The sequence below is a fragment of the Paenibacillus sp. EZ-K15 genome (assembly GCF_002573715.1).
Taxonomy (GTDB): domain Bacteria; phylum Bacillota; class Bacilli; order Paenibacillales; family Paenibacillaceae; genus Paenibacillus_AQ.
Genome location: NZ_PDHM01000009.1, coordinates 22950 through 80620 on the forward strand (window position 1 = coordinate 22950; position 57671 = coordinate 80620).

General features: G+C 51.6%; 43 protein-coding genes and 1 pseudogene (1 of these 44 only partly in view). 31 read left to right on the plus strand and 13 right to left on the minus strand.

Annotation, left to right across the window (positions count from 1 at the left end):
• Positions 1–103: 103 nt before the first annotated feature.
• The 5 genes from CRG97_RS06115 to CRG97_RS06135 all read left to right on the plus strand — a co-directional run bounded on the left by CRG97_RS06115 (position 104) and on the right by CRG97_RS06135 (position 6740).
• Positions 104–1054, plus strand: coding sequence for an ABC transporter permease (locus CRG97_RS06115; RefSeq protein WP_098742239.1), 951 nt, complete (start codon positions 104–106; stop codon positions 1052–1054).
• Positions 1055–1069: 15 nt separating this feature from the next.
• Positions 1070–1942, plus strand: a complete 873-nt coding sequence (locus CRG97_RS06120) for a carbohydrate ABC transporter permease (protein WP_098742240.1) — start codon at positions 1070–1072, stop codon at positions 1940–1942.
• 141 nt (positions 1943–2083) lie between these two features.
• Entirely contained in the window at positions 2084–3664 is a 1581-nt protein-coding gene (locus tag CRG97_RS06125; RefSeq protein WP_098742241.1) for an extracellular solute-binding protein, read from the plus strand.
• Between the two features lie 212 nt (positions 3665–3876).
• Positions 3877–4902 (plus strand): response regulator transcription factor, encoded by a 1026-nt coding sequence (locus CRG97_RS06130; RefSeq protein ID WP_098742242.1) that lies wholly within the window; start codon positions 3877–3879, stop codon positions 4900–4902.
• Complete coding sequence (locus CRG97_RS06135) at positions 4899–6740, plus strand: cache domain-containing sensor histidine kinase (protein WP_098742243.1); 1842 nt, start codon at positions 4899–4901, stop codon at positions 6738–6740. The genes CRG97_RS06130 and CRG97_RS06135 overlap by 4 nt, the downstream gene beginning before the upstream one ends.
• A 106-nt stretch (positions 6741–6846) precedes the next feature.
• On the opposite strand, the gene CRG97_RS06140 is transcribed toward CRG97_RS06135, so the two are convergent.
• Entirely contained in the window at positions 6847–8679 is a 1833-nt protein-coding gene (locus tag CRG97_RS06140) for a glycoside hydrolase family 97 protein (protein ID WP_098742244.1), read from the minus strand.
• 285 nt (positions 8680–8964) lie between these two features.
• Here CRG97_RS06140 and CRG97_RS06145 point away from each other — a divergent pair, with 285 nt between their 5' ends.
• A complete protein-coding gene (locus CRG97_RS06145; protein ID WP_098742245.1) occupies positions 8965–11745 on the plus strand; it encodes a discoidin domain-containing protein in 2781 nt (926 codons plus the stop codon).
• Between the two features lie 74 nt (positions 11746–11819).
• Positions 11820–14411 carry a glycoside hydrolase family 95 protein gene (locus CRG97_RS06150; protein WP_098742246.1) on the plus strand — a complete coding sequence of 864 codons (2592 nt, stop codon included), beginning with the start codon at positions 11820–11822 and terminating at the stop codon, positions 14409–14411.
• A gap of 321 nt (positions 14412–14732) precedes the next feature.
• Here the strand turns inward: CRG97_RS06150 and map are convergent, their stop codons facing one another.
• The gene (map, locus tag CRG97_RS06155) at positions 14733–15479 is read right to left on the minus strand and encodes a type I methionyl aminopeptidase (RefSeq protein ID WP_098742247.1); all 747 of its coding nucleotides are present in this window, start codon (positions 15477–15479) and stop codon (positions 14733–14735) included.
• Positions 15480–15505: 26 nt separating this feature from the next.
• Complete coding sequence (locus CRG97_RS06160) at positions 15506–16267, minus strand: TetR/AcrR family transcriptional regulator (protein WP_098742248.1); 762 nt, start codon at positions 16265–16267, stop codon at positions 15506–15508.
• A gap of 386 nt (positions 16268–16653) precedes the next feature.
• Here CRG97_RS06160 and CRG97_RS06165 point away from each other — a divergent pair, with 386 nt between their 5' ends.
• On the plus strand, positions 16654–17616 hold the full coding sequence (locus tag CRG97_RS06165) for a phosphotransferase enzyme family protein (protein ID WP_098742249.1): 963 nt from the start codon (positions 16654–16656) through the stop codon (positions 17614–17616).
• Positions 17617–17800: 184 nt separating this feature from the next.
• Here the strand turns inward: CRG97_RS06165 and CRG97_RS06170 are convergent, their stop codons facing one another.
• Positions 17801–19018 (minus strand): L-dopachrome tautomerase-related protein, encoded by a 1218-nt coding sequence (locus tag CRG97_RS06170; protein ID WP_098742250.1) that lies wholly within the window; start codon positions 19016–19018, stop codon positions 17801–17803.
• 153 nt (positions 19019–19171) lie between these two features.
• Positions 19172–20587 carry a pyruvate kinase gene (pyk, locus tag CRG97_RS06175; protein ID WP_098742251.1) on the minus strand — a complete coding sequence of 472 codons (1416 nt, stop codon included), beginning with the start codon at positions 20585–20587 and terminating at the stop codon, positions 19172–19174.
• A 159-nt stretch (positions 20588–20746) separates the two neighbouring features.
• Between pyk and CRG97_RS06180 the strand changes: the two genes are divergently transcribed.
• Complete coding sequence (locus CRG97_RS06180; RefSeq protein ID WP_098742252.1) at positions 20747–21526, plus strand: AraC family transcriptional regulator; 780 nt, start codon at positions 20747–20749, stop codon at positions 21524–21526.
• 51 nt (positions 21527–21577) lie between these two features.
• Here the strand turns inward: CRG97_RS06180 and CRG97_RS06185 are convergent, their stop codons facing one another.
• Positions 21578–22534 carry an LCP family protein gene (locus CRG97_RS06185; RefSeq protein WP_098742253.1) on the minus strand — a complete coding sequence of 319 codons (957 nt, stop codon included), beginning with the start codon at positions 22532–22534 and terminating at the stop codon, positions 21578–21580.
• Positions 22535–22718: 184 nt separating this feature from the next.
• On the opposite strand from CRG97_RS06185, the gene CRG97_RS06190 reads away from it, so the two are divergent.
• Complete coding sequence (locus CRG97_RS06190; protein WP_098742254.1) at positions 22719–23468, plus strand: MerR family transcriptional regulator; 750 nt, start codon at positions 22719–22721, stop codon at positions 23466–23468.
• A 139-nt stretch (positions 23469–23607) separates the two neighbouring features.
• Positions 23608–23685, plus strand: a pseudogene (locus CRG97_RS34190) (KGG domain-containing protein); the annotation flags it as partial.
• 45 nt (positions 23686–23730) lie between these two features.
• On the opposite strand, the gene CRG97_RS06200 reads toward CRG97_RS34190, so the two are convergent.
• On the minus strand, positions 23731–24069 hold the full coding sequence (locus CRG97_RS06200; RefSeq protein WP_071221283.1) for a winged helix-turn-helix transcriptional regulator: 339 nt from the start codon (positions 24067–24069) through the stop codon (positions 23731–23733).
• 160 nt (positions 24070–24229) lie between these two features.
• Here CRG97_RS06200 and CRG97_RS06205 point away from each other — a divergent pair, with 160 nt between their 5' ends.
• Entirely contained in the window at positions 24230–25168 is a 939-nt protein-coding gene (locus CRG97_RS06205) for an aldo/keto reductase family protein (RefSeq protein ID WP_098742255.1), read from the plus strand.
• A gap of 281 nt (positions 25169–25449) precedes the next feature.
• The gene (locus CRG97_RS06210; RefSeq protein ID WP_098742256.1) at positions 25450–29508 is read left to right on the plus strand and encodes a tail fiber protein; all 4059 of its coding nucleotides are present in this window, start codon (positions 25450–25452) and stop codon (positions 29506–29508) included.
• 84 nt (positions 29509–29592) lie between these two features.
• Here the strand turns inward: CRG97_RS06210 and CRG97_RS06215 are convergent, their stop codons facing one another.
• Positions 29593–30567: an aldo/keto reductase gene (locus CRG97_RS06215; RefSeq protein WP_098742257.1), complete on the minus strand. Its 975-nt coding sequence runs from the start codon at positions 30565–30567 to the stop codon at positions 29593–29595.
• Positions 30568–30805: 238 nt separating this feature from the next.
• Here CRG97_RS06215 and CRG97_RS06220 point away from each other — a divergent pair, with 238 nt between their 5' ends.
• From CRG97_RS06220 to CRG97_RS06245, 6 genes are all read left to right on the plus strand, one after another.
• Positions 30806–31270: a DinB family protein gene (locus tag CRG97_RS06220; protein WP_098742258.1), complete on the plus strand. Its 465-nt coding sequence runs from the start codon at positions 30806–30808 to the stop codon at positions 31268–31270.
• Between the two features lie 128 nt (positions 31271–31398).
• On the plus strand, positions 31399–31908 hold the full coding sequence (locus tag CRG97_RS06225) for a CYTH domain-containing protein (protein ID WP_098742259.1): 510 nt from the start codon (positions 31399–31401) through the stop codon (positions 31906–31908).
• Positions 31909–32249: 341 nt separating this feature from the next.
• Positions 32250–32921 carry a helix-turn-helix transcriptional regulator gene (locus CRG97_RS06230; protein ID WP_098742260.1) on the plus strand — a complete coding sequence of 224 codons (672 nt, stop codon included), beginning with the start codon at positions 32250–32252 and terminating at the stop codon, positions 32919–32921.
• A gap of 56 nt (positions 32922–32977) precedes the next feature.
• Positions 32978–34150 (plus strand): MalY/PatB family protein, encoded by a 1173-nt coding sequence (locus tag CRG97_RS06235; RefSeq protein ID WP_098742261.1) that lies wholly within the window; start codon positions 32978–32980, stop codon positions 34148–34150.
• A gap of 143 nt (positions 34151–34293) precedes the next feature.
• Positions 34294–35823 (plus strand): Na+/H+ antiporter NhaC, encoded by a 1530-nt coding sequence (nhaC, locus tag CRG97_RS06240; protein ID WP_481856184.1) that lies wholly within the window; start codon positions 34294–34296, stop codon positions 35821–35823.
• Positions 35824–35906: 83 nt separating this feature from the next.
• A complete protein-coding gene (locus CRG97_RS06245; RefSeq protein WP_098742263.1) occupies positions 35907–36293 on the plus strand; it encodes a RidA family protein in 387 nt (128 codons plus the stop codon).
• 113 nt (positions 36294–36406) lie between these two features.
• Here CRG97_RS06245 and CRG97_RS06250 read toward each other — a convergent pair whose 3' ends face one another.
• Positions 36407–37162 (minus strand): YheC/YheD family protein, encoded by a 756-nt coding sequence (locus tag CRG97_RS06250; protein WP_098742264.1) that lies wholly within the window; start codon positions 37160–37162, stop codon positions 36407–36409.
• A gap of 80 nt (positions 37163–37242) precedes the next feature.
• Positions 37243–37611: a hypothetical protein gene (locus tag CRG97_RS06255; RefSeq protein WP_237566318.1), complete on the minus strand. Its 369-nt coding sequence runs from the start codon at positions 37609–37611 to the stop codon at positions 37243–37245.
• A gap of 173 nt (positions 37612–37784) precedes the next feature.
• On the opposite strand from CRG97_RS06255, the gene CRG97_RS06260 reads away from it, so the two are divergent.
• Complete coding sequence (locus CRG97_RS06260; protein ID WP_098742265.1) at positions 37785–38150, plus strand: MmcQ/YjbR family DNA-binding protein; 366 nt, start codon at positions 37785–37787, stop codon at positions 38148–38150.
• A gap of 124 nt (positions 38151–38274) precedes the next feature.
• On the opposite strand, the gene CRG97_RS06265 is transcribed toward CRG97_RS06260, so the two are convergent.
• Entirely contained in the window at positions 38275–39549 is a 1275-nt protein-coding gene (locus CRG97_RS06265; RefSeq protein ID WP_098742266.1) for a chitinase, read from the minus strand.
• Between the two features lie 396 nt (positions 39550–39945).
• Between CRG97_RS06265 and CRG97_RS06270 the strand changes: the two genes are divergently transcribed.
• Positions 39946–41298, plus strand: a complete 1353-nt coding sequence (locus CRG97_RS06270; RefSeq protein ID WP_098742267.1) for an MATE family efflux transporter — start codon at positions 39946–39948, stop codon at positions 41296–41298.
• 221 nt (positions 41299–41519) lie between these two features.
• Here CRG97_RS06270 and CRG97_RS06275 read toward each other — a convergent pair whose 3' ends face one another.
• A complete protein-coding gene (locus CRG97_RS06275) occupies positions 41520–44141 on the minus strand; it encodes a winged helix-turn-helix domain-containing protein (RefSeq protein ID WP_098742268.1) in 2622 nt (873 codons plus the stop codon).
• Positions 44142–44332: 191 nt separating this feature from the next.
• Between CRG97_RS06275 and CRG97_RS06280 the strand changes: the two genes are divergently transcribed.
• The 7 genes from CRG97_RS06280 (at position 44333) to CRG97_RS06310 (ending at position 54643) form a co-directional block, all read left to right on the plus strand.
• Positions 44333–48199 (plus strand): RCC1 domain-containing protein, encoded by a 3867-nt coding sequence (locus CRG97_RS06280; protein WP_098742269.1) that lies wholly within the window; start codon positions 44333–44335, stop codon positions 48197–48199.
• Positions 48200–48562: 363 nt separating this feature from the next.
• A complete protein-coding gene (locus tag CRG97_RS06285) occupies positions 48563–49606 on the plus strand; it encodes a BMP family lipoprotein (protein ID WP_076322823.1) in 1044 nt (347 codons plus the stop codon).
• Between the two features lie 69 nt (positions 49607–49675).
• Entirely contained in the window at positions 49676–51169 is a 1494-nt protein-coding gene (locus CRG97_RS06290) for an ABC transporter ATP-binding protein (protein ID WP_098742270.1), read from the plus strand.
• Positions 51169–52236, plus strand: coding sequence for an ABC transporter permease (locus CRG97_RS06295; protein ID WP_098742271.1), 1068 nt, complete (start codon positions 51169–51171; stop codon positions 52234–52236). Before CRG97_RS06290 ends, CRG97_RS06295 begins: the two co-directional genes overlap by 1 nt.
• Positions 52220–53143, plus strand: coding sequence for an ABC transporter permease (locus CRG97_RS06300; protein WP_098742272.1), 924 nt, complete (start codon positions 52220–52222; stop codon positions 53141–53143). The genes CRG97_RS06295 and CRG97_RS06300 overlap by 17 nt, the downstream gene beginning before the upstream one ends.
• A gap of 92 nt (positions 53144–53235) precedes the next feature.
• Positions 53236–53910 (plus strand): sulfite oxidase-like oxidoreductase, encoded by a 675-nt coding sequence (locus CRG97_RS06305; RefSeq protein ID WP_098742273.1) that lies wholly within the window; start codon positions 53236–53238, stop codon positions 53908–53910.
• Position 53911: 1 nt separating this feature from the next.
• Entirely contained in the window at positions 53912–54643 is a 732-nt protein-coding gene (locus tag CRG97_RS06310) for a nucleoside phosphorylase (protein WP_098742274.1), read from the plus strand.
• Between the two features lie 122 nt (positions 54644–54765).
• On the opposite strand, the gene CRG97_RS06315 is transcribed toward CRG97_RS06310, so the two are convergent.
• Positions 54766–55236 carry a DinB family protein gene (locus tag CRG97_RS06315; RefSeq protein WP_098742275.1) on the minus strand — a complete coding sequence of 157 codons (471 nt, stop codon included), beginning with the start codon at positions 55234–55236 and terminating at the stop codon, positions 54766–54768.
• Positions 55237–55481: 245 nt separating this feature from the next.
• On the opposite strand from CRG97_RS06315, the gene CRG97_RS06320 reads away from it, so the two are divergent.
• The 3 genes from CRG97_RS06320 to CRG97_RS06330 form a co-directional block, all read left to right on the plus strand.
• Positions 55482–56000: a TetR/AcrR family transcriptional regulator gene (locus CRG97_RS06320; protein WP_098742276.1), complete on the plus strand. Its 519-nt coding sequence runs from the start codon at positions 55482–55484 to the stop codon at positions 55998–56000.
• Positions 56001–56130: 130 nt separating this feature from the next.
• A complete protein-coding gene (locus CRG97_RS06325) occupies positions 56131–57126 on the plus strand; it encodes an NAD-dependent epimerase/dehydratase family protein (protein ID WP_098742387.1) in 996 nt (331 codons plus the stop codon).
• A 273-nt stretch (positions 57127–57399) separates the two neighbouring features.
• A protein-coding gene (locus CRG97_RS06330) for an RNA polymerase sigma factor (protein ID WP_098742277.1) crosses the window boundary here: on the plus strand, positions 57400–57671 show its 5' portion. The gene runs 196 nt beyond the window's last position; 272 of the gene's 468 nt are visible here — the first part of the coding sequence; its start codon is at positions 57400–57402; its stop codon lies beyond the right edge, outside the window.

The window sequence follows — 57671 nt, forward strand, 5'->3', positions numbered from 1 at the left end:
CACAATCGTAAAAAAACACATCGACAAACAAATGCCGCCATTGTTGGCGAGGCCCTCCGCTTATACGATGAATACGAAGGAAAACTTACAACGGGAGGTCCATATGGCGAACATCAACCCAAGCACGCGGCTAACACCGTCAGCGCGGAGCCGGGAATGGTTATCCAGCTTTCGCAAGTACAAGGCGATATACCTCATCTCGATTCCGGGCATCCTCTATTTTCTGGTATTTAAATATGTCCCTTTATTCGGCAGCGCCATGGCTTTTCAGGAGTACAACTTATTCAAAGGCATATGGGAAAGCCCATGGGTGGGGCTGGATCAGTTCTACCGCATGTTTCAGTACGAGGAGTTTCTGCGGATCTTCTGGAACACCCTGTTGATCGGGATGTACAGCATCGTATTTGCTTTTCCAATCCCTATCATTCTGGCCCTCCTGTTGAACGAGATTCGCCTCGTCCTGTACAAGCGGGTGCTGCAAACGGTTATCTACATGCCGCACTTTCTGTCCTGGGTCATCATCGGGGGGATTGCGGTGGGCATTCTGTCTCCGACCACGGGCATCATGAATCAGATTCTGATGTGGGTGGGACTCGAACCGATTTACTTCCTTGGCGAGGAAAGCTATATTCGCAGCATTCTGATCGGCTCCGGCATTTGGAAGGAAGCTGGCTGGGGAACGATTATTTACTTGGCGGCGCTGGCCGGGATCAACCCGGATCTGTATGAAGCTGCACGCGTAGACGGCGCAAACCGGTGGCGCCAGACCCTGGCGATTACGATTCCGTCGATTCTGCCAACGATTATGATTCTGTTTCTGCTAAACATCGGCAATTTCCTCGATTTCGGGTTTGAGCGGGTGTTTGTGTTCCTGAATGCCTTGAACGAGAATAAGGGCGACATTCTGGATACGTACATTTACCGCGTCGGTCTGCTCGGACAGCAGTACAGCTACACCACAGCCATCGGGCTGTTTAAATCTCTCATCGGGCTGCTGCTCATTGTGGGCGGAAACGCTATAAGCCGCAAAACGACCGGAAATTCCTTATACTAGGCAGGTGACCAAAACATGATAAAAAGATCAAAAGGTGAATCCGTATTCGAAATTTTCAACTTTATCTTCCTGGCCGTTGTGTCGGCTGCCATGATATTCCCGATCCTGCACGTTGCGGCGCAATCGCTCAGCAGTGATGTGGCCATTTCACGGGGAGACGTTGGCCTGTGGCCGGTTGAGTTTACGCTCTCCAACTATGCAATCGTCTTGAACGATACTTCCGTATGGCGTTCCTTTCTGATCAGCGTATTCGTGACTGTCGTGGGGACCGGGATCAACTTGATTGCAACGGCCTCGCTGGCCTATCCGCTGTCGCGCAATGAATATCGGGGACGAAAAGTCATTCTCATGCTCGTGCTGGTTACTTTTATCTTCAGCGCGCCCCTGATCCCGAATTATCTGCTCATTAAATCGCTGAACATGCTGGATACGGTATGGGCCCTGATTATTCCGGGCGCGATCAGCGCGTACAACCTGTTCATTATGCGCTCGTTCTTCATGAATCTGCCGAACGAAATTATTGATTCGGCCCGGATCGACGGGTGCGGGGAGCTGCGGATCATATCGAGCATCGTGCTGCCTTTGTCCAAGCCGGTCATGGCGACGATGGGATTGTTTTACGCCGTTGCGCATTGGAATTCGTACTCGTCCGCTCTATACTATATCAATAGCCGTAAACTATTTCCGCTTCAGGTTCGTCTGAGAGAGATCGTCATAACCGATCAGATGGGAGAGATGGACACCACGTTCGAGAATCTGGCGAACATGTCCCCGGAGGGCATCAAGATGGCCACGATTGTAATCGCTACGCTGCCGATCATCCTGGTCTACCCGTTCCTGCAGAAATATTTTATTAAGGGCATGCTCATCGGTTCGATCAAATCTTGATCGTAAAAGAACACAATCCCATAATAAGAACGCCAATACTGCATATGAGGGTTATGAGCTACGATGAAATGGATTTAACGAAAGCGCTTACCTCATGAATGAGCCACTTGTCTATTTTTTTGTGAAAAAGGGGAGAGGTTGATGAAAAAAAGTTGGACGGTCTTACTGATCAGCGTCATGATGATGTCACTGCTCGCGGGGTGCGGGGGGAAAGCGGAAGAAGGAGCAGTCAGTCCCAAGCCGGAAGAAACGAAACAAGGTACAGACTCGAGCAAGCTGGCCTTCTCGATTTCATTCTCCACGGGCGGCAACACCTACACCGAATCATCACCCGATATCAATAAGGACAAATGGGTGCTGAAGCTGGAGGAGATGACAAACACGGATCTCGATATCCGCTTGATGTCCCATAAGGAATTTGATCAGAAGATGAGTCTGATGTTTGCAGGCAACGAAATCCCGGACGTTGTGGGGAATATGCGAGGAGGTCCAACGACAGGATCGATGTCAGGCTCGGTGGAAGCCGGGGTGTTCATGCCGCTGGATGATCTCCTCAAAGAGCATGCTCCGAACCTCATGAAACTGGTTACCCCGGCCGCATGGGAAGAAGTATCGTATGACGGCAAAATCTACGGTATCCCGGCCTGGCTGGAAAATCCGTCGCGCCGCGCCACGTTCATTCGCACGGATCTAATGGAGAAGGCCGGCATTAAGGAAGCGCCTAAAACCGCGGAAGAGTATCTGGATATGCTGCGTGCCTTTAAGAAGCTGGGTGTAGAGCACCCATACCAGTACCGTGAGGGCTTTAAATATGCGGATACCTTCCTTGGGGCGTATGATGTGCTGCCGTTCCAGTTCATGGAGCTGAATGGGGAGGTCGTACCGAAGTTCTTCGATGTCGAGAACATGACCAAGGCGCTCCAGACTTATAAGACGATGTACGATGAGGGGCTAATCCCGAAGGATTTCGCTTCGCTCTCCCAGGATGATTACGGACGCAATATTAATGCCGGCAAATCCGGGATGTGGGCCTCCAACGGCGAGGGGCTGATCGGGTTCCGCACCAAGCTGAAGGAAGTGGATCCTTCGATGAAGGTGGATATTTACCCATCCCCGACTGGATCGGACGGCAAGGGCGGACTCGGCTTATACAGCTCGGTATCGACCACGTACTATATCAATAACAAGGTTGGAAAAGAGAAAGCCATCGAAATCATTAAATTCCTGGATTGGATGCTGACGGAAGAAGCCGATATGTTCTTCTCCTTCGGGATTGAAGGCGAGAATTACACGATGGAGAACGGGAAAGTCAACTATAAGTGGCCTGTGACGAAACAAGAGGTCGATGAAGCGGGCTTCCGGGCCAACCAGCTGTGGTTCGTTCATGAGCTAACCTATAATAAGAAGCAGACTGCCCTTACCGAGGATGGCCAGGACGTGATCAAGGCTTTCAGCGATGTGCTGAGCAATGAAGGCCGCGGCGGCATTACGTTCATGGCGAATCTGAACAGCTTCTCCAAGTTCCCGGATCTGGCTTCGACCGGAGATACGGGACCTAAATTCATCCTGGACAGCATGGTGAAGATGATCTACGGCAAGCAGCCGATCTCCGATTGGCCGAAGGTGCTGGAGGAATACCGTGCCAAGGGCGGGGATGAGATCATCAAGGAAGCGACGGAGCGCTGGAAGAACAAGGAGAATGTGGTAGACCGTACGAGATAACATCCAAGATAGGAAGTAGGGCATCTCCTGTTTGTTCCTAAAAGCGTGTACAATAGATCCAATATGTAAGCGTTTAACCTAAATGAGCGAAGGATGAAAAATCAAGGTATCCGCCGGTCTTACCATTACAGGTAGCCGCTGCGGATACCTTATTGTTCCATTCGATGTTTGCCTCATCCCTTATTCTTCTACATACAGGAGGCTAAAATGATATGCGGTTGCTTATTGCTGACGACGAACCTGTAATCCGAAGAGGGCTGGTCAAGATGGCGGAGACCTACCGTCTGCAGTTTGATGCCATTGACACGGCCGTGAATGGTGAGCATGCGCTCTCACTGATCAAGGAATTCGAGCCGGATGTACTGCTGACCGATATCCGCATGCCCCGAATGGGCGGACTGGAGCTGTGTCAGGAGCTCCATGAGCAGTATGGGCATATTCAAATTATCGTCATATCGGGTTATGGCGAATTCCAATATGCGCAGCAATGTCTGGCTTATGGGGTTAAACACTATCTGCTAAAGCCGGTCACCGGCGTGGTGCTGCACCAAACCTTTGACGCGATTGTCAAACACCGCAATAAAGGCATTGTCTCGCTGGCTTCCTATGTCGATTGGATTGAAAATATCGGGCAGGAGATCTGGATGCTGCAGACCGAACAGCTCGATCGCCTGTTGGTGGATTGGAGGGCGCATCTGCAAGCGGCGGGACTTAGTGTCCCACAGCTTCAGCAGCTGCTGGATGATGCGGTGGGCATGATTTTCCGTCGTCTCGTCTCGAAAGGATATATGGAGGTTTCGGTGATTGAACCGATCGGTCACCATACTGTGCAGGAGCAGCTGTTGAACGAATTTGAGCTGAGGGTTAAGCAGATGACTGCCGATTTGGTGACGCAGCGGTGGGGGAATTTCAAGAACCCGCTGGATGAAGTGAAATCGTATATCGACACGCATCTGTCCGAGGAGATCACCCTTGAGGAAGTGGCGGAGATGGCCGGTTATACGCCGACGTATTTCAGCGCAATGTTTAAGAAGATGACGGGCGATACCTTTGTAAGGTACCGGATTCACCGGCGAATGGAGCGGGCGAAGGAGCTGCTGGCCCTGCCGCATATGCGGATCATCGACGTGGCGGCGAACGTCGGTTACGAGGATTATCCCCATTTTACAAAAATGTTCAAGAAGGTAACGGGACATACGCCGACGGAATATCGGACGATGCTGGGCTTTAACGGATGAAAAATAAACTGTACCGCAAGCTGTTTCTGTACTTTGTATCCATCATTGTGCTGACTACCTTGTTGATCGGCATCGTTACCTACACGCGCTCATCAGCTGAGCTGGACCGCCAGCTGGACCGGCATATGTCGCAAATCGTGCAGAATGCCTTGAACCATACCGATCTGTATATTAAATCCTACGACCGTACGATGATCTCTTTATTGACCAACCGGGAATTGAAGAAATTCGTGGATTTGCCTAACCCGGCGGACCACTATGATTACTATCACATCAGCTCCACAATCAAGGATACGGTATTCCGTCCCCTCATGGAACGGGGGCCCGAGCTGCTGACCATGTATCTCCTGTCTTATAACGGACATGCCACGTACAGCTTCGGTTCTGATTTTACGGCTCCGGTATTCAGTGCAGAGGAGAAGGCAAAGCAGCTGACGGATCTCCGCAATACCACGAAAGATGAAAGCGGTCTCATGATTCATACGGAGAGCATTATACCTGGACGCAGCGGTAGTGTAGTACGCATGACAAGACTGATCAAGGGACTATCCTCCACAGCGGAAAAGGGCGTGTTAGCCATGGAAGTACGTTCCCAGGAGTTATCCTCTCTCTGGAAAGGAATTGATCTGGGCGAACGCGGATACTTCTATATCGCGGATGCCAGCGGCCATGTAGTCTATCAGCCTGAGGGGCTGGAGCATAACGCCTCGTCTCCGGCCGAGGATCCGAAGCTGACTGCCGCCATCATGGGCGCGGACGAGGAATCCTTCAAATATACGACGGCCGATGGAGAGCAGAGAGTGTTCATGACGCGGATGTCCCCCTATTCCGGATGGCGCCTGGTTGCTTCGATGCCGCTGGAGGAGTGGCGCAAACCGATTGCCAGCATCCGCTCGACGGTATGGACGATCGGCTTGATCAGCCTCGTTGCTGCTTGTCTGCTTGCTTATCGCTTCACTCGTTCCATAACCCAGCCCATCCAGACGATTATCCGCGGGATGCGTCAGACGGAGCAGGGGCGGTGGATTCCCTTGGAGCTTCCTAAACGCGAAGACGAGTTGACGGAAATGATGCAGCGGTACAATCTGATGGTGACCCGGCTGTCGGAATTAATCGAGCGGGTATACGAGACCGAGCTGCAGCAGCAGAAGACGATAATCGAACGGCAAAATGCCGAATTCCAGGCGCTTCAGCTCCAGATCAATCCGCATTTTATGTATAACACGCTGGAGACCATCGTATGTTATGCCGAGGTTGAAGGCTCATCGGAGATTACCGAAATGGTGTCCTCACTTGGCTTTATGATGCGATACTCCTTGCTGACGTCCCTCGAGGAGATCACGGTCGCGAATGAGCTGAACCACGTCTTGAACTACATGACGATCATGAAGCATCGGCACGATCTGGAGTTCGATCTTCGGGTGGAGGTACCCCATGAGCTGCTTCTGTATAAAATGGTGCGGTTGACGCTCCAGCCGTTAATTGAAAATGCATTCCAGCATGCCTTTCCTGACGGAATCGAAGCATCGCAGCACATCATGATCTCTGCCGGGTGCGATGATGATTCCTTCTGGGTCAGCGTGAAGGATAACGGCATCGGCATGACGGATGAACAGCTGCGCGAGGTTACGGCACGGCTATCTTACGAGTATGACCACGTGAATCATGTACCTGAATTCTCCCTGAACCTTAATGGTACTGGAGGCATTGGGCTGCTGAATGTGCATCGGCGGATTCAGCTGGTATTCGGCGAGAACTACGGACTCCGTGTAACCTCGGCAGGCGTGGAGACAGGAACCACCATCCGCATGGTCATGCCATGTCCGCCGCGTGCATAGCACAAGGCCTGCTTCCGGATTGGAGGTCAGGCCTTGTGTTTTTTGAAGAGATAAGAAAGGTTAACCTTCAGAGGCTTACTCTTCTTATCCCGCAAGAATGACTGGCTTACTTGTTCTCCGCTTGCGGCGTGAGATGGATGGATACGCCGCCGTACACCTTGAGACGTATCTTGATGGTATCCTTGGCGCAGCACGTTTCCGTGTGAACCTCAATGGGAGGAAGAATGGAACGATATCGGTATTCGTCCGCTTCCGCCTGTTCCTGATAGATCATGGCTTGGTAGGCTTGGTCATCTTCAAGGAAATCCAGCGGAATCTGGGCATCTCGTCCTCCGGCGGCGCAAATGGAGGCGACAAACCATTCTGTACCCGATCGTCTTGCTATCGTAACGAATCGGCCCGGATAACCTTCCAGCAGCCGAGTCTCATCCCAGACGGCTGGAACGGCAGCCAGCAGCGGCTTGCCCGGATGATCGGCGAATACGGAGATCGCATCAGCATAATGTTGGATGCCGGATTCGAAGAGGATGGCTAGGGCCAGTTGAAGCCCTTGGGTTGTGTTGGTCCGTCTGCTGAACGTGACCGGCGTAAAATCCATGGACCCGATCACGTTCCGCGTAAACGGCAAGGTACAGAGATGAACCGCGTTAGGCCCTTCGCTCTGCGCCCGGTAGTATTCCGCACCGTAAACGCCTTCTCTTGTCATCACGTGAGGCCATGTCCGGTGTTCGCCGCTTGGTTTGGTGGATCCATGAAAATTAACCATCAGGCGATGCCTGGCAGCGGATTCCGCAATGGCATCATAGACCTGGAGCGTCTCTTGGTTGTCGCTGTCAAAAAAATCGACCTTGATGCCTACAGCGCCCCAAGATGCCCACAGGCGTAATTTCTCCTCACGGAGTTCCTTCGTATTCAGTCCTTTATAATGCGTCCACAGCCAGATACCGACGCCACGCTCCTTCGCGTAAGCGATGAGCTGCGGCACGTCCAGCTTGCCTTCCCAGCCGCCGTCCACGACGCTGTACTCCCATCCCATCTCGGCGGCAAAATCGACATGCTGCCGTTGAATATCCATATCGCCGCAGGAATCGCCTTCCGCGTACCAGGACCAGGCCGCTCTGCCCGGGGAGATCCAAGAGGTCTCTTGCAGCACGGGCGGGGGACATAGGTGTGTCGTTACCGATGAAGACACCAGATCCCCGAGCGATCCGATGATCATGACACGCCAGGGCGTCGAAAGCGGAAGCTGCGAAGCAATCGGCGTTTCCTGATCCGGGGCGAAGGAGGTTCGGAGCTTCCGGCAATCGTGCTCATCCGCTGCGAGATGACTGGCGCCATATCCGCCGTCCACGGCAGCTTCTGTCAGCAGCAGCCATTGATCCTCTGCCGATTGGACCAGCAGCGGGAAACCGAAATGCCTTCCCCGAAGATGTTCCGGCATGGCATGGTCGTAGGTCCGTTCATAACACCGCATGAACGGCTGTCCCCAGACGTTGAGCATCCGGTCCTCCGGCAGATGGAATCCGGAGACCTCGTTCTCGATGCGAATATCTCCTTCTCCTTGCAGCTCATACCGGTATGCGACGCCGTCTTGAAAAGCACGGAAACGAATCTTCACCTGATGATTCTCGACCGAAGTCAGGAGCACCAGCTCGCTTGCCTCGTAAGACTGCGATTTTTGTTTGCCGGTCACAAGTTCGTAACGCTCCGTAATCGTGTTGTGCTCAACCCCTTGAATGCGTATGCCTTCCTGAAATTTGTATTTGTCGGTTATCAGTCCGAGCGGCGATCTTTCAAGAACCCGATCCCGCTTGTTCATCACCGTGTAAAAGAGGGGGCCGTTATGCTCCTGTTCCAGCGTGATATGCAGATTCCCGTCAGGTGAATGAAGCTGCGCATGAAACGGCGCTGACGGAGACTGGGATAGCTCATGATCCATAAACGATACTCCTTCCTTGTCGCTCCAAGAATGACGTATTCATTGCAGCCTCATTGTAACGGACAAAGCGAAGGGTTAGCATACGGCTCCGTTCGCTCCAGGTTGTGTTTTCTTACGTTGTGTTACTCCATAAAAAAACACGGCCATTCCGCAAGTTACGGCATGGTCCAGCGAGCAAAGGCTGTTTTATCATAGAAGCATATCAAGAGGTGTTTGAAAGGAGGGCATCATGTAATCGCTGGTGGATCGTAATCACTACATATGACAAAGGATGGGTGATGATTGATGAGACAGGTACGCAAGCGTAACAGGCAGGTAAGAAGAGGAGGTATTATACTGCTATTGGGTATTCTGCTGTTTTCGTTCGGCAATCCGCCAATACAGGGGGAAACGGCTGCACCGGATGTGATGGAACGGGTCAACCTGGCATGGAATAAGCAGGCGACGGCCAGTTCCGAGATCAGCGGGCGTGAAGCTGGGAAAGCGGTTGATGGCAGCCGTGATACCTACTGGCAGCCGGCGAGCACAGACCGTGAGGACATGAGTGTATTCATACAGGTGGATCTGGGGAGTGAGCAGTCCTTCAATCAGGTTGTCCTGGATTTAAATCGGGGAGATAATCTGGGAAGTATCGAGATAGATTACTCCCGTGATGGCGAGTCTTGGAGCAGAGCTTATACGAAAAACGGGGGTATTCGAGCGGACGGTCAGGAAGTTATGACGTTTGATTTCGTAAGCGCTTCCCAAATTCGGGTAACGCTGCTGCTGAGCCGCAATCTCAATGTTCAGCTTAAGGAGTTGGAGCTTTATATGCAGGATGGAGATCAAGGGATTCCGTCCGATGTAACGGAGCTGGCCTTTGTGAAGTCGGATGGATCCCCTTATAACAACAATGAGGAACTGACATTGGACATTGGAGGCACATCGGCCGTGGAGGTGCGCGGCAAACGGGTCAGCGGGGAATGGATTTCGCTGCCTCAAGGCCAGGTTCAATATCATGTGGTGGGAACCAGCGCAGCGGTGACTTCCGAAGGTTCGGTAACCGGGACCAAGGTAGGCGCCACTCGGTTATATGCGGAAACCAGCATCAACGGTCAAGCGATCCGTACGCCGGATTTCTGGATTGTGGTGAAGGATGATCAGGAGTTCCAAGATCCGAAATACATTGCCTTTAGTTCGTTCGCGCATAAGGCGTTGGTCCAGAAGATTGGCGAGGCGGCGATCTTGGGGGAAGGCAAGGAGCTACCCGTCGTAACGATCGCTCCGAATATGGATGGAACCGTAACTGCCAGATGGTTCAAGGACGATCAATCCAGAGGCTCGCTGGGCACGAAGGCGCTGCAGGCAGGGGTAACGCAATCGATAACGCTTCCGGGAGGGATGAAAGTACCGGGCACGTACGAGGTGCGGATGACTTTCCAAACCACAGACGGGGGAACCTACTTCGACAGCTTGTTTTACACCGTCATGCCCAAGAAAGGAATACCTGAAGGTCAGAGTCAAATCGCCTTTACCGGAAAAGACGGAAGGATGGTGTATGTTCCCGATTATAAGGGGAACCGGATCATAGATTTCTCAAACGTCGGTTATATGGGTGGCGGTGTGAAACTGCCCGACGTTCAGGCGAGAATTGCCGTACAGCCGACCGGCGGGGACGATACGGCGATGCTGCAAGCGGCGATTGATGAGGTGTCCCGGCTGCCTCGTGACGCGGACGGCTTCCGAGGGGCAGTGCTGCTGAAGAAGGGCACGTATCTGGTCGGCGGTTCCCTGAACATTCAGGCCAGCGGGGTCGTGCTGCGGGGTGAGGGCAAGAGTGAGGACGGCACCATCATCCGCGGCACGGGAACAACGGCCAGAAATTTGATTGTGGTCGGTGGAACCAACGGTGCAGCTGTTGTTGACGGGACGGAGACGGACATCCAGGATCTGTACGTTCCGGCAGGCTCCCGATCCTTCCATGTCCAGAATGCCTCTGGTTATCAGGTGGGCGACACCGTTATTGTTCGGAGAATCGGTAATGACCGCTGGATTCATGAGATCGGCATGGATCATATCTATATGCGGCCAGGGACCGGGGGAACGCAGCAATGGTCCCCGTTCAATCTGGATTTTGACCGCGTCATTACGGCCATCGACGGCAACCGGATTACGGTGGATGCTCCATTAGCAAATGCCATTGAACGTCAATGGGGTGGAGGCAAGCTGTTCAAGGCGACGGATGAATCTCGAATTGAACTGGTTGGGATTGAGAATATGCGCGCCATATCCGATTTTGATCCGAGCAAGACCGATACCAAGATGGATAACGATGTTCTGGATACCCCGTATTATTCCGATGAGGCACATGCGGAGCGCTTCATTATGATGAACAGCGTGAAGAATGCCTGGGTGCGCGAGGTGGACGGCTACCATTTCTCCTACGCCTTGGTGCAGGTCGGGCGGCAGGCCAAATGGGTCACCGTGCAGGACAGCGAAACGTACGATATGGTCAGCGTGATTACCGGCGGTCGTCGTTACAGCTTTTTCATCCAGGGGCAATTAAATCTGGTGCAGCGCAATTATACGGAGACTTCACGTCATGCTTATGTTATTGAGAGCCGCGTACAAGGACCGAATGTCATGTACGACAATAAGGCGACTCGCGAATACAATACAAGCGAGCCGCACCATCGCTGGTCCACGGGCGGCCTGTACGACAACGTCAGTGCGCGTATCAGCGTTCGCGACCGTGGATGGCTGGGCAGCGGACATGGTTGGGCGGGAGCGAATTACGTCATGTGGAACACCGAAGGCGGGCTTGTTGCGCAGAAGCCCCCAACGGCACAAAACTATGTCATCGGCCACATCCCGACGGAAGACGGTTTGAATGTGAAACCGCTCGTTCCGAATGATTATGATTCAAGACCGCGTGAGGACGGATATTGGGAATATGCCGACCGGCATGTAGCGCTTCAGAGTTTATTCGTCCAGCAGTTGAAGGATCGTCTGGGTCAGCAAGCGGTGGATAATCTGGCCCGTACGCCTGTGGGCGGCGGTGCGATAGATATACCAGAGCAGCCTTAATTATATATAGCGAACAGGGGATTATCAGGGGAAACGCTGATCGTCCCCTTCTTCGCGAAGAAGGGGAGACATGTATGAAGATGGAGAAGGTGGAGAGGGAGACAACAGGAAGAGGTACGGAATGTTCTCATGGTGGACATCAAACGGAGTCTGATCGTACAAGACAGCACGGCAAGATTGAGGCGGCAGGGCATGTAACCCCCTGGCCGCAGCCTGACACATCTGTAAGTCGGCGCTTGCGGTTATGGTATGTTTCCTCCGCAGCCGAGTGGAATGAAGCATTGCCTATCGGGAATGGGCGTTTGGGCGGCATGGTCTTTGGCAAGACCTCGCTTGAGCGGGTGCAGCTCAACGAGGATTCCCTCTGGTATGGTGGTCCGGGAAGGGGAGCCAACCCTAACGCCACTGAATATTTGAGCGACATCAGGCAGATGCTGCGGGATGGACGTCAGGCCGAGGCCGAGCATCTGGCCCGGATGGCGATGACTTCATCCCCGAAATACGAGCAGCCCTACCAGCCGCTAGGCGATCTGCTGCTCAAGTTCCTGGATGCCGAGGAAGCGGTGGAGTATTATGAGCGAGAGCTGGATTTGGAGCGGTCCATGGTGACCGTATCCTATTCTTCGAGCGGCATAGGTTATCGCAGGCAGTATTTTGTCAGTGCGCCGGATGGCGTGATGGTGATTCGCCTAACTGCCGATCGGCCGGGAGCGCTGACGTTTGCGGCAAACCTGATGCGCCGTCCTTTTGACAGCGGAACGGAGTCGTTAGGGCATGATACCTTGCTGATGAATGGCGAATGCGGCGCGGACGGCATTACCTTCTGCACGGCACTGCGTGCTGTCGCTGAGGGAGGAAGCGTTCGAACCATCGGTGACTTTCTCTCGGTTGAAGGCGCGGATTCGGTTACGCTGCTGCTGTCAGCCCAGACGACCTTTCGGTGTCAGCAGCCGGGCCAGGTATGTCTGGAGCAGTTGGATCGTGCGGCAGGCATGTCGTTCGAACAGCTGAAAAGCCGTCATCTGGAGGAGTATCGGGAGAAGTTTGAGCGGTTCTCGCTAACTATTGGTTCCAGCAAGAAGGATGCGAATAGAGCGGGCTTAACCGAAAGAGAAGTTGACATTCCGAATGGGATGGATCGCGTTGTCGGTCCAGATCAAGTTGAAATTTCAAATCGAGCAGAAGACGATTTATTATCCCTGCCTACCGATCAGCGGCTAAATCTGCTGCAGGAAAGAGTGAAGACGGAAGGTGCTTCTGCGGAGAACAGCGATCCCGACTTGATCGCGTTATACGTGCAGTATGGGCGGTATTTGCTCATCTCCTGCTCCAGACCCGGATCTCTCGCAGCGAACCTGCAGGGCATATGGAATGACAGCTTCACCCCGCCCTGGGAGTCGAAGTATACGATCAATGTGAACATTCAGATGAACTACTGGCCGGCAGAGCTGCTGAGCCTGGCGGAGTGCCACGAGCCGCTGTTCGACCTGATTCACCGCATGCTCCCGAATGGCCTAGACACGGCTCGCGAGATGTATGGCTGTAGTGGTTTCGCAGCGCATCACAATACAAATCTCTGGGGAGAGACCCGGCCTGAAGGAATATTGATGACCTGTACCGTATGGCCGATGGGATCTGCCTGGCTGTGCCTTCATCTATGGGAGCATTACCGGTTTGGCGGGGATGCGGATTTCCTGCAGGAACGAGCGTATCCGGCCATGAAGGAAGCGGCGATATTCCTGCTGGATTATATGACCGTGGATGAGGAAGGGAGACGGATAACCGGACCTTCCGTTTCGCCGGAGAACCGATTTGTGCTGCCGAACGGAGCCATCGGCAGCCTCTGTATGGGACCTGCCATGGATGCGCAGATTGCGACGGCCTTGTTCCGGGCCTGTCTTGCGGCAGGCCATCTTGTCGGAGATGAGGACTCCTTCCTTGAAGAGCTTCAAACCGCGCTGCAAGAAATTCCGGCACCGCGGATTGGAAGGCAGGGAGGGATCATGGAGTGGCTGGATGATTATGAGGAGGCCGATCCCGGACACCGGCATATCTCGCAGCTGTTCGCCCTGTATCCGGGAGAGCAGATTGATCCTGCCCAGTCCCCGGAGCTTGCCGAGGCGGCTTACAAGACCTTGGAGCGACGGCTTGCGCATGGCGGCGGTCATACCGGCTGGAGCCGCGCCTGGATCATCAATTATTACGCCAGGCTGCAGCACGGCGCAGAAGCGTATGAGCATCTGGTGAATCTTCTGGCTTCCTCAACTTATCCGAATCTGCTGGATTGCCATCCGCCTTTTCAAATCGACGGTAATTTCGGCGGGATTGCCGGTGTCGCCGAAATGCTGCTGCAGTCGCATACGGGAGAGTTAAGGCTGCTCCCGGCTCTGCCCCCGCAGTGGAATAGCGGCAAGGTGAAGGGGCTTCGTGCCCGGGGCGGCTTTGTTGTCGACATTCGCTGGGAGGAAGGCGAATTGACCGAGGTGAAGATTCGAGCCGACAAGGCGGGCGAATGCAGGGTATGGTCCCGTTCATCGCTTGCCCTCATAGAGGAGAAACAGCTTGGAGAGGTTACGCTGACCAGTACCACCATATCCGGAGGAGCATATTGCTACTCGTTCTTGATACAGCAGGGTGCCAGCTGTAGCTGGAGAAGGTCTGCCTAGGATACACATAGAGCGGTTGAAGAATACGTTTAAATTGAAAAGAATGGTAAATCCCTCAGTGAGGGAACAAATATAATGTTATAATAACGAAAATAACCCACTCCTAAGGTTGGCGCCTAAGTGGGTTATTTTCTCATTTCTGACTTGATCTTGGAGGAGAACTCCTAGACCTCAAATACGGATCGATTGCTTCAAATACTAGTGAAAAGTGTGCCGGACGCTTTTTCGTCGTTTCGGATTACGAACTTTTGTCAGGCCAAGCAGGACGGGTTGGCGACTTATTTCCTAAAATGACGCATTCCCGTCCGTTCGCCTCTATTCTTACTGGGCCGTTAAAATTAGCGGTCCGTCTGGCGTGATTGCGATCGTATGCTCATATTGCGCCGACAACTTGCCGTCAGCCGTTCTCGCCGTCCACTGATCGTCGTCGATCGTGATGCGGAACGTACCTTCGTTGATCATCGGTTCAATCGTAAACACCATGCCTTCCTTTAACCGAACGCCTTTGCCGGCTACGCCGATATGCTCGTAGCTCGGCTCCTCGTGCAGGCTTCGACCGATCCCGTGCGCCAGCAGATCGCGTACGACCGAAAACCCGTTCGCTTCCGCATGCTGTTGAATCGCCGACGTTATGTCGCCAAGCCGGCCCCCGGGGATTGCCCGGGCGATCCCCAGATCCAAGCATTCCTTTGTCACCTTCATTAATTTTTGCGCCTCCGGCCGGATATTGCCCACCGCATAGCACCAGCACGAATCGCCGAACCATCCGCCGTATTCCACGACGATGTCGAGCTTCAGCAAGTCGCCGTCCATAAGCACCCGGTTCGAAGGAATGCCGTGAGCCACCACATCGTTGACCGAAATGCAGGTTTCGGCGGGGAAACCGTTGTACCCTTTCGTAAACTGCTTGCCGCCCAGCTTGGTGATGTGTCTGGCAACAAAGTCATTGATTTCCCGGGTGGTGATCCCAGGCTCGATCAGTTTGGCCACCTCGCGGTAGCATTCCGCAATGATTTGGCTCGCCGGCTTCATCTCTTCGATTTCCCTAGGTGATTTTAAAATGATCATCTTTGTTTATCCGCTCCTTATCCATTCTATAATTTTAAAAAACAGGCGATATCCCTGGCCTCCTCGTGCAGCCTTCCGCGGCGAAGCGAAAGCGAGGCGCATCCGACCAAGGCGGCCAGCAGCATTTCCGCGCGCTCTAGCCGATACGGGAGCTCCTCCGCATTTCCGTCGGAAGTGGCAGCCCCGTCCGCCGCATGCCCGGTTTCCAGCAGCGAGGCAAGCGGCGCAAGCACCTCCCGGCGAAAGGCGGCCGAGAGCGGGGCCGAGCGTGCTTCAGGCAGCGAGGCAAAGCCCTCACCGGCCAGCTTATGCAGCAGGTACAGGGCGTGGTCTTCCGCCCAAAGCTGCAGCAGCCGGACGCCGGCGGCAGCGACGGGGCCAAGCTCTGCGGCCGCGGCCGTTTCGCGGCTTGAATCCGCGGCAGCCAAGTTCCCGGTGTCCGCCGCAGCAGCCAAGCCGAAATGCCCGCCCGCGGGCGCCTCCCCCGAAGCCGAAGCGCGCGGGACCTCCTGCGGGCACTCCGGCGGAACCTTCAGCGGAGCCTCTAGCGGGGCCTTCAGCCATCCCCCGGCCCGCTCCAACGCGTCCCATAGCAGATCGTAGAGCAAATCGCCCTTATTGCTGTAATAATGGTATACCGTGCCATAGCCGAGTCCCGCCTGCGCGGCCACATCGCGGATTTCCAGTAAAGGCCCTTTATTCAAAAACACATCGGCAGCGGCTTTCCGGATTTGCGCCAGACGCTGCAGCCGGATCTCTTCGTTTTTTTCCTTCGTGCGTGGAGTCATCTCGTCCGTTCACCTCTTTTATTTTTGACCTACTCTCATGTCAATATAAAACATCTTCTTGCGAATAACAAGAGATTAGTTGGAGGATTTCCGGCTCAACCTAGAAATCGGTGCTTGACCAACGGGTTAGCCTCGAACGAGCGACCCATAATGGAGTCGAAATAACTTCACCTCGTATTTTTCCCCTATACTTATTCTCTCCCATCCACTCCACTTATGGCTCCTGTACAATATTTATTGGGCAAGACTCATGCTTGGGTCTATGTGCGGAAAGGGGTGACGTTGTTGAATACGATTCATATTCACAATGGTGTACAGATGAGAGGGCTAGTTACTTAAGTCGAAGTGTAAGTCCTCTCAGGCTGTAGTGGGAGGAAAAAGAGTAGATGATGAAGTTAACAACGATGGTTTGCGGATTAACGGCAGACAAGGTAGCCCGCGAACTCATCCGCAACTGGGAGTTTGACGAGGGAACACTGAAGTTCTGGCGGGCAAGCTCCAACTTTGTGTATGTGTTTAACCGCAGCGGAGAGCGATATTTCCTCAGGTTTAATGATGAAGAGGAGAGCACGATCGAGCAGACAACGGCCGAGCTGGAATTTATGCGGTATCTGGTTAAGAACGGCTATCCTTCTGTCGCGCCGGTTTCCTCTGTGAACGGGAATTGGATCGAAACGATTCAGGCACCCGAGGGACATTACCACGGCGTTGTGTTTTCCGCTGCTGCAGGGATTGCATTAGATGGCAATCTCACGACCACCCAGTTCAAGGACTGGGGAAAATCGCTCGCAAGGCTGCATACGTTATCCAGCCAATATGAACCTGGAAGTGTAAGACGCCGAAGCGCAGAGAACATATTGCACAAAATAGATCAGGTACTTCAGCGGCATCCCGAGGAGCAGGATGCTGTTGAGGAGCTTCACCGGGTTAGTCTCTGGCTGCAGTTCATGCCGTCGTCGAGACAGACGTATGGCTTAATCCATTATGATTTTCAGTTGGATAATATCTTTTATGAAGCGAAGGAGCGTACTTTCCACGTTATCGATTTTGACGATGCGATGTACCACTGGTTTGCGATGGATATCGTGACGGCTCTTGCGGATACCGAGTCGGAGGATGAGAAACGGGTTTTCCTGAGAGGGTATCGCTCCATCCGTAGCTTGGATCACGAGCTGGAGGCGGAGTTTGCACGATTTCGCCGATTCGACCGGCTGTACGGATTTGCCAGAGTGCTGCGTTCCTTGGAGGGCAGCGATCTGACGGATGTTCCCCCTTGGTATGAGGGGCTTCGAATGAAGCTGTTGCGCTACTGCGAGAACGATAGGCAGGGGTTCAGGGAGCCGTGGTAAAGGCCCGATCGTAGTGAAGGAACCAGTCGCTTTAGGATAATCGAGCCAGACAACCATATCGCTTACGCAGGTCATGGACTGCGAGGCTGCCAGTCATTGAGGTCCAGTGTTGCAGGTATATAACAAAAAGGGTTAGGTAGAGGGCATGGACGCCCGATCTGCCTAACCCTTTTTTTCACAACCCTCAACCATATAAGTACGACTTCACGTCCCGCCCAAGGTAGGCTCTCCATATGATCAGATTGTAAGGATCGTCCCAGTCGATGTTCTGCGGCTCCTCGAACATGCGGTGCAGGCGGTTGTTGTTGAAGATGATGGAGCCGCATTGATCAAAAGCTACCCCGTCTACCCACAGCATCCTGTCGTCGGACAGCAGTTTGTTGAACGAGCGCGTGTACGGTGAATAGTAACCAATCCCCTTGCCTTCGAGCATGGTGTAGAATACATGGCCTTGATTGTCGGCATGCATGCCGTCGGTTGTCGTTCCTTTGCTGCCCAGGGTCTGAACGGAATTCCGGATGATCGAATCGGAAATATTGAAATTCCGCAGCAACCGTGTATCGATAGCGTACAGATTGCGCCCCGTTACCTGGCAGTAGAATAGAGTTCCGCGATCCGCGGATAGTGCTATGCCGTCGGCGCCGATTCGGATCGGCTTGTTGCGGTATACCGGCTCGGTATCGATCTCAAACCGGAAACGGGGCACGTCCTGCGTACTGTAATGACTGTCGAGGACGCGCCGAAATGTCTTCGTTCTCATATTGTAGACGATGATTCCGCCATACAGTGGATGGTCCGGCCAGCCGGAGCCCGAATCGGTAATATAGGCATAACCGTTCCGGTTGTCCACCACGATGTCGTTCAGAAACGACGTCCGGGGCGGGGCGATATCATCCGGAATGATAATGGAATCGAGCAGGCGGTTAGCGCCCAGATCCCAGATGACAAGCTTTTGCGAGCCTTCGGGCGAAGTATCGTATGCGATTTTCCCTTGATCCAGAATCCACATCCGGTTAAGTTCATCGATCTCGTAGCCAAGGACCGATTGCAGCATCCGCATATCCCCCGGCGTATTCCATTCCCAGCTTGGAAAAGCCTCCAGCACGGGCTTGCCGTTCACCATTACAATGGTATTCAGCGTAGCGGGAACCCCTTCCGCCCAGCGCGGCACCGATACATAGAAGCGTCCCTGTCGGTCTACTTTGACGCCTGCGGGCATGCAGTGCTTCCAATATTGATGCTCCTCGAATCGCTGCTTCATCGCAGCATTCGGGAAGTTCCAGTCTAGGCGGTTCCAATGGAAGAGGATCTGGTACGGACTTGTATAGCTATGGGCTTGCTCATCACGAAGGGCGGCAGGCTGCTGCCACTGGCCCTCCATGGAATGATACGGTATACGCATATTTGTAAGACCTCCCGATAACATGCTCGGTTCATCCATTACGGCAGCGATAATTCATTCTTCGCGCTGATTCCTCTGAGTTAGTTATATGCCCAGAGGGATGGATTGGCACCGAAAATATTTACGAAGAGGTCTTTTTTCAGAGAGTACCCGTTACACTTGCAGAACCTTAATCAGATTCGTGTTACCGGATTGACCGATCGGCACGCCGGCAGATAATACGATAATGTCGCCTTTTTCGATGTAGCCTGTCTTGATGGCATTGCGGGTCGCGGATTCGAACATTTCGTCCGTCGTTGTGACCTTGTCGCCTTTTACCGGAATGACGCCGGAGAGCAAGCAGATCTTGGCCAGCACTTCTTCATGCTGTGTGACCGCGATAATCGGTGCTTGTGGCCGATATTTCGAAATCATCCGCGCTGTAAATCCGCTCTCCGTTGACGTAATGATAGCTTTGGCATTCAGAACGAGGGAGGAGCTAACCGCACCCTGACTAATAACCTCGGTAATATCGGCTACTTGCTGTCTGGATTTGAAAGCGAATTGGTCTTTATAATCGATCATCGTTTCGGCACGGCGGGCAACTGCCGCCATCGTGCGCACGGATTCTACCGGATATTTGCCCGCAGCGGATTCGCCCGAGAGCATGACAACATCAGCGCCCTGGATCACCGCGTTAGCTACGTCGCTCACCTCGGAGCGGGTTGGGCGGGGATTGACCTGCATCGATTCCAGCATGTGTGTTGCGACGATTACCGGCTTGCCGGCCAGATTGCATTTATCGATCATCTCTTTCTGCATCATAGGCACTTCTTCGATCGGCACTTCGACGCCAAGGTCGCCGCGGGCAACCATGATTCCGTCGGAGGCTTCGATGATGTCGTCCAGGTTCTCCATGCCCTCTCCGTTTTCGATCTTGGAGATGATCTGTACATGATCCGCGCCGCGTTCCTTCAGAATGCTGCGAATCTCACGGATGTTATCGCCATGACGCACGAAAGAAGCGGCAATGATCTCAATGTCGTTCTCGAGACCGAAGCCGATATGCATGACGTCACGCTCGGTGACCCCAGGAAGTGTTGTTTTGATTCCGGGGAGGTTGACACCTTTACGCGGTTTAAGCACGCCGCCGCTAGTGATTTTACAGAGAATGTCCTTCCCGTCAACACGGAGAACGTTCAGGTCCACGAGGCCATCATCAATCAAAATACGGTCTCCCGGCTTAACCACTAGATTTAATTCGGCATAATTGACCGAGATGCGGTGTGCATCGCCCAGAATTTCTTCTGTAGTCAGGATCAGCTCCTCACCTGGCTTCAGCAGGCAGGAAGCCTCCTTCAGCTTGCCGATCCGTACTTCGGGTCCTTTAATGTCCATCATGATGGGGACATACGTGTTTAATTCGGATGCAGCCTGGCGAATATTTCGGATACGGGCTACGTGATCTTCCGGCTCTCCGTGTGCCATATTCAAACGGGCAACGGTCATTCCCTCCTGAATCATGTTCTTCAACAACTCAATGGAATCGCACGCGGGTCCCATCGTACAAATAATTTTTGTTTTTAGCATGGATGTTTGTTCCTCCTTCGTATTTGCACTCGTCAGCTTTTTGCAGCATTTGAGCTCATTTCAAACTACCCTAATGATCACATTGTAGCCTGTCTTGTCGAATCGTGATATGAAATATAGTACAATGGATGGATTATAGTATTGCAGTGGAGGTGAGTTATGATCACTCCGGTAGAAGTAAAACAAATTAGCGGTGTCGATTGGTATGAAGAAGCTGACAATGAGAAGCGAGCATGGCGCTTAAGCCTTGTGACATATGGAAAATGTGTATATTGGGTGAATGGGGATAAGCAGATTATGGAGAAAGGGGAACTGCTGCTTATTCCAGCCGGTGTTCCGCATTATGGCAAAAGCATCCCTACCGTGACACACACGCAAATCGTGATCCAGTGGACAGACCAGCTATCGACGGGATTATCGGTGATTGAACGAGAAGAAGCATTAAAACATAAACCCGGCTGTTATGAGTTGATCCGCGAACGATTGAAGGTGATCCATCAGCAGTGGCAGGAACGCCCATCTTATTATGGCTTGATGATAGAAGCATTATTGACAGAAGTGTTGATTTATATCAGTCGTGAGTTGGACAAGGGCGTCATCACACCGGAGAAGCACCTGCATGTGGAACGGATGAAGTCTTATATTGAGCGGCATTACCGTGAGAAAATAACGAAAGAGGAGCTGGGCGATGCGATCGGCAAAACCCCCAATTACGCAGCGGTACTCTTTAAGAGTGTTACGGGGCAGACCATCAGCCAGTACGTGCACGCCCAGCGGATCAAACGGGCAGTGTATTTGTTAACGGAATCGCAGCTGACGGTACAGGAGATTGCCGTATTTCTCGGATATCAGGACCTCTCCTACTTCTATAGAATTTATAAACGAGTCACGGGCAGCGCCCCATCGGATTTATTGCTTGAGCGTCCACGAACGATCTAGGAAATTTAACGTAAAAAAGAGGGCTGCGCCCTCTTTTTGATGATTGCTATTTTATTGAGCAGCGTCATTTTCGAATAACTGCTTCACATACTGCCGCAGTTTCGATTTATCTACGCCGAGCACTTGTGCCCGTCCGGCTTTCTCGTTGGTCAGCAGTGAGAACGGCGGAAGCTGCTGCTGGTCGATTTTATCCATATTCACATCAAAACCGAGAGCCATCAGCTTCAGCATTTCTTTGGGGCTTAGATCGGTTTCGATGTATGGCGCAATTGAATCCAGGATGCTGGGCAGCTTGATTAATGAGCCCGTGGTCTGCATCTTCTTGGCGACTTCCGTCATGAGAATCCGTTGTCGTTCCGTGCGGCCAAAATCGGACTTCGCATCGTGTCTGAATCGAACATATTGCAGCGCCATCTTGCCGTCGAGATGCTGCAGCCCTTGTTTTAAATCGATGTCGTACATATGCTTGTCCGCTTTGCTTGTGTAATACATGTCTTTCTCCACTTCTATGTCGACTCCGTCAATGGCGTCAACCAGGGCTATGAATCCAACAAAATCGGTGTAAACATATTTATGTATGGGCAGGTCCAGCAGATCGCTGATCGTTTGTCTGGTCAACTCGATTCCACCGTAAGCAAATGCCGAATTCAGTCGTCCTTTGCCATGGCCGGGGATGTTCACATAGGTGTCTCGCAAAATCGAGAATAAATGGGCTCTTTTCGTGACAGGATCGATGGAGGCCACCAGCATGGTGTCGGATCTGCCGGCATCGTCTCCCCGGGAATCTCCTCCAATCAGGAGAATATTAATGCGTTCTTTACCCTCCCACTTGGGTATTTCGATGATTTCCTCCGACGCAGCGCCCGAGGTTTCCGTTGGCTCCGCCGGATTCGAAGCGGTCGAAATTTGGTTTGAGAATTGTATGATAGCGTAGGTATAGTACGAGATAATCCCCAAGATTCCAACGGATAATAAGAGCATGGTGTATTTTAACCATTTCTTTTTCATAGTTCCTATAACATCCTTTCTGTTGTTCTACTGCATAATTGACCATTCTAGCAAAATAATGAACAAAAATCATATTTTCCCGGAAAAACGATTCGGAAAAGTCGATATATTCCGGTCGGATAAGCGGGTTGACTCTCCTCCAAGGGGAGACCTTAGACTGGAAGTCGAAGGAGGGAACCATCGTATGTTATACACGGTAAAAGAGGTTTCGGAGCTGTCCGGGGTGACGATTAAAGCGCTGCATCATTATCATAAAATCGGTTTGCTTCTGCCTGCCGAGATCAGTGAAGCGGGTTATCGCTTATACGGTACTGCCGAGCTGGAGCGATTGCAGCACATTCTGTTTTACAGGGAAATGGATTTTTCGTTGGACCAAATCAAGGCACTGATGGAGAAGGCCCCTGAACGACGGAAGATGCTGTTACAACAGGAGAAGCAGCTGATGGATCGCGCAGATCGATTGGATACGATTCTGAAAACCTTAAGAACATCCTTAACCAGTACGGAGGAGGGCAAGCACATGGAGCCTCAGGAATTATTCAAAGGTTTTGAGAGCGAAGAAGAATGGAAGGAAGCCTTAGCAGAGCAAAATGAGCACCTGAAAGAGCAGTATGATGTGGATTTGCTCGAGGGTGAACCCGTTGATGTGCCAAGCATGAACGAGCAGGCAAGGGAAGCGGCTGCTTTTATGGCAGGCATGGCAAATGCGTTGAAAACGGGGATCAAACACGATGATGTGCGAGTACGGGATTCGATTCGGGATCATCTGCAGTTTATGAATGAGCAGGGCCACGCCTTTACGGCTGCGGATTTTGCGGGTAAAACGAAGTTTTTTCTGAGTGATGACTTTCATCTCCGGATGCTGGAGGAGCAGCAAACGGGGCTGGCTTATTATCTGCATGCGGCTGCGGAGGCGTATGCGCATCTGACGTAAATAGGGTGATTAAGCCGCGCGGGTCGCGGCTTTTATCATTTTTTAAGGGACCATAGAACACGAGATAATCATGGCTTATTACGGACTTGGTACAGGTCCATATGTGGTGAATGAAGGAATCGAAAAGTAGTGATGAACAATGGCTAACAACAACGGTAACAAAATGAGCAAGGAGTTTTATCAAGAAATCGGCCGTAAGGGCGGAGAATCCCGCGGCAATTGGTCTAATCTCGATTGCCAGATGCCTTCAAGTTATCTTGATTCAAGTCCACCGAGCCGCCCACAGCTTCATTTCCTTGCAGATGACATGCAGGTCCATGCCTTTCGGCGTCAGCGTGTATTCCACCGTAACCGGAACGGTAGGGAATACTTCGCGTTCAAGCACGCCCTGTTCCTCCAGATGGCGAAGCGTCGTGGTCAGTGCCCGCGGACTGACATTCGGGATTTGCCGCTGCAGCTCGCCAAATCGTTTCGTGCCGCCAAAGAGCTCGCGGATGACGAGAAATGCCCATTTTCCGCCTAAGACCAGCAATGTTTTTTCGATATTGCATTCGATATGTTCGGGAGTTTTCGGTATGTAACTGCTCGATTTATTTCCCATAACGATAGGCTCCTTCCGGTATTCTATTAACTATACTCAAGTATATCAGCTATCCTTCTTATAATATAGTGAAGAACATTTCACTCCTTCCCTGAGAATAGGAACTACTTTAAAATAGTAAATGTAGCATCCAAGTAATTCTATTGAAGGAGGAGTTACCATGAAATACAGAAGATTAGGACGCACAGGTCTCAAGGTCAGTGAGATCAGCTTGGGAAGCTGGCTTACATACGGTGGTTATGTTGAACGCGAGAATGCGGTTAACGCAATTAAAACGGCTTATGATCTGGGCATTAACTTTTTTGATACGGCGAATGTATATGAGAAAGGTGCAGCCGAAGTGTTGGTTGGCGAAACCCTGAAAGCGTATCCGCGCGAGTCTTACGTGCTGGCGACAAAGGCATTTTGGCCCATGGGCGATGGCCCGAATGACCGCGGCTTGTCCCGCAAGCATATCATGGAGCAGGCGCATGCCAGCTTGAAGCGGCTTAACCATGATTACGTGGATATTTTCTACTGCCACCGTCATGATCCGGAAACGCCGCTTGACGAGACGCTTCGCGCCATCGACGACCTTGTTCGCCAGGGCAAGGTGCTTTATGTCGGCGTCAGCGAGTGGCAGGCATCGCAAATAGCGGAAGCGTTGACGGTAGCGGATCGTTACCTGCTGGACCGCATCGTGGTCAATCAACCCATCTACAATATGTTTGAACGTTACATTGAGAAGGAAATCATTCCGCTGAGCGAGCGTTCCGGCATTGGGCAGGTCGTATTCTCTCCGCTGGCGCAAGGTCTGTTAACGGGCAAGTATACCTCAGTTTCCGATATTCCAGAAGGCAGCCGTGCCGCGAAGCTGGAATGGATGCGTAAAGGCATTACCGAGGAGAAAATCGCGAAGGTTCGCGAGCTGGAGAAGATTGCGGCAGAGCTAGAAGTATCCGTAGGCAATCTGGCGCTTGCCTGGATTTTGCGCCAGCCGAACGTAGCCAGTGCGCTTGTCGGCGCAAGCCGTCCAGAGCAGGTAACCGAGAACGTGAAGGCTTCCGGCATTGAGCTCAGCGAAGATGTTCAAACTCGCATTGAAGAGATTTTGAAATAGGGAAGTAAATCGATTAAGAACCAAGACGTTTATCGCATGGATCCTTGGGAATAAGAGAATCCGAGGACAGGTAGAAAGATTTATATAAGTTGGCTTCTGACTTGGTTCAGGGGCCATCTTTTTTTCCGTGTCTCTATGGCTAATGAAGCCTCCCTCTATTAGAAGACATTTTCTTGTTGAATTATATCGTCTACCATTTATAATACTCTCTAGTAATGTTATAATACTCGTTAGTATTATGTTACTGAAATAGGACAAATGTATTAGGGGGAAGCAGCAATATGCAAAAACGAAGGCGAATGGCATCCGCGAAATGGTTGAAGGTGATGTTGTCCATTCTAATAGGTTTAGAGGTTGTACTGGGTGTACTCGCGGCTCCGAAGACGGTTAGGGCTAATCTTTCAGACGCTCAATATCTTGGGGAGATCCGTCTATTTCCTTACCAGAACGGTCCTGAAGGGTGGATATACTGTGCAGGGCAAGCGTTAACGATAAGTCCGGAAAATTCGGCTTTGTATTCTCTATTGGGCAACAACTTTGGCGGGGATGGCAGCAAGACGTTTGCATTGCCTGATTTACGGGAGGAAGAACCGATCCCGGGCATGGGGTACTATATAGCGGCTGAGGGATTATATCCGAGAGGCAGTGACTTGACCTCCAATACGATGCTGGGGGAGCTTCGACTTTTTCCCTACAACATGGAGATGAATGATAACTGGGTGACGACTAATGGCGCAACTTTACGCGATTCTGAACCTCTATACAGTATGTACGGTACTACATTCGGCCAAGACTGGCAGGGCAGCTTTAAATTACCGCAGATTAACCCTGTGCAGCCCAAAATCCGGTATTTCTCCGCCAAGGCCGGGATACATCCAGGCAGCGCCCGTGAGGTGTATGTCGGCGAGATACGCATTTATCCTTTGGAAATCCCAGGGCTAGCATCCTATAAGGCAGATGGCAAGCTTGTGGATGTTGCAGCGAATAGGGCACTTTATGAGTTAATCGGCAACAAGTTTGGGGGAACTCCGAACCAAACATTTGGAATTCCTGATCTTAGAGGCAAACTATTGACGCAGTATTATGTATCCCATTACGGATACGTTCCAACCCTGCAGCAAGTTCAGCCTGTAAGTGTTTCCGACCAATATACAACAGCTGTTTCCACACCATTAACGGTGCCGTCCCCTGGGGTGATGAGTAATGATTCCAATGTTCTGACAGCCAAAATATTGAATCCGCCTGCTCATGGAAAGATAACATTTCATAGGGATGGTTCCTTTGCTTATACACCGGATGTCGATTTTGTTGGCACAGATTCTTTTACATATATAGCGAGCAATCATAATAAGAGCAGTGCCCCGTCCATCGTTAACATCAACGTTATAGAGATTGAGCCGACGATAAGTGGAGTAACCGATGGAGGACTTTATAATCACGAAGTGACGCCCGTTTATACCAATGGCACGGGAACGCTGGACGGGCAGCCTTTTGCCAGCGGTACGACCATTCGCAAAGATGGCCAGTATAAGCTGGTTGTCGAGTCGCCTCACGGCAAAACGGTCAAGGCCGATTTTGAGATCGACCAAACCGCACCTCTGGTTACAGGCGTGGCGGATGGAGGCCAGTATGATCGGGAGCGGCAAATCTTCTTTAATGAAGGGAACGCGACGCTCAATCAGCAAGCGTTCCAGAGCGGAGACAAGGTAAGCACAGAAGGGGAATTTGATCTCGTCGTAACCGACCGTGCAGGGAATAAGACTCAGGTTCATTTCTCGATCTATTTTCCAAAAATCGTGACGTTTGACAGCAGCGGGGGTTCGCCCGTGGTGGATGCCGTCGTCCCTTATCATACGGCGGCAACTAAGCCCGTTGATCCAGTGAAACCCGGTTATGCCTTCGGTGGGTGGTATATGGATCAATCCTTCCAGCTTCCATTTGATTTTGCGGCACCGATTCTGGCTAACCTGACGCTGTATGCCAAATGGATCGATGTGGATTCGCCTGTCGTGGTGAATCGGACGCCTGCGAATCTGGCTGATGATGTGTCGATCGAAACGAAGCTTGAATTCAAGTTCAATGAACCCGTAACCGGAGTTAGTGGTAGGTATATATCGATTATGAGTGCGATGGACCATCACAAGATCGAGTCGATTGAAGTAACAGACAGTTCTCGCGTTAGGGTGGTCGATGAGAAGGTTGCGGTAAGTCTGTCTCAACGTCTGTCGTACTTTACGCGTTATTATGTAGAGATAGATGAGGATGCATTTCAAGATGCTGCAGGCAACTTCTATGCAGGCATCAAGGGTCCTCAAGATTGGAGCTTTACAACGGAAAAAGAATCTGTTTCAGCGCCGCCTGCTCCTGCAAGCTTGAGTGCTAGAGCTGGAGATGGTGAAGTGACCTTGCAATGGTCCACCGTAACGGGGGCTACCTATTACGATATTTATTCCGGGACGGAATCCGGCGTATATGGAACAGCACCGATCGCAACGGTTACGGATACTACGTATTCAGCAGGTGATTTGCTGAACGGAACGACTTATTATTTTGCAGTTAAAGCCGGAAATGATGGGGGCTCCAGCGCATTTTCAGAAGAAGTGAGCGCAAGGCCGGCCGGTGCCGAGATTCCCGTTCCGGGCGATGCGGATTTAAGCGGATTAGCATTATCGCATGGAACGCTCGCTCCGGCATTCAACCCTGCTGTCACAAGCTACATTAGCCAGGTTGGAAACCGTATAACGGAGATCAGCATAACGCCGAGCGTTTCCGATCCTCAGGCAAAGGTGACAATGAACGGCAAGGCCGTATCCACCGGGCAGCCGTCAGATCCGTTCAGCCTAGCAGTAGGAAGTAACAGCATTCATCTCGTGGTTACGGCTCAGAATGGGACGACAAAGACTTACTCGGTGGACGTGAACAGAGAGGCAGCGGCTTCCCCTGAGCCTGAACCTGGGAATCCTCCCCATCCCGGTACGCCAGGCGGTGGATCTGGCTCTCCTGGAGGTCAAGGACCAAGCGGTGGCGAGGGTTCCCAAGCAGGTCAAGGGGGCGGTTCGGGGCAGAGCTCCATAGAGAGCAGCCGCGTAACGTCTTATATAAATGATGTATTACAGAACGGCATGATATCATCAACGTTAACGAAAGAGAAGAATGGGCAGGCCGTGTTGACTGTCAAGGTGAACGGAGACAGACTGCAATCACTGCTGATCAAAGAGAAGAACCGACGACCGATTGTGCGGCTTCACGCCACGGACGATCTCGATCAAGCCGTGCTGGTCCTGGACAACCAGTCCGCAAAAGCGCTTGAAGGAAGCAGCGCAATGATCGAATTCGAGACCTTGGCAGGAAGCGCCCGTGTTCCAGCTCAGGCAATTTCAGAACAGCTCGGCAAAGCTGCGGCAACCAAAGAAGGAACGCTTCATCTCGTACTTACCACAAGCGAAACGGCGCTCAGCGCAAAGCTGAAGCAAACCGGGAATGCGAATGATCTTGGTACAACATATGGTTTCATTGATGTTAAGGTCATATCCTATGATCAAGGGAAACCGGTGGGCGGAGATTCCTATTCTGCTTACGTGGTGCTTGAGATTCCCCTCCGAGAAGGATCCGCGGCAAAAGCCGTGACAACCGCCGTGTGGTTGGATGAAAATGGAAATACCCATCATGCGCCAACCCGATTGGCAGCACGTGAAGGCAAACCTTACGCTATCATCCAAGGTTTGAATAATGGTACGTATGCCTTGGTCAGCCATACCGAAGGATTACCGGATATGACAGGCCATTGGGCTGAGGCAGCGGTGAACGAGATGGCGTCACGTCTCATTGTAAACGGCAGAGATGCTGCCGGGTTCCATCCGGATGCACCAGTCACCCGTGCGGAATTTGTCTCCATGATGGTTCGCTCACTCGGTTTAACAGAGCAGGGAAGCACCAACACATTTCAAGACGTAACTTCCCGGGACTGGTACTTGGGGGCCGTATCGGCGGCAAGCAAGAGCGGACTTATTCACGGCTATGCCGACGGCACCTTCTTGCCGGATAACCTGATATCAAGGCAGGAGGCTGCGGTCATTTTCGCAAGAGCCCTAAAAATTGCAGGGGTTGCCCCGATATCCGGCAGCTCGGATTTGGATGCTGCGCTAGGTTCCTTCCAAGACGGTACCGAGTGGGCAAGTTGGGCGAAGGCGGCTGCAGCGGATGTGGTCGGAAGTGGAATCATGAGCGGTTATGATGGTAAGCTGAGGCCGCACAGTAATATGACCCGGGCGGAAACGGCAATCATGCTTCTGCGGATGCTTTCCGCATCGGGGATGATTGGAAATGTGCCTGCTAAATAATAATGGCTTATCGAATATAGAAAAAAGAGCTGCGCCAAGGGGAATTCGTTCCTGGCGCAGCTCTTCTATTTGAAATAACGCTGTTTAAACCAGCCGATAAGTCGCGAACGGCTTGGCATAAACAAAGTCGTCGCTGATTTCATCCAGGCTGGAACCCAGTGCCTCATCGATCTCAATCTCCAGGCTCTTCAGGTTATCGTCCAACTGCTCTGTCTTCGTCGCGCCGACTATGACAGTGGAGACGGCAGGGCGATTCATCAGCCAGGCTAGGGACAGGGCACTTGGGGAATGACCATGCTCTGCAGCCAGCTGACTGACTTGCTGTGCGAGCTTCAGATTGCGATCTTCCAGGAAACGATTGAAGTTAGGGTCCGTTTCCGCACGGGAGCCGGAAGGCGTGCTTGCGCCTTGACCGTATTTGCCGGTGAGAATGCCGCCAGCCAGCGGGAAATACGGGATGATGCCAACGCCCTGATCGAGGCAGAGGGGAACTAGCTCCAGCTCCGGCGTACGGTCGGCCAGGGAATAACTCGTTTGGGTGGATACATACCGGTCGTATCCGCGCCGCTCGCTGATCCCAAGCGCTTTCATGATTTCCCAGGCGGCATAGTTGGAAGCGCCGATATATCGTACCTTGCCTGACGACACCATGTCATTCAGCGTGCGCAAGGTTTCCTCAAGGGGCGTATTCGGGTCAAACGTATGAATCTGATACAGGTCCACATAGTCGGTTTTTAGCCGCTTTAAGCTGTTCTCCAGCTCTTGCTGCAGATGATAGCGGGAGGAACCGCGTTCGTTCGGCCCTTGGCCGTTCACGAGTCCGGCTTTCGTGGCTAATACGACGTTATGGCGTTTGCCAGCGAGCGCCTCTCCGATGATGCGCTCGGATTCCGAGCCCGCATAAATATTGGCGGTATCGATGAAATTGATGCCATGGTCCAGTGCATGGTCTATGATGCGGGTGGATGTCTCTTGATCGGCTCTTTTGCCAAAAGCGTTCGTGCCAAGACCGAGCTCCGAAACCTTCAGCCCGCTGTTGCCAAGACGGCGGTAGTTCATCTTGATCCACTCCTCTATGTATAGATTTCCTATAGTATAAACATGATCCCGCAATCGATTCAAATCGATCGGGCGCAAAAGAAAGATATAGTTGTAAGATGCTACATCTTTTTGTTTCTTTATCCTAATCGATGAGTGGTTTGTGTCCAAAATGTTGTGCGAAAGCCTTAGGACTCCTTGCGATAGGCTGGATATTACGATAGGATAGTTACGAACCATTTGGAAGGGGGATTATAATATGAATGAAGCGATTTTTAACCAATTGGATTTTGCTAGAGGAGCGACCTTGAAGTCGGTAGAAAAGGTAACGGAGCAAGAGGCTGATATCATCCCGGAAGGATTTGCGAACAGCATTCGCTGGAATCTGGGACACATCTACACCGTGCATGAGCAGTTCGCATTTGCAACGGCGGGCGAGCAGCCTCGTCTTCCGGAAGGATTCGAGGCATGGTTTGCAACCGGAACTAAGCCTGCCGATTGGACGTCGAAGCCGCCTGCGATTTCCGAACTGGTAGAGCTTTTGCAGGAGCAAACGACCCGGATCCGTGAAACCTTCGCGAATCGCCTCGACCAGGCTTCGGCTCATCCGCTGACCATCGGTCCCGTGACGTTCCAAACCGTTGGCGAGTTTCTTACGTTCAGCATGTATCACGAAGGTATGCACACGCAGGTGATCAAGTCTTATAAGAAATTGATAAAGTAAGATGAAAACGAAGCGATAGAAGGGTGCCCCCGCGCATCCCTTCTATCGTTTTTGTTTGTCGCTGCGGTGATCGATCCTTATAATGGAATCAGCACAGATGGGATCATCGATTGGAGGATATGACGATTATGGCGATTGAAATCGAACGCAAATACCTTTTGGAGGCTTATCCGGAAGACTTGATATCGAAAGGAACCATCGTGGTCGAGAAGGAGCAGTTCATCGAGCAGACGTATTTGGCGCTGGATGGGGACCAGGAGCTTCGCGTCCGCAAAATAACGGATCTGAACACGGGTCAGGTTGAATTCACCCATACGTTCAAAAAAGGGTGGGGCATTGCCAGGGAGGAAGTGGAGTTCGCGATTTCCGAAGGACTCTATGACCAAGTGGTGAAGGCGCATGGCGCGATTCCGCTGACCAAGAGACGGGTGACTGCCCGTTTAGGGAACACGATCATCGAAATCGACGATTATGCGCAGATTCACATGCTGGTGCTGGAGGTAGAGTTTCCTTCCATGGAAGCCGCAGACGGCTTTGTGCCGCCGGCGTGGTTTGGACAAGATATCAGCACAGAGAAACAATACAGCAACAAGAAGGTATGGCGGGATCTGCAGCAGCAAGCTGGTAGGGAATCGTAACGTAATTAGTCCCGAAAGGGATGGCTGACATAGGAAACGTGTGCAGCTAGGATGTGGATACTACGCTTTCTCATATGGCTGTAAGAAAGGCTCTTCGCGGGAGGTTAAGCATGGCCGCTCGCAAGAGCCTTTTTTATGGGGCATTCAACCAAAATCCTGTAGTATGGCTAACCGTATTCGACGATTACAGGGTGTTGTGAGCAGTGATCGACTTTTTTTGACAAAAATATTGAAAACGTTTTATTGTTATAATATAATATTATCATGATAATTAATTATTATATAAAAAGAGATTGCATTCATAAAAAATTCTGCTTGTCAGAGAAGGGAGAGCTTCTTACATGAAGGAAAACCAGCAGCTGCTTGAAAGCTATTTTCCGATTGCTTCTTTTATCGCGGCGATCATCGGACCTCAATGCGAGGTTGTTGTGCATGATATCAGCGATCCGGAACGCTCCATCATTTTTATCGAGAATGGCCATATTAGCGGACGCAGGGTCGGCGATGCATCCACAGACCTCGTGTTGAAAATTCTGAAGGCGGAGGCCTACCGAGAAGAGCAGTTCATCGCGAACTACAAAGCTTCCAGCGCCCGTGGGCAGACTTTCCGATCTTCGACGTATTTTATTAAGAACGGCAGCGGCGAGCTGGTCGGTCTCATGTGCCTAAACATTGACATTACGCATATGGAAGTTGCAGCCGACTGGATCAACAGCATTTTGCAGGGAGGATCGCTTACGCCACCGGCAGCCCTGGATGCACCCAAGGAGGAGAAGCAGTCAACCGAATACCTACAGGGGAACGTGGACGATTTGCTGCAGCATATCATCCAGACCATCCTTAGCAAAATCAGCATTCCGGCGGACCGTTTATCTTCGAACGAGAAGATCGAGATTGTGAAGGAACTGAATGAGCAGGGCGTATTTCTGCTGAAGGGCGGAGTATCCAAAGTCGCCGTGGCTTTATCCATATCGGAGCCTACCGTGTATCGCTATTTGCAGAAGCTGAAATAAGCGGCTTTCATCCTAATAATAATGCATTGCATCCTGAGACAATGGAAGGTGACATCATGACATTTAATTTCGACAAGGTGGTCAGCCGGTTTGGCACAAATAGTGCGAAATGGGACGGGATGGCGCAGAGCATGGGGAGCGATATGATCGCTCTCTCCGTGGCGGACATGGATCTGCCAGCACCGCCAATGGTGGTAGATAAGGTCGCGGAGGCCGCACGTCATGGCATTTACGGATATACCGATCCGTTCCCGCCTTACTTCGAAGCTGTCCGCACTTGGCTTGATAAAGCCTATGACTGGCAGGTCGAGCCCGAATGGATCGTATTTTGTCCGCGCATTGTTCAAGCCGTTTCGGTCATTATACAGAAGTTCACGGAGACCGGAGACAGGATTCTTGTCCACACGCCTGTTTATCAGCCTGTTGCGAAAGCGGTTACGTTAAACGATCGGTTATTGGTTGAAAGCCCGCTTAAGCTAGCGGACGGGCGTTACGAGATCGATTTCGAGGATATGGAGCGGCGGATGCGGGAAGGGGTTAAAATGGTCCTGCTCATATCCCCGCACAATCCGGTTGGCCGCGTATGGACAAAGGATGAGCTTGAACAGATGGCTGGGCTTTGCATCCGGTATGACGCACTGATTGTGTCCGATGATATCCATGCTGATTTCATTCATGAGGGACACGAGCATACCGTCATCGCCAAGCTGTCCGAAGAGGTTGCGAATCGTTCCATTATCTGTACGTCACCGGGCAAAACTTTTAACTTGGCAAGTCTCGAAATCGCTAACATCATCATTCCCAATGATGAGCTTCGGGGAGTGTTTCAACAAGGTCTGCTGCAGGCCGGAATTCATAATCCCACATTCTTCTCCGTGCCTGCGCTCGAAGTCGCATACACTTCGTGTGATGAATGGTTAATCGAACTTCGTGCTTATATCAAAGATAACATGGATTATGCCCGAACATTCATAGCAGATCATATGCCAGAGCTGGCCGTGATCGAACCTGAAGGGACATATTTGCTGTGGATTGACTGTACGGCCGTGAGTTGCCATGAGAAGGATTTGGTGGAGTGGATTCAGGAGAAGGGGCGTGTCAGCGTTAGCTTCGGTTCTTCGTTCGGTTCTGGCGGTGAAGGCTTCATTAGGGTCAACATCGCCACGCCGCGCCATATATTACAAGAAGGCCTGGAGCGGCTTGCCGCGGCTTATCCGCTACAGCGTTAACAACCAAAGTTTAAGAGAGCAGAAGGAATAAACTTCAAAGGCTTACCATCCTTATCTCGCAAGAAAAACTTCCGCTATATGCGGTCTGTCTTCTGAGAAGGTACGTCGATAGACATTTTCTTATTTACATCCAGGGGGAATCCATGATGGCTAAACCAAAAGAAGAACGAATGATAAAGCAGCCGACCATGTTTCTGGCGTTGCTTCCGATTTTTACGATGGTGATTTTGCTGTGTCTTGGTTACGTATTATTTGAGCTGCCGCCCGAACCGCTGATTATTGCATCCGCCATTGTCGCAGGCCTGATCGCGATTAAGCTGGGTTACAGCTACAACGATATATTGGAATCCATCTCGCAAAAAATTGCGAAAACCATGCCTGCGATCTTAATCCTGATTGTGGTCGGATTTATGATCGGTGCATGGATGGTCGGTGGAACCATTCCTATGATGATCTACTACGGCCTGAAAATCATTGATCCGCAATTTTTGTTGATCACCGCTTTTCTGGTTACATCTGTAGTATCCGTATGTACGGGAACCTCCTGGGGATCTGCGGGGACCATCGGGGTTGCCTTCATGGGGGTCGGTGCTGGAATGGATGCCAATCTTGCCGCTGTGGCGGGTGCAGTTGTAGCGGGTGCTTACTTCGGGGACAAGCTTTCGCCGCTCTCGGATACAACCAATATTGCTGCCTTGTCCACTGGCGTTAATCTGTATGAGCATATCGGCCATTTGCTGTATACGACGCTGCCGTCCTTTTTCGTGGCGGGGATCGTTTACGTGGTCACAGGACTGAACACGCATGTATCCAGCGTTGGGGTTCCTGAGAAGGTCACCGAGATCATGAACACGATGACAACGATATACGATTGGAATGTGCTCCTGATCCTGCCGGTATTAATCGTCCTGTACGGCTCGATCACCAAGAAACCGACGATTCCTGTCATGCTGCTGTCATCCATCGTGGCCATGGCGAACGGCATGATATTTCATGGTTTCACCTTGCATGACGTTGTGACTTCGGTTGTAAGCGGATTCGATATCGCGATGGTTCATGTTAGCGGCTTTGATCCCAATACCGTCATTGCAGATATTCCGCGTCTCATTAACCGGGGTGGCATGAGCTCCATGATGGGGACACTGCTCATCTGTTTCAGTGCGATCACGTTTGCCGGCACGATATCGCTGACCAAATCGCTGGAGCTGATTGTGGACAAGCTCTTGAAGCATGTGCGTTCCACCGGCTCGCTGATCCTGGCTACGATTGCAACGGGGCTAACCATGATCGGTGTAACCAGCAACGGACAGGTCTCCATCCTGATGCCGGGCGAGATGCTCCGTGAGGCTTACATCCGGCGCGGTCTCCATCCGAAGAACCTGGGGCGGACGGTGGAGGATTCCGCGGCCATTACCGAACCGATTCTGCCATGGACGGCAGCAGGTGCCTATATGGCCGGTACGCTGGGCGTAGCGACATTATCTTATTTGCCTTGGGCGGTGTTGTGCTGGACAGGTATTATTTTCGCAACGATCTGGGGTTTTACCGGGTTCGGCATCGCGAAGCTTACGCCTGAGCAGCAGGAGGAGATGCTGAAGGAATACGACAATCCGCATAAAGGAAGTCAGAACAAGTCTCATGCGGATGATGCAGGTGCTGCATCTGTCCATTAATGCAGGATGAATATTTCTTGGATCAAGGCAAGAAATCATCAATATAAATGCGTGAACGTATGCGCTAAAAAGGAGAGAACACCATGACACAACAAGAGAGAAAAACCATCGCCACTCAGCAAGCACCCGGAGCCATAGGCCCTTATTCGCAAGCGGTGCAATACGGAAACCTTCTGTTTACATCCGGTCAGCTTGGGATGGAAGCGTCGGGGCAGTTTGCCCCGACGGTAGAAGAGCAGGCGAATCGCTCACTGCTTAACGTGAAAGCGATTCTGGAAGCGGCGGGCTTTGGTATGGAGGATATCGTTAAGACTACGGTCTTTTTAAAGGACATGAATGATTTCCAAGCCGTCAACGAAGTATATGCTTCTTTCTTTTCAGAGCCATATCCGGCACGGAGCGCCGTGGAGGTTGCCCGTTTGCCGAAGGATGGGCTGGTTGAGATTGAAGTGGTAGCTAGCAAGTCGTAACCCCATCGTCCTTCAATGTGCTGAATTAGGGAAATGAACATCATTAGGTTTTAATAAAACTGCCGGGCATGAAGCCCGGCAGTTTTGTTTGGTTTGAAAAGGGGTTACCGTGTTTATTTCGTACGCCCATAATGCTTTCCGTAAGACAGTACCTTATGGTACAGACTTCGATCCTTTAACGTTTTGAGAGGGTATACTTGCGGGCGCGTATTGACTTCCAGAATCCACGGCCTGCCATTGGAATCGACTGCCACATCCAGGCCGAGTTCGTTAAATCCTTTGTAATGGCGGTCAAAATTTTTACCAACGGCAACGCCGAGTCCCTTGAGTTCAGACTCCAGCTGCTGGGTGAAGGCCGAGCCGAAATTGGCACCGTTCATCGTCTTGCTGAACGTTCCAATGGTGCCGCCTTGATTATAATTGGTGGCGACTTTGTTCGGGTTGCCGACTTTGGTGAACAGGGCGGTACTGACCCAAGCTCCCTGTCTGGTCTTCTGAACCATCACCCGGATATCGAATGGCTTGCCATTGCTTTTAGCCAAGCGAATTCCTTTTTGCAGCAAATAAGGTCTGCTCCCCGCAAAGCGATTCAGCTCACGGTACAATTGAGATGAGCTTGAGTACGACGTTTTCGTCGTGTTCAGCTGGCTTTGATAGCCCCTGTCTGTTTTGCGGATTCGGATAATGTTATTGCCGCCCGAACCATCCGTGGGTTTGAAGAAAACCGTGGTGTAGTCGGCCAGCATGGAGTTCAGGTTTTTTTGGCTGAACGGCAATGTGCGCGGCACATATTGTCTGAAATAAGCATCTTCGTTCAACCATTTCGTTTTCTTCCATTTGCTTTTGATGGTGCTGCTTTTATATTTCATAGCTAAGAGGCTCACCCCTCTTTTTTGTTCAGCATATGCCGAAAAAGTAGAGCAAGCCTCCACGATGGCCTTGAACCAAGCTATGTGTTTGAAAACAATTTTTTATCGAAAAACAATAAGATGATAAATAAAGCTGCCGCGACAAGCAGTATCGACGCCGGTATGATAAAGGCCAGCAGGGTTGCCGTATTCTGCATCTGATAATACATCAGCATGCCGAGAGGCATGATCCCGCCCCCGAGGATGCTCGTCCAGAAGTGCAGCGCGGCCGTCTTCTTCATACTGAGTTTTTCTCGAAACACGTAGTAGAACAGGCCATAGGCAAATAAGGTCAGCCAGCCTACCACCAGAATATGGGCGTGGCCTGCAACCATGCTGTAGTTACTTCTCCCTGCCATGTCCGCTCCGATCAAAGCACCGAAGAGTGTATAGATTGCCGCGATACGCATCAGCCACTTACTATATTTTAACAGTGGATATTCCCCCCCCTTGCATCTTGAATCGGTCCCAATATACAAGAGTTATATGAACGGAGCGTGAACAAAATATAAACCGGAATTGAACAGGGAAACATCATCTACTATAATCAAATAGATCTGATCTAGAAGGAGAGAATTTCCAGATGCGAAGCCCACTCATTGCTTACTGTCTTTCGAAGAAAGCTGCAACCGAGGACTATCCATTCGGACCGCTTCCGATCGTCATGAAAGTCGGGGGCAAAATGTTTGCCCTGATTACCATAACGGCAGGAGAGAAGGTTAGTCATATTTCCCTGAAATGCGATCCGGTGATTGCAGAGAATTTGCGCCAGCAGCATGACGCGGTGCAGCCCGGATATCATCTCAACAAAAAACATTGGAATACCGTTACCGTGGATGGCTCCTTAACGGAAGCGGACCTCCACGATATGATTGATCATTCCTATGATTTGGTACTGAAGAGTTTACCGAAGGCTCAGCGCGATGCGATCTCTCAGCGGCTGGTATGAAGCCTGCTGAAATAAATAATCGCCCTGTGGCACAGTGGAGGTAGATAAACATCCACTTGCCAGAGGGCGATTATTAGATGGTACCATCAAACCTATTCCAACCCATCCGCTGGGCGGTTTCGTATTAGAATGGTCTCATGCCCAAAGTATCCACTTTCTCTCCGGTAATATCAACGCCCATACGGCTTGTAATATCGCGGTAGTGACCGGCGCGGCGCTGCACCGGGCTGCCCTCGGTTTCACCGAGGTTGGCTTCTAGGCCGTTCAAGACCATCACGGTCGTACCGAAGCCGGGATCGCCCAGCCCTCTAAACTTCTCAAGCGGGGAAGGCTTCCATCTGCCAACCATCACGTCATGGGCGGAAGGCTTCGGGTCCTGCGGCGTCATCCAGAACAGGATGGCGGTCATGTAGCCGATTTTGCCGTCAGCGGCAACGATCTCCGGATTGTCCAGCAGCACGCTTTTGTCTCCATAGATGATGGAACTGAACAGGCCGTAATTAAAGTTCCAGCTGAGCATGATCGGTCCCCGTCCATAATAGCGTTTATCTGGTGTTCCGGGATACAGCTCAGCGCTGGCAGGATCGACGAAGGCATCCTTGTTGACGCCAGTCCGACCAGCGATGTTCTCGTTCCAGAACAATCCCCAACGGAGCGGTCCTCCCGGAGCGGTAGCCCAGCCTCCCCCCGTTTCGTGGGACAGATTGGCGAGGAAGGCTGCCAGTTCGCGCTTGCGGTCCTTCTTGAACCCTTCCTTCAGGAAAGTGCCGCCATCAATGATAACGGTTTCAATATCTTTGTTAAGGTTCTCAGCCGAATGGAAGTCAGCTGAACGCACAACGAGTGTTTCAACGCGGGCGTCCTTGTCTAATCGGTAAATCTCCTGCGCGGTAGGGGTTCCTTGCCGCGTGTTGATCTTGATCTTCAGATTGGAGACCTCCGCGACCGCGTTCATGAGATTGTCGTATGAGAAATAGTCCGTCTGATCGGCTTTATAGTATTCTTTGCCATTGGCGACTTTAAACCATTCCGCCGAGCCTAGCCGGTAAGGGAACAACGCCTCGAAGTCTTCCTCCGAGAGCAGTGCTTTAACGGCGGCGATCGCCTTCTCCGGTGTGTAATCCGGATCGAGGCCATCCCAGTTCTGGTCGATCTCCTTACGGTTGATTAGCCGGTGCTGCCCGATCGCTAGGGAACCGCCTGGATTCTCCGTGATTTGTGCTGGAGCTGAGGTGCTGGATTTGGTGCTGGCTGCCGGATGAGCGGAAGATGCTTCTGGTTGGGGCGCTTCATCGGATGCAAAGGCATGAAGCGGGGTCATGAGGAGCGCAGCGCCGAGGGCTGCAATCATACTTCGCTGGATCATTTTGCGGGATAACGGATATTTCCACACGGTCATACACATTCTCCTCTGTATCATTGGGATTGGATTACACTGCCATCATATATACGGTATGTTTTTTTGTACATAGTCAGGAAATCCCACGATTTAACGCGCAGTTGACACTGAAGGGGAACCTCTGGCGCGACCAAGCGGGGGAGATGTGACGATAGTCAGGGGATTTGCTGTGGAATCACTAAAGATGCCGTCGAAGATCGAATACCGACATTCGCAGTGTCCTCCAACTTGATGACTAGTTTTTTAACGTAAAAACATTATAATGTTATTATGTCTTGATTCTAGCAATCTATTAATCTATGGAAAGAATGCTTCACTTCATAATGTTCTGTTCATTTGTGTAATTTCATACATATTAGAGATTCATCATCTTATAGACGAAGAAGGTTAACTGACATGAGTTTATTTGTTCGCGAAAAAGGGTTCTACAAAAGCTTTTTCTGGCTGACGCTTGTGATCGGGATGCAGAACCTGATATCGGTCGGCGTGAATTTGTCGGACAACGTCATGCTGGGAGGATACAGTGAATCGGCGCTATCGGGCGTTGCCCTCGCGAACCAGATCCAATTCCTGCTGCACATGCTGGTTATGGGCGTATGCGAAGGATTGGTCATCATGTCGTCCAGATTCTGGGGAGCGAAGGATTTAGGCTCCATCAAAAAAGCGGCAAGCATCGGCATGCGCATGGCCATTCTCCTCAGTATTGTGTTATGGGCAATCGTGTTCTTTTTCCCGCATGAGGTATTGTCATTGTTTACGAAGGAAGAGAATGTCATAGCCGCAGGCGTGGAATATTTACGAATCATCTGTTTCTCTTATATCTTCTTTGCCGTCACCAGTTCCTTGCTGGCTTCACTGCGAAGCGTGGAAACGGTGAAAATCGGCTTTGTGGTATCGTTATCGACCTTGATTATCAACATCTGCCTGAACTATATCCTCATCTACGGGTATTTAGGTTTTCCTGAACTGGGTGTGGCCGGATCGGCTATCGCTACCCTGACGGCAAGAATCATTGAATGTGTGATCGTCCTGGTGTACATTAAACGATTTGATCGCAAAATTTTGCTGAAGATGCAGGATTTCCTGCAGTTCGATATGGAGCTCTTCAAACAGTACATTCGCGTAGGATCCCCGATTCTGCTGTCCAACACGATATGGGGGCTTGCCATGGCGGCACAAACTGCCATCCTGGGGCATATGGGGGAATCGGCAATCGCGGCCAACAGCATTGCGACCACGATTTTCCAGATGGTGACAGTCATCGTATACGCTTCCGCCAGCGCAACGGCTGTGCTGATTGGGAAGACCATCGGTGAAGGCTTGATGGATAAAATCATATCCTATGCCAAAACGCTGCAGATTCTGTATATCCTGCTCGGCTTGCTGACGGGCGCTGTGCTGTTTGTAATTAAGGATTTCGTCCTGGGCTTCTACTCCATATCCGATGAGGCGAAAACACTCGCGCTCCATTTCATGACAGTGTTGTCGATCACCGTAGTCGGAACGGCATATCAGATGCCGGCATTGACGGGCATTGTGCGAAGCGGCGGAGACACCCGCTTTGTGCTTTACAACGATTTGATTTTTATGTGGCTGATCGTGCTGCCCTCCGCGGCATTATGCGCGTTCGTGTTCCATTTATCACCACTCGCCATATTCATTTGCTTGAAGTCCGATCAGATACTGAAGTGTTTTGTGGCGATCGTAAAGGTTAACCGATTCAAATGGATACGCTCCTTCAGCTCATGATGGATAGACGGTTGTCTTAAGGAAAATTGATCAAATAAAAGGAACCCCGGGTCCACGGACCGACCGGAGTTCCTTTTTCGATATTACAGAATGTATAAGTTTTCAGCGAAGCGTAAGCCATTCTGTATCCTCATTTATATGTTTAGGGGGTCCCCGCAAAGTATTTGGAATAAGCATCAAAGCATAGGCTCCACTTTGTGGGGCTATTTGGGATATAGCGTTCAATCCTCTAGCAGGTTCAATGACTGGGCTTTAACCAGAGCCTGCGTGCGGGTAGTCACGCCGAGCTTGCCATACAGCCTGGATAAATATACCCGAACCGTTCCTTCGGACAGGCCAAGTGCAGCGGCCATCTGTTTATTGGCGGCACCTTGCCGGATCAGATGCAGGAGATTCATTTCATTCCGATTCAGCTGCTCCGGGAGAACAGACGGGGATAGCTTGGCGGATGAAGGGTCCGCTTGGGGATAATCCGGAAAATGCTCCAACAGGATGCGTACATATTCAAGCAGCTGATGCTGCTCCGGCTGTAAGCCGCTTTCTTGTCCTTGGTGGTTTGCATACAGCTTCAGCAGCTGGTACATCTCCTCTCCTTCGTCCAGGAAGGAACGGACATAACCGTTCTGTGCTCCAATACGCAATGCGTCGCCAAGGAGATGAAGAGACTGCTTTCGCTGACCACGCTGATATTCCAGCAGCGCTTGCAGGCCTGTGATCTCGATGATGCTGGATCGCTGCTGTTCGCGCTCGGCTTGGGGTTTTAACAGCTCCAGGTGGTGAAGCGCCTCGGCTTCCCTGCGCTGTTTGCCTAACAGGCGAACGAACGCCAGATATTCGGTTTCCCGGCTATAGGTTGGTCGGTCCTTGACGGAAATCGGGAGGCCGGCCGCTTCCTTTCGGGCTTCGGTTATACGCCCTTCCCGAATATAGAGCATGCATCGTATAGCCTTTAATGGAGCAAGCCATGGGCTCGCTTTCCTGCCGAGGACAGCGGTCCATGCTTCATCCAAAGCATAATGGGCCAGATGAAACTTGCCCTCCGCAGCGTACAGCTTGGCTTCGGTTATATGAAGCGGCACGAACAAACCCATGGTTTCTTTGGCGGGGGGCGCATTTCGAATCTGTACCAGCAGTTGACGGCATTCGGTAAGCTTGTTCCATTCATAATACCCCTCGCACAAGGATTGCTTTACATATAAATTCATGAGCGAATGCGCCCATCCATGGGATTCCAGCACGCCGGTAAACAGATGTGCGATCTTCTCCGTATCAGCGGAGAGAGCTCCCTTCATGCCAAGCGGTGTACGCCTTACGTAAGGCTCCTGCCGGTTGTAATCGAATTGATAGTAGATTGGATTGTCGGGCATAGCGTTGTCGAGGATGCTTTCGCTGAAAGCAAACCATTTGCCGAAGTCCCCGTTCAGAAACACAAGATTGGAACGCACGAACAGGAGGCTGCTTCGGAGCTGCTCCCGTCGATCTGATGACGCGAGTGCGGCGCACGTCTCTTCAATCCGGGACAGCATGCGCTCAGACCGCTCCAGATCCCCTGCCAGAACCATGATAAAGGCATGCGCTAATGACATTTCAAGTGTCATCGAGAATGGGGATGGGATGCGGTCAAACCATTCTAGCAAGGTAGCAATCTCCCCCCGTTCAAGCACGGTTTGCATATGCTGCTCCAGCAGGTTCACGGCCCCCTCAATGTCCTGCGCTGCAAACATATGGTTAATGGCCTCATCCATAGAACCGGTAGAAGCGTAATATTGCCCGGCAAACCGATGACGCTTCGTATACTCCCCGTTATCTTCACGTAGCAGGAGGTCCAGCAGAAACTGCGAGAACAGATGATGATAGCGATAGCAGGTATGATGTTCATCCAGTGGAACCAGAAACAGATTCAGCTTCTGCAGCTCCTCCAGCATCGGGCGGCTGTCGCTGAGATCGGTTACAGCATCGCACACCTGTGGATGAAGCTCCGATAGGACTGCGGTCTGCAACAGAAAAGTGAGCACCTCGGAAGATAGCCTGCCTATCACCTCCTGGAACAGATATTTTGAGATCAGAAGTTGATTTCCCTTCATATCTTCGACGAATGGCTCCAGATCGCTGCCGTTTCGCAGGGAAAGCGAAGCAAGCTGGAGCCCGGTTATCCAGCCTTCCGTTCGATTAATCAATGCATCCAGTTGCATCGGAGTTAGACGGGGCTGACTGCCATCTGATTCATGCCGGAAAAAGCGCTCGGTTTCATCAGAGGTGAATTCCAGCTGCTTCATTCCGATGTGGTTGACCTCATGGTTAACCATCCCTTTCATCGTGGGGAATGGAAGCTCGGTTCGGGAGGAGATGAATAGATGAATAGGCTCAGGGAGGTAATCAATCAAGTAGGAAATCCCCGCATGGATTGCATGATAGTGAATGCTATGCAGGTCCTCGAGAATGAGATTGAGGGGTTCATGCTCCTCGTATAATTCACTGATCAGCGTATCCAGAAAGCTTTCAATCGAGGCGCTTGGCAGCAGATGCGTATGGTTCATAAGCCGATCTCCTTGCTGTTCTGGAAGAACCGAAGCCAAGGAGGCTGCAACGTATCGCCAAAAGCGGACGGGATCGTTATCCCGTTCATCCAGCGATACCCAGGCGCATCGCTCGTTGGCTCCATGGGCCCACTGGGCCAGCAGCGTCGATTTGCCGTATCCGGCAGGGGCAATAATGGTAGTCAGTTGTCCATTGTGGCCTGCTGTCATCGCTTGAATAAGCCGATCCCGGTGAATGAGATGCTTTTTTAACCCGGGAAGGCTTATTTTCATTTTCAGAATAGGTGAATCAGTCAGTAATTTCATAGATACCCTCGCTATATACGAACGTTATTTTTACGAAATTTGAGTCAAGATAACTAGATTATATGAAAAAAATGATGAAAAGTTAACGTTTGTCAATCGTTTCCCTTCCATTTATTTGATAGCATCCATAGTACCGCGGTCCCGACCGGGATTGTGGTTTATAAGCGCTGATGAAATGAGGGAGGAGATTTATGTTAAGGCGTTCAGGGAAAATCCTGCTATGTATAGCTTTGCTGTTGATGCAGATGGATTGGGTATTCGGATACCGGCAAGCCTTCGCAGCCACCGCGGTTGCACCGAAGCTTGTTGCCGGTTACTATCATACCGCTTCGCTTGTAAGCAGCGGCGAGGTTTATTCATGGGGGTATGGAGACAGGGGACAGCTGGGCGACGGCAGCTGGAGCACCCGGATCACTCCGGTCATGGCGAAGGGTTTGAACCATGTCATTGACATTCATTCCGGCGTCCGCAGCTCCATGGCGCTCCGCCAGGACGGAACGGTGTGGACCTGGGGGGCGAACGAGAACGGACAGTTGGGAATTGGAACGACAACGAATGTGAACGCCCCCACACAAGTTGCGGGTTTAAGCGGGATCAAGGCCATATCCGGCGGATTGGGCTATCACGGCATGGCACTTTCAGAGAACGGAAGCGTATGGACTTGGGGGAGAAACGTCAACGGAGAGCTGGGCAATGGAACGACGATACAACAAAACTTCCCGGTTCAGGTGACCGGTTTGAACGATGTGACGGCTATTGCGACTGGAGGATATTACAGTCTTGCGCTGAAATCGGACGGTACCATATGGGCCTGGGGCGTGAACGGAGACGGGGAGCTTGGCGATGGAACGACGACGGATCGATACATACCGGTACAGGTTGCCGGGCTGACAGACGTCATTGCGATTGCCGCCGGGGGGTCTCATAGTTTGGCCGTTAAACAAGACGGCACCGTATGGGCATGGGGAAAAAATACATACGGCATGCTTGGTGACGGCACGAGAACAAACCGAACGAGACCGGTGCAGGTTAGAAACCTGGAGCATATTGTGGCGGTTGCAGGCGGTGGGTACCACAGTCTTGCAGTGGACCAAGCAGGAAACGTATGGAGCTGGGGGGATAACAGTCAGAAGCAGCTCGGTCTGGGCTCGAATGTTTCCAGCCTAATTCCGGTCTCTGTGTCAGGGATCGAGCATGTTCGTGAAATTTCCGCTGGCGGTTTTCATAGCGTGGCAATGAAGAAGGATGGAACCGTCTGGGCATGGGGCTCTAACTCCGGAGGGCAAATCGGGGATGGAACCTACAACAATACCAGGGATATTCCTACCCTGACGAAGGCCGTGCTGGATACCACGGCGCCGGATACGAGCAGTGGGATTCTGAATCCTTACAGCATTACGGCGGATTCGGTTGGATTGGAGTGGCCTAAGGCCTTGGACAATATGACGGAGCAGTACGAATTGCAGTATCTATTATATTCGTCAGGCAGCCCCAATATCGGGGACGTAAGTCAAATGGAGAGGTATGGAAAGCCGATCGGAAGCTACACGGCGGATCAAACCGCACTTGCGGTAAACGGACTTGCGGAAGGCACGGATTATTATTTTAATGTCATCGCCAAAGATGCCGTCGGCAGAAAAAGCGCATACCGTATGCTGAAAGTGACAACGAAATGGCCACAAATCTACTCGTTAATCTATGATGGCAACGGAAATGCCACGGGGAATGTTCCGGCAAGCAGCGGTTTGTTTGCCAAAGGCGACGAAACGGTTGTGGCGGGCAATACGGGCCAACTGGGCAAGGATGGATATACCTTCGTCGGCTGGAATACGGAGGCCGATGGAAGCGGGATCGATTATCCGGCTGGAGGCAAGCTTATATTTGGTACGCAGGATGTCACGCTGTATGCCAAATGGAGTGCGAACCCGGCACCAACCGAACTTACGGCGGGATCGTATACGCCGGCTCATCAGTCTGTCGGGGTTGAAAGAGATGCGACCTTGCAGGTTGTCTTTAATGAAGAAGTGACGGCTGTGTCCGGTAAATCGATTACGATTAGGCAAGCTTCGGATCAGCGCGTCGTGGAGACCATCGATGCTGCTGATGCAGGTAAAGTCTCGGTTCTCGGGAACACGTTGACCCTGGATCCGTTGACTGCTTTCGACTATGGAACGACTTATTATGTCGAGATCGAGTCTGGGGCTTTTACCGGTAACCATTCGGGTACCTATTTTGCCGGAATTCAAGGCGGGGATACCTGGAGCTTTACGGTCAGGGAGCCTGCGACCACGCCGTATGACGCCACCTTGCAAGCATTGGCGCTGAATTCACCTGGAGCGGAAGTGGGTCTGAGCCCTGAATTCGATAGATACCATTATGACTATAAGGCACAGATAGCCAATGAAACGGATCGCCTTACGGTGACTGCCCAGGTGTATGACGCTCGTGTACAGGTAACGGTCAGCGTGTACGGGGAAGCCGGGGATTTGGAAGTGGGGCCGATCGATATTTTCTCCGGTCAGGAGAGCCCGGAACTCCCGGTTTCCGTCGGTAACCATATAATCGAGGTCGTTGTGACGGCGCCGGATGGCCAGCATCTGAAATATAGAGTGATGGTGACAAGAGCGTCGTCAACCGGAGGCGGAGGTGTAACGCCTGAAGAACCGGGAGGAGGTTTATCTCCTGGAGGTACTGGCTCCGGCTCAGGATACGCAAATTCAGGTTCATCAGGCAGTGCCACGCCAGCAGAGAATAGAGTGAATGTCAGAGTTACGCTAAACGATGAATCTCAGGAAGGGATGGTTACAGGCTTGTTCCATGAGACAGATGGACATACCGTCGTTTCGATGAAGCTGGATACGGCAAAGCTGGAAGCCCGTTTAAAGACCGTGGACTACAATCCGGTCATCGTCATTGCGCTTGCACAGCCTGCGGATCATGTCTACCTGGAAATAAGCGGTGCTGCAATTGACCTTCTTGATGCTAAGCAGGGCGCCATTGAAATCCGATCCGTTCTCGGTACCTTCCATGTTCCTGCTGCCGTGATGGCGTCATCGCGCTGGCAGAAGTCGGGAAGTTTGGATAAGCCGATAGCGGCGGATCAAATGTTGGTGACTCTGACGATGGCTGCCAGCGATGCAGCTAAGGTAAAGGCTGTTCAGAAGGCGGCGCTGCAATCCGGCATAACCCTTGTCGGTTTGCCTGTCGATTTTGAAATTACAGCTAAAGTTCAGGACATATCCCTGCAATTAGATCCGTTTCCACAGTATGTGGAGCAGCGGATTTCATGGTCACAGGGAGCGTCAGGCCATATTACTACGGCTGCCCGGGTGGATGAGAATGGAGATTTCCATCATATTCCGACGCGAATAGAGATGAAGAAGGATGGCAGCGAGGCCGTTCTGCACCGTCTCGCTACTGGAACCGTTGCTCTCATATCTCATCAAGTGAGCGTTGCCGATGTTTCGTTTCATTGGTCCAAGGATGCCGTGAACGATCTGGCTTCGCGATTGATCCTCGATGGAAACGGCCGAGTGAAGGAACCCACAAACACGGGTGCGAATCAGCCTGAGATGACCCTTTTCGCTCCGGACGCTCATGTGAATCGTGCGGAGTTTGCTGCCATGATCGTCAGGGCACTCGGTTTGCACGAGGTGAAGGGCGAAATCCCTGCTTTTCAGGATGTCAGCGCAGGCGACTGGTATAGCGGCGTCATTGCACAAGCCGTACAGTATGAGCTTCTTCAGGGGTATGAGGACGGCCGTTTTCGGCCAACTCAAGGGATTACGCGCCAAGAGGCCATAGTGGTTATGGGTAGAGTGATGAAGCTGGCAGGTATAACAAGTACAGTGAATGAGATGGAATCAGCTGATATCCTTTCCTCTTTTAAAGATCTCCAAGATCTGTCCGCTTGGGCCAGACCGGCTGCTGCCGCGCTTGTGCAGCAAGGAATAGTCCATGGAGCCGACGCAGGGCTTAAGCCGCTGCAGAAGCTGTCCCGCGGCGAGGCGGCCGTAATGCTGCAGCGGTTATTGAAGGCAGCAGAGCTGATCGATTGATTCAGCGGGATTAACATAGGGTCGGATCTTAGAACATTTCATATATTTGCAGGGGATGCCATTAGGCATCCCTTTCTGCGTGAATGAAAAGGAAAAGCAGCATATAAGCTGCCAACAATTTGAAAATAATGCGTTTTCATGCTGATCTCTGTAGAAAACGCTTGCTCAAATGTTGGCAATTTCCGAACATTCTCGACATTTTGATAAGGTAATGTTCTGTGATATCGGCAGTTTTCCGCCAAATTTTTGCTAAAAAACACATTAAACTACATAAAACGCTAAAATTTTTGTTTTGACATCTGCTTGTCTATACCATAGGATAATAGTATAAAAAGTGCTCACTTAGGAGGATAAGGTCAGGAAATGAAAAAGACATGGTCAATTCTATTAACACTCGTATTATCCGTTGGATTGCTTGCAGGTTGCGGCAATAATGATAAGTCTACTGACAATGGTGCAGCTAATGGCGGTTCAGAAGGATCTCAAGATAAGAAACGCATTGCACTTGTTCTCCCTGAGAAGATCGGCGTGAATCCTTTCTTTGCATTGATGGACGAAGGATTGCAGAAGGCTGCTGCCGATTTCAATGTCGAAGTGAAAACGATTGAATCGACAGACCCGGCCTCGATTGAGCAAAACCTGCGTACGGCGGTTGCTGAAAAATATGATTTGATTATCACATCCACCTTCCAGATGGAAGATGCACTGAAGAAGGTTGCACCGGAGAATCCGGACGTGCCTTTTGCCATTATCGATACGGTAGTGGATTTGCCGAATGTCCGCAGCGTCGTATTCCGTGAACATGAAGCAGCTTATCTGCTTGGTGCAGCAGCTGGATTGGCTACGAAGACCAACAAGGTTGGCAACGTGGTTGCAGACGACATTCCTATTATGCATAAATATATGACCGGCTTTGCAGAAGGTGCAAAATCGGTAAACCCTAACGTTGAAATTTTCGTTAACTACGTCGGCGGTTTCACAGATCCGGCTAAAGCGAAGGAACTCGCACTCCTGCAGAACTCCAAAGGTGCCGATTTCGTTGCAGGCCTTTCCGCTGTTGGTGATTTGGGCGTATTCGAAGCCGCGAAAGAGAAAGGCTTCTACGCTTCAGGACAAGATACGGATAACACGGGCACGGATCCCGAGCACGTTGTGCTTGCTCAATTGAAAGGTACAGACGCTGTTGTCTACGAAACGGTTAAAGACTTTGCAGAAGACAAATACTCATTCGATATTCGTGATTACGGTCTGAAAGAAGGCGGTGTGGGTCTTACTTACGTAACCCATGAGAGCAAAACACCGCTTAACCCATTCATTGGACAAGACATCGTGGATCAGCTTAAGGTGATTTCCGACGATATTATCGCCGGAAAGATTAAAGTAACCAACGCATTGGAACAAAATTAGTTCTCACCTGGACCGGCTGCACATGAGCAGTCGGTCTTTCATTCAGAAGCGAAAGGAAGGCATGACTCGATGCTACTCCAGATGGACAATATTACGAAAAAGTATGGCGAGTTTAGCGCAAACCGCGGCATTGATTTTTCGCTGCGTGCGGGTGAAGTTCATGCGATCGTCGGGGAGAATGGTGCAGGCAAAACAACGCTGATGCGGATATTGTACGGGATGGAGCAGCCAACCTCGGGTACGATTCGGCTGAATGGCAAGGAAGTTTCGTTTGCAAGCCCGGTGGGCGCGATTCAGGGCGGCATCGGTATGGTGCACCAGCACTTCATGCTGTTTCCTACGTTTACGATCGCCGAGAATATCGTGATCGGCAATGAGCCGGGATCAGGTGCCAGGTTTGACCGCAAGCAAGCCGTGAAGATTGTTGAGGGTCTTTGTGATCAATACGGAATGAAGGTGGATCCCCGCGCAATCGTAAGCAGCAGCGCGCCTGGCGTGCAGCAGCGGGTTGAAATATTGAAGGTGCTGTATCAGGGCGCCGAAATCATTATATTGGATGAGCCAACGGGCGTGTTGACGCCGCTCGAGGTGCAGGAGCTCCTGGATGCCATTAAACAGCTCTCCAAACAGGGAAAGAGCTTTATTCTGATAAGTCATAAATTGAACGAGGTCCTTGATGTGGCTGATCGCATCACGGTGCTCCGTGACGGTGCCGTCACGGGCGTTGTGGAGAAGGGGAACACCGATGCCCATCAGCTTTCCCGTCTCATGGTCGGCCGCGAGCTCATAGAGCTAGATCGTAAGCCGATCACGCCGGGCGAGAAGGTGCTGGAAGTATCGGATGTTTCGATCCGCGGAACAAAAGGAAAACCGGTTCTCGACGGCGTAAACCTGGAAGTGCGGGCAGGCGAGATTGTCGGGATTGCCGGTATTTCCGGCAACGGGCAATCCGAACTGCTGCAGGTGATCTCCGGTCTGGCTCAGCCGGACAGCGGACGGATTGCCGTTTCGGGTAAGGACGTAACCGGCATGTCGACAAGAGAAGTACGGGAGCACGGATTAGCCCATATTCCGGAGGATCGCTATGTATGGGGTGCTAATCGAACGGCAACCGTGATGGATACCGGGCTTATGGGGCACCACCGCCGCTTGCAGAAGGGCGGCTTCCTTAATCTGAAGGACATTCGTTCGTTAGTTTCCGGGTGGGTTCAGAAGTTCTCGATCAAGACGGGCTCCCTGGAGACCAGCACGCAATATTTATCCGGCGGCAATCTGCAGAAGCTGATCGTCGCACGGGAACTGGAGCAGGGAACCCCGTTCCTGATCGCTGCCGAACCGACGCGCGGCGTCGACATCGGGGCTATGGAGACGATCCATGGCGAGCTGCTCAAACGGCGTGAAGAGGGGACGGGAATTCTGGTGGTATCGTCGGAATTAACGGAAATTTTGAAGCTGTCTGACCGGGTTCTGGTAATGTTTGAAGGCCGGATTGCGGGCGAGCTGTCGGCGAAGGAAGCGACAGAAGAGAAGTTGGGACTGCTGATGGCGGGAGGTACCTTGTAATGAATAAATGGACAAAATTTACGCTTCCGCTGCTCCAGCCGATTGCCGCGATCATTGTTGGACTGCTCGCCGGGGCCATTGCGATCATGATTGCCGGTGGCGATATCCTGCAGACTTACGCGGAGATGTGGAAAGGTGCCTTCGGCGGCATGTATTTCTTCACGAATACGTTGTCCCGGGCGACCCCGATTATTCTGATTGGTCTGGGTGCGGCGTTTGCATTCCGTGCAGGGTTCTTTAACCTTGGTGCCGAAGGTCAGATGGTGTTTGGCGCGCTTTCTGCCGCATTGGTCGGATTGTATATGCCGGGCCCGGGCTGGCTGGTGTGTATCGTTGCAATTCTTGCCGGTATTGTTGCAGGTGGATTGTGGTCCGTGATGGCCGGATACTTTGATTCCAGGTTCCGGGTGAACTTGCTGATCTCTACGCTGCTGCTGAATTATGTGGCCGTATTGTTTGCAGGCTATCTGGTCGCCTATCCGCTGAAGGACCGTTCGGGTTCGGCTGCGATGGCGCAATCCGAAATGCTGGATAACAGCGTCTGGCTGCCGAAGCTAATCTCCGGTATGCCGCTGCATGTAGGCTTTGTGCTCGCGGTGCTGGCCGCGTTGATTATATTCGTACTTTTGAAGCGCTCCGTGATCGGTTACGAGGTACGGATGCTTGGCGGAAATCCGCTGTTTGCTCTGTTTGGCGGGGTTAAGCGCGGGCCGATGATGCTTGGCGCCATGTTCTTCAGCGGCGGCTTGGCCGGTCTTGGCGGCGCCGTTGAAATTCTGGGCTCTCAGTATCGTTATATCGATGGTGCATTATCTACAGCCGACTATGCCTGGACGGGCATTATGGCTGCATTGTTGGCAGGATCGCATCCGATCGGCACGCTGATTGCCTCGATCTTTTTGGCCGCGCTGCAGACAGGCGGTATGGGCGTGGAACGGAATACGGAAGTGCCGCTTGAGGTAGGAGCGATTATCCAAGCCGTGCTGATTCTGTTTATCTCCGCCCGATTCACTTACAGCTTCCTGAAGCGCAGAAAGGGGAACAAATCCGATGGAACAGCTGTTTGATCTTGCCTTAATCAACTCGGCCCTCCGGGTGCTCACTCCGATCTTGCTTGCGGCCCTCGGCGGTGCCCTGTGTTCGCGCGTCGGACTGTTCAACGTCGGTTTGGAAGGCTTTATGCTGCTTGGCGCTTTTTCCGCCGTGGTGGGGAACCACTTCTTTGGCAACGTCTTTTATGCGATTTTGTTCGCGATTGTGATCGTTTCGATTTTCTCTTTTATATTTGCTTATCTCAGCATCAATCTGCAGGCGAACGTCATTGTGGTCGGTATCGCGATGAATGCCTTGGCGGCTGGATTGACCACGTTTAGTTTACGGGCTATTTTTGATGTAAAAGGTGCATTTTATGACAATACGATGGTTGGGCTGCCCAAATGGAACATTCCGATTATCGAGGATATTCCGGTGATCGGTCCGATACTGGCGGGTTTGACGCCGCTCGTTTATCTGTCATTTTTGATTGCCGGTTTGATGTGGTATTATTTCTATCGCACGAAGAGCGGCTTCCGGTTCCTGGCTGCCGGCGAGAATCCGCTCGCTGCCAAAAGCGTGGGCATACGTGTAAGACGGTATCAGTATGGAGCCGTGCTGGCGAGCGGTGTGTTGTGTGCGCTTGCCGGTGCCCAGTTGTCGCTTGGACAGGTGACGATGTTTACGGAAGGCATGACGGCTGGACGGGGCTTTATTGCCCTCGTAGCCACGATGCTGGGCCAATCGGGTCCGCTTGGAGTAACGGCGGCAAGCCTGCTGTTTGGCTTCATGGATGCGCTCAGCATAAGGTTCCAGGGACTGGCGCTGCCTACGCATTTCACGCAGATGCTGCCTTATGTCGTCACGATTCTGGCGATGTTCTTCTTTAAGGACAAAAGCTTTCAGCAGGATGCACTGAAGCAGGGCTCAAGTTCCAGATAGGTGCGTACGCTGCGCCGTGACAACAAGAGAATTCGTCATCTTAGACGATCAGCGGATGCGAAAGCCGACAAAGCGTTAAGGAGATGAACTTGGTGCACAAAAAAGCAGAACGATTGAAAAAAATGAAGCCAGTGGCGGTGGGCAACCTGACCGAGGAGCAGCGTGCCAAGCTGCCGCCGGGGCAGACGCTGACCGAGAAATTCCCCATTTTGCACGAAGGGGAGGTTCCTCATTACGACATGTCGGAATGGACGCTCAAGGTATTCGGCGAAGTCGAAGAGGAACGGACGTTTTCTTATGAAGATATCATGGCGATGCCAACGGTGACCGTGAACACCGATATTCACTGTGTCACGCGCTGGTCCAAATTCGATACGGTTTGGGAGGGAGTCCTGTTCCGGGATTTCCTGGCGGGGCTGAAGATCAAGCCGGATGCCAAATACGTCATGTTTCATGCCGATCCCGATTATGATACGAATGTACCTATCGAGGATCTGCTCAAGGACGATGTGCTGCTGGCCTATCGCTTTAACGGCGAACCGCTGACGGACAAGCATGGCTGGCCGCTGCGCACGGTTGTGCCGCATCGCTACTTCTGGAAGAGCGCCAAATGGCTGCGCGGCATTGAGTTTATGAAGGAAGACCGCCCGGGCTTCTGGGAACGCAACGGTTTCCACAATGAAGCGGACCCGTTCAAGGAAGAACGGTTTAGCGGCGAGGCACTGGATATACCTGAAGACGAATGGACACATAAGGAGTTTGACTAATATGTTGATGCCTATTTTGCAAGTGAACTCAGAGGATATACCTGAATTTGGGATCGTCTGTGGCGATCCCAAGCGTGCGGAGACCATTTCCCGCAAGCTTACAAACGCGCGCGAACTCGCGTTCAGCCGGGAATACCGCACCTTCGTGGGGACATATGAAGGCGTAGAGCTTGCGGTAACCAGCCACGGCGTTGGTTGTCCGGGAGCTGCGGTTTGCTTCGAGGAGCTGATCCGCGCGGGGGCGAAAACGCTGATTCGCGTCGGCACGGCCGGATCGTATCGGGCGGATATTCCTGCGGGAAGTCTTGTCGTCAGCACCGCGGCGATCCGTACGGATGGCCTGACGAAGCAGCTGGTGCCGGACGGCTTTCCAGCGGTTGCGGACAGCCAGGTAGCGGAGGCGCTGTACGAATCCGCCCTTGCGATCGGTGAAGGCGTGGTGCGTAAGGGGATTACTGTAACCCTGGACGTGTTCTTTAACGGTGTTGAAGAAGTACCGCACCAGAAGTATAAAGCAGCGGGAGCGCTTGGCGTAGAGATGGAAATTGCGGCGTTGTACGTCGTTGCGTCGATCCGCGGCGTTCGCGCCGGTGCGATTGTCGCAATGGACGGCTTTGCCGACGCCGATCTCGCGGCCGAGTACGACCCGAACACGAATGTGGTCGCTGACGCGGTGGAACGCGAGATTAGCACGGCCTTGCAGGCTGTGGTGAAGCTGGCGAAGCAGGGTTAGTTAGGGCAAGAAAGCCGGATTTCCTGAGCGTAAGCTGCAGGAAACCCGGCTTTTTATTTTGAGTATGATGAATCAGGATGAGTATCAGAAGCTTGCAGTTGCAAATCCAGTCGTACCTATCGTTACTGCTTTGGCGGCTGGACCGTGAAGAAGGGAACCTTTTCGATTCCGACAGCCCGCACGTAAGTGAATAATTGCCCTTTATGGTGGATTTCGTGGTCGACCATGGTGCCCAGCCACACTTTTCCTGGGACAACGAACCCGTTAAAGTCCAGCGGCTGCTCGAGCTGGCTGTCGGACAATTCAGCAAAAACCGCCGTAGTCGATTCGGTTGAAGCTTGCACGATATTTCTAATGTCATCGATGGTTTCGTACTCGGTGGAAATCGAAGGCGGAGAGAACGAGCCTTTAGCAATGGAGCGCAGGAACATATCCGAGGACGCCGCAATATGAACAGCTAATGCGCCCAAGGTATAGGCGTTCTCCCACGGTTTATAATCCAAATGCTCGCTCTTTACGTCCTGCAGCAGTTGCAACAAGACCGTACGGTGTCTATGCCATCGTTCGAATTGCTGTTGACCTTCATGACTCATGATTCATCCTCCTTGATCGATTGCAGAATAAAGTGTTTGAATATGCGCCCGCTTATTCTCGGTTCATAAAACAATTCGATAAGAAAAAGCGGATTCCTTCCCTATGCGCAAGTTATAGCCAGATGTTGTATTTGATCATTTTGAAAAAAGCAGTTGTAAAAAGAAAGGAGGCCGTATATACTGAGTTCAATTAGTAATTGGTCAATCAATAATAAAACTAAATGAGGGAAAGGAGGGTGGTAGAAATGGCTAGAGCGTCAACCTCTGCGAATCGGCGGAATGATATCGTGGCGGCAGCCATCGAAGTGTTTGCAGAGATCGGATATTACCGCGCGACCACGGCACAGGTTGCCGAACGGGCAGCGATATCCCAGCCTTACGTCTATCGGTTCTTTACCAAGGAGTCGCTGCTCGTGGAATCGCTGGCTGTTTCCTGGGAGCGCATCGTGAAGGCATTTCAAGCGGTGATCGAATCCGCTTCTTCAGAGAATCTGGAATTGGGTTTGATTCAGGCTTACGAAGGGATTGTGCAATCGCATCGCAGTGAGATTCTGCTCCAGATGCAAGCGCAGACGATTCAGGAAGCGTCCATCCGCGAAGCGATGCAGCAGGGAATGAATGAGGTGAAGGATCTCGTGGAGAATGCCTTTGTGCGGGCGGGGTTTGAGGATGCCGATAAGAAAACCTCCGATTTTCTGGCCCGGGGCATGCTGTGCAATGTAGCCATGGCGATGGATATGCCGAATATGATGCCCATAAGATAGATCATGTCCAGGCGCGTTTTGTGCCACACCGCGTACCGCATGGGTAGTGCGCGGTGGAGGCAGGGCATTTTTTTAAAAGTAATTGTAATTGATCAATCAATAACAAAATAAGATGGAGGAGAGATTGATGATGAAAAAAGCGATTGTTTTGGGTGCAACAGGTGGGGTAGGAGCTCCATTAACCGTTGAGCTGGTAAAGCGTGGGGTCCAAACGGTGGCCTTTGGCCGCTCCTCGAAGAAGCTGAATGAGCTGGCGGAGCAGGTGGACCATTCACCTCTGCTTACGCTGGAAATTGGAGATGCTTTTAAACCGGAGGATATTCTAAGAGCCGGGGACGGAGCGGACGTTATATTTCACAGTGCAAACATACCCTATCACGAGATGGAGTCCAGGCTGCTGCCGCTGGGTGAATCGGTCATGACAGCAGTAGAGAAGCTGGGTGCAAAGGTTGTCGTGATCGATGGAATCTATCCTTATGGCAGACGCTTAATGGAAAAGGTAACGGAGGATCATCCCAAAAAACCGCATACCCGCAAGGGCAAAGTGAGATTGGCCTACGAGCAATTGATATTCTCGTCGCGTTGGCGTAAGGCAGAACCTCTTATCGTACGGCTTCCCGACTATTACGGTCCTTCTGCGCAGGCATCTTACCTATCCGTCACGATGGAAGCCATTGCGGCAGGCAAACCGACCGCTTTCATCGGCAATATGAGCGTTCCCCGCGAGTACGTCTATTTGCCCGATGCCGCCCGGATGATTGTGGAGATTGCAACAAGGGAGGAGTCCTATGGGCAGAACTGGCATATCCCCGGACCCGGCGTTATTTCAGGTCATGAGCTGGTGCGTATGGCGCAGCAGGCTGCCGGAAAGCGCAAGACCGTTATGCCGCTGGGACGAATCGGGCTATCTTTGATCGGGTTATTCAATCCGGTGATGAAAGAGGTGGTTGAGATGCTGTATTTGACCGAGGAACCTCTAGTGCTGAGCGGTGAAAAATATGAACGCTTGATAGGCCCGATTCAATGGACGCCCCATGAGCAGGCAATTACGGCAACGATGAGGAGTGTAATGGACAAACAAGCTCGAGAAGCAGAAGACGCAAAGCGTAGTGCAGCCACGATATAACGATATGATGCAGATGTTTTTTACGAAAAAATGTAATTGATTAATCAATAATATCGATATGGTTTTCCAGGCACACGGTCTTGCTCGGTATAACAGCCACTCTGCTGGTGCTGTTCTCCTTGTGGGATTAAATATAGGTAGGCACGCTGACTGCGTAGACGGTTGGCGTGTTTTTTTATGGGCTCGAAAAAAATTTCGAGAATATCCATCAGTTTCATTTGCCCAAACGTTATATTAACAGAAAAGACAAAACGAAAAGTGAGAGGTTGGCTAATGGAAGTATGTGATCTCTATGAAAACCTGAAGGACGATGTCCAGCGTTATGTCAGATCTATCGCCAAGCATGCTTACGAAGCGGATGATCTGGTCCAGGATGCCTTTATGAAAGCCATCAAGGAACCGAACCTGGCAGTTCTGCCCCTTCACAAGCAAAAGGCCTGGTTCTTCAGAGTCGTCAAAAATCGCATGATCGATATTAGCCGCCGGGAGAAGCGGCTTGTATCGTGGGAGGATGATCTGGACGTCGCCGAGTTCCCCGTTTCAAG

What these genes read in the sequence shown, in the direction of transcription:
- CRG97_RS06255 (WP_237566318.1), bottom strand. Translation starts at nt 37,611, where the DNA reads ATGCGTATCGCGGCAATCTATACACTCTTCGGTGCTTTGATCGGAGCG.
- CRG97_RS06250 (WP_098742264.1), bottom strand. Translation starts at nt 37,162, where the DNA reads ATGAAATATAAAAGCAGCACCATCAAAAGCAAATGGAAGAAAACGAAA.
- CRG97_RS06130 (WP_098742242.1), top strand. Translation starts at nt 3,877, where the DNA reads ATGCGGTTGCTTATTGCTGACGACGAACCTGTAATCCGAAGAGGGCTG.
- CRG97_RS06325 (WP_098742387.1), top strand. Translation starts at nt 56,131, where the DNA reads ATGAAAAAAGCGATTGTTTTGGGTGCAACAGGTGGGGTAGGAGCTCCA.
- CRG97_RS06140 (WP_098742244.1), bottom strand. Translation starts at nt 8,679, where the DNA reads ATGGATCATGAGCTATCCCAGTCTCCGTCAGCGCCGTTTCATGCGCAG.
- CRG97_RS06315 (WP_098742275.1), bottom strand. Translation starts at nt 55,236, where the DNA reads ATGAGTCATGAAGGTCAACAGCAATTCGAACGATGGCATAGACACCGT.
- CRG97_RS06125 (WP_098742241.1), top strand. Translation starts at nt 2,084, where the DNA reads ATGAAAAAAAGTTGGACGGTCTTACTGATCAGCGTCATGATGATGTCA.
- CRG97_RS06170 (WP_098742250.1), bottom strand. Translation starts at nt 19,018, where the DNA reads ATGCGTATACCGTATCATTCCATGGAGGGCCAGTGGCAGCAGCCTGCC.
- map (WP_098742247.1), bottom strand. Translation starts at nt 15,479, where the DNA reads ATGATCATTTTAAAATCACCTAGGGAAATCGAAGAGATGAAGCCGGCG.
- CRG97_RS06135 (WP_098742243.1), top strand. Translation starts at nt 4,899, where the DNA reads ATGAAAAATAAACTGTACCGCAAGCTGTTTCTGTACTTTGTATCCATC.
- CRG97_RS06295 (WP_098742271.1), top strand. Translation starts at nt 51,169, where the DNA reads ATGAATAAATGGACAAAATTTACGCTTCCGCTGCTCCAGCCGATTGCC.
- CRG97_RS06290 (WP_098742270.1), top strand. Translation starts at nt 49,676, where the DNA reads ATGCTACTCCAGATGGACAATATTACGAAAAAGTATGGCGAGTTTAGC.
- pyk (WP_098742251.1), bottom strand. Translation starts at nt 20,587, where the DNA reads ATGCTAAAAACAAAAATTATTTGTACGATGGGACCCGCGTGCGATTCC.
- CRG97_RS06230 (WP_098742260.1), top strand. Translation starts at nt 32,250, where the DNA reads ATGAAGGAAAACCAGCAGCTGCTTGAAAGCTATTTTCCGATTGCTTCT.
- CRG97_RS06210 (WP_098742256.1), top strand. Translation starts at nt 25,450, where the DNA reads ATGCAAAAACGAAGGCGAATGGCATCCGCGAAATGGTTGAAGGTGATG.
- CRG97_RS06310 (WP_098742274.1), top strand. Translation starts at nt 53,912, where the DNA reads ATGTTGATGCCTATTTTGCAAGTGAACTCAGAGGATATACCTGAATTT.
- CRG97_RS06320 (WP_098742276.1), top strand. Translation starts at nt 55,482, where the DNA reads ATGGCTAGAGCGTCAACCTCTGCGAATCGGCGGAATGATATCGTGGCG.
- CRG97_RS06265 (WP_098742266.1), bottom strand. Translation starts at nt 39,549, where the DNA reads ATGACCGTGTGGAAATATCCGTTATCCCGCAAAATGATCCAGCGAAGT.
- CRG97_RS06220 (WP_098742258.1), top strand. Translation starts at nt 30,806, where the DNA reads ATGAATGAAGCGATTTTTAACCAATTGGATTTTGCTAGAGGAGCGACC.
- CRG97_RS06300 (WP_098742272.1), top strand. Translation starts at nt 52,220, where the DNA reads ATGGAACAGCTGTTTGATCTTGCCTTAATCAACTCGGCCCTCCGGGTG.
- CRG97_RS06180 (WP_098742252.1), top strand. Translation starts at nt 20,747, where the DNA reads ATGATCACTCCGGTAGAAGTAAAACAAATTAGCGGTGTCGATTGGTAT.
- CRG97_RS06165 (WP_098742249.1), top strand. Translation starts at nt 16,654, where the DNA reads ATGATGAAGTTAACAACGATGGTTTGCGGATTAACGGCAGACAAGGTA.
- CRG97_RS06245 (WP_098742263.1), top strand. Translation starts at nt 35,907, where the DNA reads ATGACACAACAAGAGAGAAAAACCATCGCCACTCAGCAAGCACCCGGA.
- CRG97_RS06185 (WP_098742253.1), bottom strand. Translation starts at nt 22,534, where the DNA reads ATGAAAAAGAAATGGTTAAAATACACCATGCTCTTATTATCCGTTGGA.
- CRG97_RS06260 (WP_098742265.1), top strand. Translation starts at nt 37,785, where the DNA reads ATGCGAAGCCCACTCATTGCTTACTGTCTTTCGAAGAAAGCTGCAACC.
- CRG97_RS06160 (WP_098742248.1), bottom strand. Translation starts at nt 16,267, where the DNA reads ATGACTCCACGCACGAAGGAAAAAAACGAAGAGATCCGGCTGCAGCGT.
- CRG97_RS06120 (WP_098742240.1), top strand. Translation starts at nt 1,070, where the DNA reads ATGATAAAAAGATCAAAAGGTGAATCCGTATTCGAAATTTTCAACTTT.
- CRG97_RS06280 (WP_098742269.1), top strand. Translation starts at nt 44,333, where the DNA reads ATGTTAAGGCGTTCAGGGAAAATCCTGCTATGTATAGCTTTGCTGTTG.
- CRG97_RS06150 (WP_098742246.1), top strand. Translation starts at nt 11,820, where the DNA reads ATGAAGATGGAGAAGGTGGAGAGGGAGACAACAGGAAGAGGTACGGAA.
- CRG97_RS06225 (WP_098742259.1), top strand. Translation starts at nt 31,399, where the DNA reads ATGGCGATTGAAATCGAACGCAAATACCTTTTGGAGGCTTATCCGGAA.
- CRG97_RS06115 (WP_098742239.1), top strand. Translation starts at nt 104, where the DNA reads ATGGCGAACATCAACCCAAGCACGCGGCTAACACCGTCAGCGCGGAGC.
- CRG97_RS06190 (WP_098742254.1), top strand. Translation starts at nt 22,719, where the DNA reads ATGTTATACACGGTAAAAGAGGTTTCGGAGCTGTCCGGGGTGACGATT.
- CRG97_RS06270 (WP_098742267.1), top strand. Translation starts at nt 39,946, where the DNA reads ATGAGTTTATTTGTTCGCGAAAAAGGGTTCTACAAAAGCTTTTTCTGG.
- CRG97_RS06275 (WP_098742268.1), bottom strand. Translation starts at nt 44,141, where the DNA reads ATGAAATTACTGACTGATTCACCTATTCTGAAAATGAAAATAAGCCTT.
- CRG97_RS06145 (WP_098742245.1), top strand. Translation starts at nt 8,965, where the DNA reads ATGAGACAGGTACGCAAGCGTAACAGGCAGGTAAGAAGAGGAGGTATT.
- CRG97_RS06215 (WP_098742257.1), bottom strand. Translation starts at nt 30,567, where the DNA reads ATGAACTACCGCCGTCTTGGCAACAGCGGGCTGAAGGTTTCGGAGCTC.
- CRG97_RS06200 (WP_071221283.1), bottom strand. Translation starts at nt 24,069, where the DNA reads ATGGGAAATAAATCGAGCAGTTACATACCGAAAACTCCCGAACATATC.
- nhaC (WP_481856184.1), top strand. Translation starts at nt 34,294, where the DNA reads ATGATGGCTAAACCAAAAGAAGAACGAATGATAAAGCAGCCGACCATG.
- CRG97_RS06285 (WP_076322823.1), top strand. Translation starts at nt 48,563, where the DNA reads ATGAAAAAGACATGGTCAATTCTATTAACACTCGTATTATCCGTTGGA.
- CRG97_RS06235 (WP_098742261.1), top strand. Translation starts at nt 32,978, where the DNA reads ATGACATTTAATTTCGACAAGGTGGTCAGCCGGTTTGGCACAAATAGT.
- CRG97_RS06205 (WP_098742255.1), top strand. Translation starts at nt 24,230, where the DNA reads ATGAAATACAGAAGATTAGGACGCACAGGTCTCAAGGTCAGTGAGATC.